The sequence below is a fragment of the Paraburkholderia nodosa DSM 21604 genome (assembly GCF_000519185.1).
In the GTDB taxonomy this organism is placed as follows: Bacteria; Pseudomonadota; Gammaproteobacteria; order Burkholderiales; family Burkholderiaceae; genus Paraburkholderia; species Paraburkholderia nodosa.
Map to the genome: position 1 here is coordinate 1 of NZ_JAFA01000035.1, position 56,639 is coordinate 56,639.

Here is a 56,639-nt window from a genome sequence, read left to right on the forward strand (position 1 = left end):
ATCAAAAAGACGATCGAGTACGCGAAGGAAATCAATCCGCATACGATTCAGGTGTCGCTCGCCGCGCCCTATCCGGGCACGACGCTCTACAAGCAGGCCGTGGAAAACGGCTGGATGGAAGAGAACAAGACCATCAACCTGGTGAGCAAGGAAGGGGTGCAGCTCGCGGCGATCGGCTACGCGCATCTGTCGCGCGACGAGATCTATCACCACCTCGAGCAGTTCTATCGGCAGTTCTATTTCCGGCCGTCGAAGATCTGGGAGATCGTGCGCGAGATGCTCACGAGCTGGGACATGATGAAGCGGCGTCTGCGCGAAGGCGTGGAGTTCTTCCGCTTCCTGCGCGCACACGAGGCATGATGGACCGCGCGCATGCGACGGGGCGAACGGGTGCCATCGTTGCGATGGCCGTGACGGTGCTTGCCGTCGCTTCTGCGGCAATCGAAGTCATGCGCGCTGAATTGCCCGGGTTCTCGCACCTGCTCTTCGATTCGCTCGCGGTGCTAAGCGGTCTTTGCGCCGTGCTCGGCATCATCTATACCTGCACGGCGAGCGCGCTGGTCGGCCGTTTCTTCGCGCGCGAAGTGGCGACGCCTCGGCACTTTCCGGCCATCACGCTCGCCAAGCCGCTGCACGGCGACGAATGGCACCTCGAGGAGCACCTCGCCAGCTTTTTCGAGCAGGACTATCCTGGACAAGTCCAGTATCTGTTCGGCGTGCACGATGCGCGTGACAAAGCGCTCAACGCCATCGAGCGGCTACGCGCGCGTTATCCCGATGCGCACATCACGGTCGTCGCCGATGCACGCCTATACGGTCCCAACCGCAAGATCGCGAATCTCGTGAACATGCTCGAAAAGGCCGAGCATGACGTGCTGTGCTTTGCCGATAGCGACGTGCTCGTCGACAAGAACTATCTGCGCCAGGTGGTCGGGGCGCTGCAGCAACCGGGCATCGGCCTCGTGACCGCGGTTTATCGCGGCCTGTGCGCGCCGGGATTCTGGCCTCGCGTGGCGTCGGCCCTGACCAACTATCATTTTCTGCCCGGCGTCGTCACGGGGCTCGCGATCGGGCGCGCGCGGCCATGCTTCGGCCAGTCCATCGCCATGACGCGCGAAATGCTCGAACGCATTGGCGGTCTGGCGCAATTCGCGCATCACCTCGCCGAAGACCATGCAATCGGCGAAGCCGTGCGCCGCGCCGGCGCGGAAGTTTCTATTCCGCCGATTCTCGTGCGGCACGCTTGCGTGGAGAATACGTTTGCCCAACTCTTTGCGCACGAACTGCGCTGGAGCCGCACGGTTCGCGCGGCGGACCGCTCGGGGCATCTGGGCGCCGTGCTGATGCATCCGTTCGCGCTCGCCATGCTTGCCGTGGCATTGTCCGGCGGCGCAGCCCCCGCGTGGATACTGGCCGCCGTGGCGCTGTGCGCGCGCGCGTGGCTGATGTGGCGGACCGACCGCGCGACCGGCGACAAGTCCAGCGGACTGTTATGCTTACCCCTTTGGGAAATGGTCCAGTTCGCGATCTATGTCGCGAGCTTTTGTTCGTCTGGCGTCGTTTGGCGCGGCACGCGCTTTCGCGTCGACAGGAATGGCATGCTTTCGCCAGTCCACGAGACCTGAGCGTCACAGTAGATGGGGGGCACAATGAGACGGGAGCATCCACTAGAGAGCACCCGCAGATGAAGCACATGGGACGTATCGCCGCCCTGGTCGGTCTTGCGATCGCCGTGTGGCTCGTTTGGCGCGAACATCCCGCGGCGGTGCTGCAACTGTTGCGCGGCGCGGGCATGGGCCTCGTGCTGGCGGCCATCGTGCATATCCTGCCGATGTGCGCGAATGCATGGGACTGGCGCAGCCTGATTCGCGCGGCGCAGCGTCCGTCGGTCGCGACGATGCTCAAACTCGTGTGGATTCGCGAGTCGATCAACGGCTTGCTGCCCGTTGCGCGCGTGGGTGGGGAACTCGTGTCGTTCCGCTTGCTTGGCCGTGCGGGCGTACGGCCGGCTACGGCGGTGGCGAGCCTCATTGCCGACATGCAGCTCACGCTGATCAGCCAGGTGCTGTTTGCGTTGCTCGCAGCCGGCTATCTGCTCGAACATTCCTCATCCGATACCGCGCGGGTCGTGGGGCGGATCGCATGGGGCCTCGCGGGCTTCATACCGCTGCTCGTGCTCTTCGCGCTCGTGCAGCATGCGCGGCCGTTCGAGCGCGCGGCACGCACGCTCAACCGCGTCACGAGCGGCAAGGTCGTCGATCTCGTGGGCAAGTCCGCGCGCGTCGATTTATCTCTCAAGCTGATCTGGCGGCAGACCGGCGTGGTCGTGCGCTATGTGCTCATCTGGCAAACGCTGCAATGTCTCGGCTACGCGCTTGAAATCTGGATCGCACTGCGCGTGCTCGGCACGGACGCGACCTTCGTGCAGGCGTTCGTGATCGAGGCCCTGATCCAGATGCTGAGCAGCATCGCGTTTCTGGTGCCAGCCGGCCTTGGCGTGCAGGAGGGCGGGTTCGTCGTGATCGGCGGACTGCTGGGATTCGACGCGCCCACTTGTCTCGCGCTCGCGGGCGCAAGACGCGTGCGCGATCTGATGTTCTATTTGCCCGGGCTGCTTGCCTGGCAGGCGGCCGAATACGGCTGGCCGTCACGACGCCGGACAGAGGGCACGACCACGCGCACCCGCACGGAATAATCCCGGAAGTGACCTGTGATTGAAGACAGGTCGCTTCACATTGCGCTATTGTCGGCAATCGCCCGAAAGGACTCGACATGGCAAGGGATTTCAGCGCGCTAAACAAGCACGCTCACCGCGAATACAAATTCGTCCAGGCCGACTCATATCGCCAGGTCACTCAGACCTATGGGACAGGAGAAACTCATGCGCAAGCAACCGGGGCAGCTACGCGGCAGAAAGAGCCGGGCGCGCAACGAAGTGGCCATGCTGGAGGCCCGAAAAACCCGGAGCCTAAACGGGCTTTAGCCGTGACTCGTGCGCAACTGAAAGCGCCAACGCTCGAGATTCGAGAGTTCATCCACGGTCTTTTTCTCGATCTCGCCGCGAATCAGGTGATGAATCGTGAGCCGCCCCTGCTGTGTCTCCAGGATCTGCACTAGCCGCGCGCGTTCCCGGTGGCCCTCGAAGCCCAGATCGAAATAGATGACGCGGCGACGCGTATCCCCGGTGACGAGGCTCAGGCCTCCGCCGCCTCCCGTTCCGCCAAGGATGCCCATTTGAGGAATATCCCGTATGCGGAGATTCCAGCTGAAACCATTGCGGGCAATCCACTTCTTTGCGTCTTCTTCACGCTTCATGGCCATCAGCGCGGCGGGCGGACGGTTGGTCACATCGGTTGCGATCGTATAACGCGATCTGTGCCAGTTCCTGAAGGTATTCGACTCCCGATTGTGCGCATACATGTTCCGCACGATTTTGCCTTCAAAGTCCCACTTCTGCGTCGCGGTGTCGAGCCTGAACCATTCGATGCACTCGTTCCACTCCAATAGAGGACATTCGATGTCATCGGCCAGCAGCTTGCCGAGCATGGGCGCCTTTACCTCGGCGCGGAACGTCAGGTCGAATTGATGACCCGCGGTGCCGGTGGAAGAGCGCCCGCCAATGGGCTTGATCCGTTCCAGGGGCACAGAGAGACTGGAAATCGTCATGCGGGCTTTCATGGCCTGGCTCCGTTCAATTGCGGTGCAGCCATAACAGTTGGACGTTTCCAGATATTCCCCCCATGCCCGGCAACAGGCTGCAAAAACAGATGGAATACTTTTCCGCGCCGGGCTGTTGTGGAAGAGCGGATCGAACTGGATCGACCCGTTGGGCTAAAGGAGCTTCTCCATGCATCGCCACTCACGCGGGAAGCACATTGCAATTGGGGCTGGGCTGATTTCGATGATGAGCGGACCGTCTGCACATGCGGAGTCGATCGATATACCGGACGCCCAGCCGTTACTGACCACGACCGCAGCAGGCGTGCAGATCTACGCCTGCGAGTACGGTGCTGACCACACGCTCAGCTGGGTCTTTCAGCAGCCGCGCGCCTCGCTCTACGACGCGCACGGGGCCGAGGTGATCGAGCATTCGGCCGGCCCGTCGTGGCAAGCGCGCGACGGTAGCCGCATCGAGGGAAAAGTCGTCGCGCAAAAGCCCAGTGATACGCCGGCCAGCGTGCCGCAACTGCTGCTCGAGGCGCACTCCGCCGGATCGCAGGGCATGCTCGCGCCCGTGCGCTATGTGCAACGGGTCAGGACGGTGGGCGGTGTAAAGCCGGCTGCGCCGTGCACAGTCGAGCACGAGTCGGGTAGTTCGCCTTATATCGCGACTTACATCTTCTATAAGTAAGAAGACCGATCACTGACCGGCCTCTCCGGAAAGACGGATCGCTAATTAATTCGGAGTGCAAAGTTAAACCATTCAACGTGCCATGACCATCGAATTCATCACGCATCGGGACTGGACCGCTTGGCTCGAACCAGTCACGCAGGCAGAACCCTGCGGCCCCGACCTCGAATATGACGCGCAATTCCGCGAACTCGAAGAAGCGGTCAGCGGGCGTCCGGAAGCCGAGTATGGCGACACGCTCGTGGCCGCGGTGCCGCCCGACTGGGAAGCCGCGGATGCGCTTGGCAGCGCATTGATGGCCCGCACGCGAGACCTTCGCGTGGTGATGCATCTGGCGCGAGCGCGCTGGATTCGCGAGGGCATTACCGGTCTTGCGGACGGCCTCGTCTTGACTGCCGCGCTGCTGGAGCGTCACTGGGAGCACGTGCACCCGCAACTCGACGCCAGCGACGGCGACGGCGACGACGTGACGGCCCGCATCAACGCGCTCGCCGCGTGGACGGAGGCAGGCAGTGTGCTCGCCGGTCTCATGGATAGCCCGCTGCTGCAAGGCCGCTCCCCGGTCACGCTGCGCGAGTGGTCGTATGCGAACGGCGAAGCCGTCGTACCCGAAACGCACACGGTGATGAGCCTCGCGGCGGTCGAAGCGTCGATTGCCGCGTCGCCTGATGCCGCGCGCAGCGCGAAGAAGGCGTTCGATGCCGCGTACGACAGCGTTCGCGCGATCGAAGCGACGCTTGCCGAACGCGTAGGGGCAACCCAATCGCTCGATTTCGCCTCGTTGAAGGCATTGCTGGAGCGTGCATCGGCGCTACTTGCAACGGGCGTGGGCGTGCACCCGGACGAAGCGCAAATGCATCACGCAAACGAGACCGGTGTCGAGTCGCCCGCTGCCGCCAACGGTAACGCACCCTCCAGCACGATCGGTAGCCGTGCCGACGTGGGCGCCGCGCTGCAGCGGATCTGCGCCTGGTACGCGCAACACGAACCTGCCAGCCCCGTGCCGTTACTGCTCGAACGGGCGCGCGGCCTCGTCGAGAAGTCCTTTGTCGATCTCTTGAAGGACCTCGCGCCGGAAGGGCTCGCGCAACTTACCCAGGTGGTCGGTACGGCCGCCGTCGAAACGCCGGTGGAATGATCGAAGCCGCACTGCAACGCAACTCAACCAGGAGAACGGTCAAATGGCCAAGGAGAGCAGTCAGAAGTTCATTGCGCGCAATCGGGCGCCGCGCGTGCAGATCGAGTACGACGTGGAAGTGTACGGCTCGGAAAGGAAGGTCAGCTTGCCCTTCGTGATGGGCGTGCTGTCCGATCTTTCGGGGCAGCCGCAGGAAGCGCTGCCGCCTGTTGCGGAACGCAAGTTTCTGGAGGTCGACATCGACAACTTCGACGAACGGCTGCGCTCGATGAAGCCGCGTGTGGCGATGCAGGTCGACAACACGCTGACCGGCGAGGGCAAGATCGGCGTGGACATGACCTTCTCGAGCATGGACGACTTCGAGCCCGCCGCGATCGCGCGCAACGTCGAGCCGCTCGCCAGGCTGCTCGAAACGCGCGGCCAGTTGCAGAACCTGCTGACCTATATGGACGGCAAGACCGATGCGGAAAAGCTCGTCGCCCGACTGCTCGAGGACCCCGCGCTGATGAATGCGCTCGCCGCCGCGCCGAAGCCGCAGGGCGCGCCCGACACCGAATAAAGGAACCAAGATGGCAGACACCCAACTCGATCCATCCGCGTTCGCGCAGCCGGAAAGGCAGGAAGCCGACGCGGCGAGCCCATCCGGCGAGTTTCAACAGCTCCTGCAGAAGGCATTCCGCCCGCGCACGGAGAAAGCGCGCGAAGCGGTGGAAAGCGCCGTGCGCACGCTCGCGGAGCAGGCGCTGCTCGACACGCACCGCGTGTCCGACGACGCGCTCGCGACCATCGAAGCGCTGATCGCGCGCATCGACGAAAAGCTGAGCGCGCAGATCAACGTCATCCTGCACGCACAGCCGTTCCAGCAGCTCGAAAGCGCGTGGCGGGGACTCCACTATCTCGTCACCAACACCGAGAGCGACGAGAGCCTCAAGCTGCGCGTGATGAACATTTCGAAGGCCGATCTGCACCGGTCGCTGCGCAAGTACAAGGGCGTGGCGTGGGACCAGAGCCCGCTCTTCAAGCGGCTCTACGAGGAAGAATACGGCCAGTTCGGCGGTGAGCCTTACGGCGCGCTGGTAGCCGACTACTACTTCGACAACAGCGGCCCCGACGTCGATTTCCTCACGCAGATGGGCAAGGTTTCCGCCGCCGCGCACGCACCGTTCATCGCGGGCGCGGACCCGGCCGTCATGCTGATGGACTCGTGGCAAGAACTCGCGAATCCACGCGATCTCACGAAGATCTTCCAGACGCCCGAGCACGCCGCATGGCGCTCGCTGCGAGATTCCGAAGACTCGCGCTATATCGGCCTCGCCATGCCGCGCTTTCTCGCGCGCACGCCCTACGGCGCGAAAACGAGCCCCGTGGAGGAATTCGATTTCGAGGAAGACACCGCGGGCGCGGACGCGTCGAAGTACGCGTGGGCCAATGCGGCCTACGCGATGGCCGTGAACATCAACCGCTCGTTCAAGACGTGGGGATGGTGCTCGCGCATTCGCGGCATCGAGTCGGGCGGAGTGGTGGAGGATCTGCCGGTCCACGCGTTTCCCACCGACGACGGCGGCGTCGACATGAAGTGCCCGACGGAGATCGCGATTAGCGACCGCCGCGAGGCCGAGCTGGCGAAGAACGGCTTCATGCCGCTCGTGCACAAGAAGAATTCGGATATCGCGGCTTTCATCGGCGCGCAGTCGCTCAACAAGCCGATCGGATACGAAGACCCGGACGCCACGGCGAACGCCAACCTCGCCGCGCGTCTGCCTTATCTGTTCGCCTGCAGCCGTTTCGCGCACTACCTCAAGTGCATTGCGCGCGACAAGCTCGGCAGCTTCAAGGAGAAGGATGACATGCAGCGCTGGCTGCAGGACTGGATTCTTCAGTACGTGGACGGCGACCCCGCCAACTCGTCGGAAGAGACCAAGTCGCGCCGGCCGCTCGCGGCGGCGGAAGTCGTGGTCGAGGAAGTGGAGGGCAATCCGGGCTACTACACCTCGAAGTTCTATCTGCGTCCGCATTATCAGCTCGAAGGCCTGACCGTCTCGTTGCGGCTCGTTTCGCGGCTGCCGTCGACCAAAGCGGCGTGAGTCGCCGCGGTTTTTCAGTTCTGCACGAACCCGATCAATAAGGAATCCAAATGGCAGTCGATATTTTTTTGAAGCTTGGCACGGTCACGGGCGAGTCGCTGGATACGACTCACAAGGACGAAATCGACGTGCTCTCGTGGAGCTGGAGCATGGATCAGTCCGGCACGATGCACCTCGGCACGGGCGGTGGCGGCGGCAAGGTCGACGTGCATGACCTTTCGATCACCAAGTACACGGATCACGCCACGCCGGCCATCATGACCGCCTGCGTGACCGGAAAGCACTTCCCGACGGGCAAACTTACCGTGCGCAAGGCGGGCGGCAACAAACCGCTGGAGTACTACACGATCGATCTGGAAAAGGTGCTCGTCACGAACTACGCGACAGGCGGATCGGACGGAGAGGACCGCTTCACCGAAACGGTGACGCTCAACTTCGAGAAATTCCACGTGACCTACCAGCAGCAGGATCCGACCACTGGCTCGGCGCTCGGCGGCGTGGTCGAGTGCAAGTGGAACATTCCGGCCAGCGCGCCGGCGTAAGCGGACCATGCGCACGAGAAACGCCGAGCGCGTGCAGCCCTCGCTGCTGGAGCGGCTGACCGACCACGCCCCCGAGGCGACCAGCGAAGTCCGCGAGCATCGGGCCAGTTCGGCGCGCGCGCAGCGCCTGAGCGTCATGCGCGACATCGGCTGGCTCCTCAATGCGCGGGGCATCGCGTCGGCGCAGGAGATCGCGCGCTATCCGTGCGTGGCCGACTCGGTGCTGAACTTCGGCTTCGCCGAGCTGGCGGGCAAGAGCGCGTCGGATGTGGAACTCACGCGGATCGAACGGCTGATTGCCGAGGCAATCGGCGCGTTCGAGCCGCGCATCGTGCGCGGCACCTTGCGCGTGCGCGCCATTCAGTCCGGTGGCGTGGCGATCGCGCACAACGCGCTGGCGTTCATCGTCGAGGGCGATCTCCATGCGCATCCGGTGCCCGAGCGGCTTTATTTGCGCACGGAACTCGATCTGGAGGCCGGCAAGGCGAACGTGTACGAAGAGGTGACGCCCAGATGAACCCCGACTTCCTGCAGTACTACAGCCGCGAACTGCAGCATGTTCGCGAGATGGGCGGCGAGTTCGCCAAGGCGTTTCCGAAGATCGCGGGGCGGCTCGGCCTCGAAGGTTTCGACTGCGCCGATCCCTATGTGGAGCGCTTGCTCGAAGGTTTCGGCTTTCTTGCCGCACGCGTGCAGATGAAAATCGATGCCGAGTTTCCGCGCTTCACGCAGCATCTCGCCGAACTGGTGTATCCGCACTATCTCGCGCCGACGCCCGCAATGACGGTCGTGCAACTGCAGCCCGACAAGACTCACCCCGCGCTTGCGGACGGCGTTGCCGTGCCGCGCGGCACGCCCCTGCAGGGCCGGTTCGACGGCGAGCGCGCGACGCGCTGCGAGTTTCGCACGGCGCACGCGCTCACCTTGTCGCCGCTCGAACTGGTGGAGGCGCGCCTTTTTACGCACACCGGCGCGCTGCCCGGCGTCGCGGCCGGCGTGCCGCGCGGCGTGAAGGCAGGCTTGCGCCTCAAGCTGCGCGCGCTCGGCGAACGCTCGATTAACGACCTCGCCATCGATCATCTGCCCATCTACCTGCGCGGCAGCGACGGCACGGCGGCAAAGCTCCATGAACTTCTGGTCGGTTCGACGCTCGGCATCGCGACGCCCAGTGGTGTGCTGCCGCCTTCGTTGCTGCGCCCGCTCGGCTTCTCGGATGAAGAAGCGCTGCTGCCCGTGAGCGATCAATCGTTTCCGGGCTATCGGCTGCTGCAGGAGTATTTCGCCTTTGCGCAGCGCTTCATGTTCGTCGGCATCGATGGATTGCGTCCGCATTTCGCTCGTTGTGAAAGCCATGAAATCGAGCTTGTCGTCCTGCTTTCGAAGGGCGATACCGCGCTCGAGCAACGGATCGACCACGAGAATTTTGCGCTCCATTGCACGCCTGCGATCAATCTCTTTGCGCGCCGCGCCGATCGTATCGCGGTGACGGGTGAGCAGTTCGAGCATCACGTCGTGGTAGACCGGACGCGGCCGCGCGACTTCGAAGTCTATCGCGTGCAAAGCGTGACGGGCCATCGCTCGGGTGGCAGCGCGCCGGTCGAGTTTCAGCCGTTCTACCGCATGCGCGATCTCGGCGCAGGCGACCGCGACACGGCGTTTTATCAGGTGCGGCGCGAAAAACGTCTGCCGTCCGCCCGCGAGCAGGAGCGCGGCGCGCGTTCGTCGTATGCGGGCAGCGAAACCTGGATCGCGCTGGTGGATACGCACGAAGCACCGTATCCCGGCGATCTGCATCAGCTCGGTATCAGCGTGCTGTGCACCAACCGCGATCTCACGCTGACCCTGCCGCTCGGGCGCGGCGAAACCGACTTCACGCTGGAGCTCGAAGCGCCGGTTTCCAGCGTGCGCTGTGTCGCCGGGCCGAGCCGCCCGTTGCCATCCTATGCGCAAGGAGCAGTGGCGTGGCGTCTCCTGAGCCACCTGTCGCTCAACTACGCATCGCTCGTGGACGATGCGAACGGGAGCGGCGCCCGCGCCATGCGCGACCTGCTCGCGCTCTACGCACCCGAAGGCGACGGCGCGGCCGCACGGCAGATCGAAGGCTTGCGCTCCGTCGGCTCGCGGGCGGTCACGCGGCGCCTGCCTTCGCGCGGGCAGATCGTGTTCGGGCGCGGCCTCGCGCTCGATGTGCTGCTCGACGAGAGCGGTTTTGAAGGTGCGAGCGCGTTTTTGTTCGGCGCGGTGCTTGCGCGCTTTTTCGCGCAATACGTGTCGATGAATTCGTTTACCGAAACCTGCGTGAGTTCGACCACACGCGGTGAAATCATGCGCTGGGCGCCGGGGAGCGGGCAATGCCGGACGCTGTAATGCTATTCGAGCGCCTCTCCGCCGATGCGAACCGCTTCGACTTCTTTCAGGCTGTGCGGTTGGTCGAATGCACGCATCGCGGGTTGCCGCGCGTGGGGTCGTCGCTGCGCCCGCGCGACGACGCAGTTCGATTCGGTCAGGAACCCGAATTGATATTCTTTCCAACGGCGCTGCGCCGTTTCGTCAGCACGCAGGACACGGCACCGAAGCTCGCCGTGAACTTCTTCGGGCTGCTCGGCCCGAATGGACCGATGCCCACGCATCTGACCGAATACGTGCGCCATCGCGCGCGTCACGCCGGCGATCCAACTTTCGCGCGCTTTCTCGACGTATTTCATCACCGCATGGCCTCGCTGTTCTATCGCGCGTGGGCCACGGCGCAGCCGGTGGTGAGCCTCGACCGCGACGACGACGACCGGTTCTCCGCATACGTGGGCACCGTGTTCGGGCTCAACGAAGCGGCGCTGCGCAATCGCGACACTGTGCCCGATTTCGCCAAGCTGCATTTCGCGGGGCTGCTCGCGGGGCCCACGCGCCACGCGGCGGGTTTGCGGAGCGTGCTGTCGCACTTTTTCGGCTTTCCGGTGGAGGTCGTGCAAAACGTGGGGCACTGGATGAAGCTGCCCGACGCTGCGCTAACGCGCGTCGGTTCGCGCGACGAAAACGCCCGCATGGGCGTCGGCACGATGCTCGGGGCGAGAGTCTTCGATCGGCAGCACAAGTTCCGCGTCGTGCTCGGCCCGCTTTCGCTGGGCGATTACGAGCGCTTCCTGCCGGGCGGCGCAAGCCTCGTGCGGCTCGCCGACTGGGTGCGTCTGTACGTGCGCGATCCACTCGAATGGGACGTGAACCTGCAATTGCGGCGCGCGCAGGTGCCGCGTCTCGCGCTGGGGCGCAGGCAGCGCCTCGGCTACACGACCTGGCTGCACGCGCGCCCGGCCACGGCCGACGCGGCGCAACTCAAGCTGCGTCCGTTGGCCCCATCTCATGCAAAGGACTAGTTCAATGGCAGACATCAGCCGCGCCGTCCTGTTCGGCAAGCTCGATACGCTCAGTTTCGGCGCGATGGAGAGCGCGACCACGTTCTGCCGCTTGCGCGGCAATGCGTATGTCGAGCTTGCACACTGGCTGCATCAGATGCTGCAGTTGCCCGATTCGGACCTGCATCGCGTGATCCGCTACGCCCATATCGAGCCCGCCGCGCTCGCGCGCGATCTGACCGAGGCGCTCGATCGGCTGCCGCGCGGGGCGGCCTCCGTCAGCGATATTTCATCGCAACTGGAAGAGGCCGTGGAGCGCGGGTGGGTCTATGCGTCGCTGCTCTTCGACGCGCCGAAGGTGCGCAGCGCGCATGTGCTCGTCGGCATGTTGCAGACGCCCGTACTGCGCAACGCATTGCGCGGCATGTCGCGCGAGTTCGATCGCGTGAAGCTGGATGACCTCGTCGCCAACTTCGCCGATGTGCTCGACGGTTCGCCGGAAGCGTCGACGCCAGCGGCCGTCGTGACGCAGGAACCCGACATGGCGTATCGCACGGACGACGCCTTGCTACGCTTCACCGTCGATCTCACGGCCCAGGCGCGTGAGGGCCGGCTCGATCCCGTGGTGGGCCGCGATGCGGAGATTCGCCAGGTCGTCGACATCCTCATGCGGCGCAGGCAGAACAATCCGATCCTCACGGGCGAGGCGGGCGTCGGCAAGACGGCCGTGGTCGAGGGCTTCGCGCTGCGCATCGCGGCGGGCGACGTGCCGCCCGCGCTGCGCGACGTGAGCCTGCGCGCGCTAGACGTTGCCCTCCTGCAGGCCGGTGCGGGCGTAAAAGGCGAATTCGAGGCGCGTTTGCGCCAGGTGCTGGAAGCCGTGCAGGCGGCGCCGCATCCCGTCATCCTCTTCATCGACGAGGCGCACACGCTGATCGGCGCGGGCGGCGCGGCGGGCACCGGCGACGCGGCGAATCTGCTCAAGCCTGCGTTGGCGCGCGGCAGCGTGCGCACCATCGCGGCAACGACGTGGTCGGAGTACCGCAGGCACATCGAAAAAGATCCGGCGCTCACGCGGCGCTTTCAGGTCGTGCAGGTCCACGAGCCCGAGGAGGCGCGCGCCGTGACGATGATGCGGGGACTTGCCGCCGCGCTGGAAACGCATCACGGCGTGCAGGTGCTCGACGAGGCGATCGAGGCGGCCGTGAAGCTCTCGCATCGCTATCTGCCCGCGCGCCAGTTGCCGGACAAGTCGGTGAGCCTGCTCGATACCGCATGCGCACGCGTTGCGGTGAGCCAGCACGCGACGCCCCCCGCCGTCGACGATGCGCAACGGCGTATCGATGCGCTCAACACGGAGCTGGAGGTGATCGGGCGCGAGGCGGCTATCGGCATCGATACGGCGGCACGTCGCGAAGCCGCGGCGGGGGCATTGCAAACCGAAACCGCGCGCCTTGCCGATCTGCACGCGCGCTGGCAGGTGGAGCGCGAGATGGTCGAGGACATCCTCGCGCGCCGCGAGGCACTGCGCGAAGGCGCACCGCACGCCGATCTCGCCGCGTTGCGCGAACGGCAGGCGCAGCTCGCCGCGCACCAGGGCGACGCGCCGCTCGTGCTGCCGGGCGTGGACCGTCATGCGGTGGCGGCGGTCGTGCAGGACTGGACCGGCGTGCCCGTGCTCAACATGCTGAAGAACGAGATCGGCAATGTGTTGCGCCTGAACGAGGTGCTCGACCGCCGCATCATCGGCCAGCAGCATGCCACGCAAATGATTGCGCGGCGCGTGCAGACTTCGCGCGCCGGCCTCGACGATCCGGACAAGCCTGTCGGCGTGTTTCTGCTCGCGGGCACATCGGGCGTGGGCAAGACCGAGACGGCGCTCGCGCTTGCCGAGGCACTCTATGGCGGCGAACAGAACCTCATCACCATCAACATGAGCGAGTATCAGGAAGCGCACACCGTGTCGCTGCTCAAGGGCGCGCCGCCGGGCTACGTGGGTTTCGGCGAAGGCGGCGTGCTGACCGAAGCGGTGCGCCGGCGGCCGCACAGCGTCGTGCTGCTGGACGAAGTGGAAAAGGCGCACCCCGACGTGCACGAGCTGTTCTTTCAGGTCTTCGACAAAGGCCGCATGGACGACAGTGAAGGCCGTTCCATCGACTTTCGCAATACGCTCATTCTGCTCACGACCAACGCGGGCACCGAATGCATTGCGCAGTTGTGCCGCGATCCGCGCACGAGCCCACCGATGGAGGTGATCGAACGCGAACTGCACGCGCAGTTGCTGGAGACATTCCCGCCCGCGTTGCTCGGGCGCATGGTGACCATTCCGTATTACCCGCTTTCCAGCGACATGTTGTGCGCCATCATCCGGCTGCAACTCGGCCGCGTGGCCGAGCGTGTGGCGCTTACGCACGGTGTGCCGTTCACGTATGACGAGAGCGTGGTGACGCAAATCGCCCAGCGTTGCACGCGCATGGATAGTGGCGGCCGCATGATCGACGCCATTCTCACCAACAGCGTGCTGCCGCGCATCAGCACGGAGTTTCTTGCGCGCGTGATGGACGGTAAAACGCTTGCGCGTGTGCACGTGAGCGTCGACGGCGAGGAGATCACTTATGCCTTCGACTGAACGCCATGTGCGCATGACCTGTGCGGCGCTCGGCGACGACGCGGTGTTCCTGCGCATGTCGGCGAGCGAGGCGCTGGGACGCCTGAGCCGCTTCGAGATCGCCTTCCTGAGCCTGCACAACGATATCGATCCGGGCGCGGTGCTCGGGCAGAACCTGTCTGTGACGCTCGATTATCCGGCCGGCGGGTCGCGCGAGTTCAACGGCATCGTTACGACGCTGCGTCTGCTCGCGCCCGGCGACACCACGAAAAACCGCATGACGCGCTACGAGGCGGTCGTGCATCCGCGCCTGTGGCTGCTCACGCGCGCCTCGCACCGGCGCTTCTTCCATCAGCGCACGGCGCCGCAAATCGCCGCGCAGGTGCTGGAGGCGTACGACATCGACTTTCGCAATGCATGCACGGCGAGCTATCCGGCGCTCGACCATTGCGTGCAGTACCGCGAGACGGATTTCGACTTCGTGAGCCGCCTCATGGAGCGCGAAGGCATGCATTACTTCTTCGAGCACGCAGGCGGCAAGCATACGCTCGTGCTGGCCGATTCCGGCGCGGAGCATCGGCCCATCGCGCACTATGAGTCGGTGCCGTTTCAGGGTTGGGACACGCCTGAGCCCGACGAAGAATGCGTCTACCGCTGGCACGCGGGCGCGACGCTCGAAACGGGGCGCTACGAAGTCAACGACTACGACTTCGAAAAGGCCTCGGTGAGCAACAGCGAAGGGCTCGTTTCGCGCGCGACCCGCAGTGCACCCTACGACCCGCCACGCTATCTGATGCAGGAGCATCTGAGCGGACATCTGAAAGCGGGCGACGGCGAGCGGCTCGCGCGCGTCAACGTGGAGATCCATCAAACGCAGAACGACGCGATGGAAGGGCGCACCACCGCGCGTGGCATCGCGGCGGGCGGCCTGTTCGGACTGCGCGATCATCCGGGCGGCGCGCAGAACCGCCAGTATCTGGTGATCGAGAACCAGGCCGAAATCGTATCGGATGCCTATGTATCCACGAACGACCCCACGCAGCCTCTATTCGACTGCCACTTCAGGGCGATTCGCAGCGACAACACGTTTCGTTCACCGCGCATCACGCCCGTTCCCCGCGCGGCGGGCCCGCAGACGGCGGTCGTGATCGGGCCGCCGGGCGAGGAAATTCTCACGGACCAGTACGGGCGCGTGAAAGTGCAGTTCCACTGGGAGCAGCTTTCGCAAACAGGCGGCGGAGATCGGCTCGACCGCTGCTGGGTGCGCGTGGCGCAGGGCTGGGCGAACCGGCGCTGGGGGGCGATGTGCCTGCCGCGCGTCGGCCAGGAGGTGCTGGTGGATTTCATCGAAGGCGATCCCGACCGGCCTGTGATCGTCGGCGCGGTCTACAACTCGACCAACATGCCGCCGTACGACCTGCCCGCGCAAAGCGCGGTGTCCACGCTCAAGAGCCAGTCGACGAAGGGCGGCAACGGCTACAACGAAGTCCGCTTCGACGACCGCAAGGGCGGCGAGCAGATGTTCTTTCACGCCGAGCGCGATCACGAAACATGGATCAAGCACGACGCGCTGATGAACGTCACCGGCGAGCGGCATCTGCGCATCGGCGGCGGCGAGTTTCGCGAGACGCGCGGCGCGCGCAACGATTCGGTGCTGGGCAGCAGTACGTCGCGCGTGCTTGGCAGCGTCTCGGCAGCGAGCATGACGACGCACGAGCAGTTCGTAGGCGAGGCGTATTCGCTCGACGCCGGCGCGGCCGTGCACATCAAGGCGGGCGCGGCCGTGGAGATCGAGGCTGGCGCAACCATCGCGCTGCGTGCAGGGGCGGCGTACATCCTCATCGGTCCGGAGACGATCGAGATGTCGAGCTTCCCGATTCCGCTCGGCCCGGGCGTGCCACCGGTGCCGCTTTCGTTGCCGCCCGCGCCGCCCAGGCCGCCGCGCGACGCCGACGACGGCACGAGCAAGATTCGCAATCAGGAGGCCCCGTGAGATTGACGCTGACTGTTGAGGGCGGCGAAGCCGGCGAGCACGCCGCGCCACGCACGATGGAGATCGATGATCGCGCAACCATTGGCCGCGCGCCGGACAGTACGGTGGTGCTGGGCGACGCGCAACGCGGTATTTCGCGCATGCAGGCGAGCATCGAACGCCGTGGGGCCACTTACGTACTGGTCGATACCGGCAGCAATCCGACACTGCTGAACGGCGAGGCGCTGAACGGCGCGCACGAGGCGGTGCTGTCCGATGGCGACCAGATCCGCATTGGCGCTTATACGCTTGCAGTTTCGCTCGAAAAAGGCGAGGCAAGCTGGGCGCCAGTCGATCAAACGCTCATGACGCAACCCACGCCGCCCATGCAGCCACCCGCGGCGAGCCTGCCGGGGACGCCGGAATTCGAGGCGCCGCCGGGCGCGCCGCTCATCCCCGACGACTGGGACGCGCCGCGCGCTTCCGGCACGCCGCAGCCTCTGCGCGACGACGCGCCGTTCACGCCCGACCCGCTCGCTGCGACCCCGCTGCTGCGCGAATCGGGTCATTTCGGCGGCGAATCGAACGAGGCGCTACTGGACGTGCTGGGCTCCGCCGACCCGTTGCGCGATGCCCCCGCGCGGGTGGAGCGCGAACCTGCCGCGCCGTCACGCAGTTTCGAGCACGTATCGCCGGAAAAAGCACTGGCTGCGCTACCGCCGCACCGGTCCGAGGACTCGCTCGCCGCGACGCCGGAGGCCCGCCCAGCCGCCCCGCGCGTGGACGATTCGGCAGTGCTGGACGCACTGCTGGAGGGTCTCGGCATCGCGCCCGCCGAGGTCGCCCACCTGAGCGCGCCGGAAGTCGCGCGCCTGGCCGGTGCGCTGCTGCGCGAAGCCACGCAGGGCACGATGAGCGTGTTGCGCTCGCGCGCGATGGCGCGGCGCGAGGCCCGCATGGCGATGACGATGATCGAGGCGCGCGACAACAACCCGCTCAAATTCTTCCCCGACGCAGACCGCGCCCTGACGCAAATGCTGGGCGCGCGCGGGCGGGGCTATCTCGCGCCGGACGAAGCCTTGCGCGCCGCCTATCGCGATATCCAGGCACACGAACTCGCACTCGTCGCGGGTATGCGCGCCGCGTTCGACGACGCCATGGCGCGCATCGATCCCGCCGCGATCGAGCGCTCGCTCGACGCGCCCGCCCGGCTCGAAGCGCTCGTCGGCAATCGCCGGGCGCGCCTGTGGCAGCGCTTCGTGAAGACGTGGGAGCAAGTGTCGCGCGACGCGGGCGACGATTTCCAGCAGCGCTTTGGCGAACCGTTCGGCCGCGCCTATCAGGCGCAGCTCGACGCGCTGCAATTTCCGAAGGATTGAGTCATAGCATGTACTGGAACAACAAAGTCATCTGGTCGGAGGGCATGTTCCTTCAGCCGCACCATCTCCAGCAGCACGACCGGCACGTCGAGGCGCTGCTCGCGGGCCGCGTGAACGGCCTGCGCGCCTATGGCTGGGGCTTTACGACGCTGGAGATCGACGAGGCGCTGCTCAAGCTCGGCAAACTGGCGTTGCGCGCAGCGGCGGGTGTGCTGCCCGACGGCACGCCGTTCAACCTGCCCGCGGACGACGATCTGCCCGAACCGCTCGACGTCCCCGAAAACGCCGCGAACGTGACGGTGATGCTTGCGCTGCCGGTGCGCCGCGCCGGCGCGCCCGAGTCGGGCGGCGACGGGCACGCCGACGATCTCGCGCGGTACGGCGCGGGAGACTTCGAAGTGCACGACAGCAACGACGCCGACGCGCCCAGCACGTTGCTGCAGATCGGCAAGCTGCGCCTGCGCCTCGCACTCGCGCCCGACGTTGCCAATGCGCATGCGTGCGCGGGCGTGGCGCACGTGGTCGAGCGCCGTAGCGACGGCCGCGTCGTGCTCGACGACGACTACTGCGCGCCGTGCCTCGACTATCGCGTGGCGGGGCGCCTCGCGCGCTTCTCGACCGAACTGGGCGGGCTGCTTCAGCAGCGCGGCGAAGCGCTCGCCGGGCGTCTCGCCCAACCCGACGGCGCGGGCATGGCCGAAATCGCCGATTTCCTGCTGCTGCAGATCGTCAATCGCGCACAGCCGCTCGTTACCCACTTCAATGCCATGGATGGTTTGCACCCCGAAGCGTTCTATCAGTCGTGCATCGCGCTGGCGGGCGAGCTTGCCACGTTCAGCCAGGCGGGGCGGCGGCCGCCCACGTTCGCGGCTTACCGGCACGACCGGCTCAAGGAGACGTTCGAACCCGTGATCGATGCGCTGCGGCTCGCGCTGTCGCGCGTCGCCGATTCGCAGGTCGTGGCGATTGCGCTCGAAGAACGCAAGTATGGATTGCGGGTGGCGCGGGTCGCGGACCGCACGCTCTTTGCCGGCGCGACCTTCGTGCTCGCGGTGCGGGCGCAGGTGCCGGCCGGCACGCTGCTCTCCGCGTTCGCAAGCCAGGTGAAGATCGGCAGCATCGAGAAGATCCGCGATCTCGTGAACCTGCAACTGCCAGGCATCGCGTTGCGCGCGCTGGCGGTCGCGCCGCGCCAGTTGCCGTTCCATGCGGGCTACAGCTATTTCGAACTCGACGACCAGAACGAAGCGTGGGCAACGCTCGCGGCTTCCGCGGGCATGGCGCTGCACGTGGCGGGCGAGTTCCCCGGGCTCGCGATGGAACTCTGGGCCATCCGTCATTGAAGTCTCGCATCGAGGACCTTTGCCATGACCGACAGCACGAACGCGCCGCTCGACGATGCGGACTATCTCGACGCGGCGCGCACGATCCGCATGCCGATGCCAGGGCGCAAGCGCGAACGCTCGGCCAGCGCCGAAGCGGAACCCACGCCGCAGCGCAAGCCGCAAGGCCCCGAGCCCGCGCTCACGCCGCTCGATACCTTGATCGCCGGGCGCAACCCGCTGCTGCGGGCGGCCAATCCGTTGCTGGAACTCGCGCTGCCGTTGCGCCGTCTGCCGAGCCACCCGGATCTCGACACGCTGCGCGCCCAACTGATCCAGATGGTGCGCCGCTTCGAGGCCGACGGCCGCGCCTTCGGCGTGCCCGACACGCAGCTCGGTCCGGCGCGCTATTGCCTGTGCACCTTCATCGACGAGGCCATTGCGGCGACGCCGTGGGGCGCGGGGGTCTGGGGCCGCAGGAGCCTCCTGGTGACGTTTCACAACGAGGCCTCCGGCGGCGAGCGGCTTTTCGTCATGTTGCAGCGGCTCGCACAAACACCCGCTGCGGATATCGACCTGCTCGAACTGATCTACGTGATCCTCGCGCTTGGCTTCGACGGGCGCTACCGGCTCATCGAAGGCGGTAAGCGGCAGCTCGACGAGATTCGCGAACGCCTCGAACAGATGATCCGCGCGCAACGCGGCCCGGTCGAGCGCGCGCTGTCGCCGCACTGGCAGCCCGCGGAGCCCGCGCGCGAACGGACGCTGGGTTTCGTGCCGCTGTGGGTCGCGCTGGCGCTCGCGGGCCTCGTGTTGATGGCGACGAGCCTCGTGCTCGGGCTGCGCATCAACGCGTTCTCCGACCCGGTGTTCGAGGCGATGCGCGGCATTCGCGTGGCGCCCGCGCCCGTGCTCGCGGCCAAGACGCAGGCGGCGCCGAAGTTCGCGTCGGCGCTCGATGGCTTTCTCGCGCCCGAGATAGCGCAAGGGCTGGTCACGGTCGGCGAATCGGGTGACCGCACGACCGTGACCATCAACAACAGCGCCGAAGGCACGCAGATCTTCGCGTCCGGCAGCGCCGAACTCGATCCGCGTTTCGTGCCGCTCGTGCAGCGCATCGGCGAGGCGTTGACGGACAAGCCTGGCAATGTCGTCGTGATCGGGCATACGGACGACCAGCGCATCGTGTCGGCGCGCTTTCCCTCCAACGTCGCGCTTTCGCAGGCGCGCGCGGATACGGTGCGTGCGATCCTCGCGGCGCATCTTGCGGACCCTGCGCGCGTGAGCGCGGAGGGCCGCGGCGATACCGAGCCGGTCGCATCGAACGAAACCGCGGCGGGCCGCGCGCGCAACCGCCGCGTGACCATCGCCATTCTTGCGCCGGGAGCCGCGCCATGATGTGGATCCAGGGGTTCAAAAAGCCCGCTGTCGTGACGTTTGCGGGCGTACTGGCGCTTTGCGCGCTGGTCTGGTTCGAAGGGCCGCTCGTGGCGTTCAACGGTACGGCGCCGCTCGAGAGCAGCGCCCGGCGCTGGACCGTGATCGCGCTCATCCTCGCGTGCTGGGCGCTCTATTGGGGCGTCCGGTTTGCCAAGGCGCGCATCGCCAGTTCGACGTTCGTGCAGAGCCTCGTGGCCGATGCGCTCGATCCCGCGAAGCACGCACCTGACCCCGCGCGCAAGGCCGCCGACGCCGACGTCGCGGCACTGCGCACGCGCTTCGAAGCGGCGCTGAAGACACTGCGCGAGTCGCGCGCGTCTGCCGGCGGCGCGCGCGGCATGCGGCGCATGTTCGCGTGGCTCGCCCCGCGCCGGAAAACGCTCTACTACTTGCCGTGGTATCTCTTCGTCGGCGCGCCGGGCGCGGGCAAGACGACCGCGCTTGCGCACTCGGGGCTGCACTTCCCGCTCGCGGACCGGCTTGGCGCGCAGGCGGTGGGTGGCGTGGGCGGCACGCGCAACTGCGACTGGTGGTTCACGGACCACGCGGTGCTGCTCGACACGGCGGGCCGTTTCACCACGCAGGACAGCCACGAGCAGGCCGATCGCGGCGCATGGCTCGGGTTTCTCGGGCTGCTGCGCAAGTACCGGCCGCGCCGGCCGCTCGACGGCGTGATGGCCGTGGTTTCGGCCGCCGATCTGCTGCAACAGTCCGACGCCGGGCGCGCCACCTATGCCGCCGCGATCCGCGAGCGCCTTGCCGAACTGAACCAGCAACTCGGTGTGCACCTGCCGGTGTACGTCGTCGTGACGAAAACCGACATGCTCGCAGGCTTCTCCGAGTATTTCGACGACTTCGGGCGCGACGAGCGCGAGCAGGTGTGGGGCATGACGTTCCCGCTCGCGTCTGAGAACGAGGAGAGCGAAGGCAGTGCGCCGCTCGCGCGCTTCTCCGAAGAGTTCGGCTTGTTGCACGCACAACTACAAGGCCGCGTCCTGCAACGCATGCAGCAGGAAACCGACGCGCGGCGGCGTGCGCTGATCTATGCGTTCCCGCAGCAGTTCGCGGGCATCGAGCGTGCGTTGCGGCGGTTTCTCGAAGAGGCATTCGGCGAATCGCGTTTCGCGCGCGCGCCGTCGCTGCGCGGCGTGTACTTCACGAGCGGCACGCAGAGCGGACGTCCGCTCGACCGCATGATGAGCGCGATGGCGGCATCGCTGGGTTTGAGCCGCGAGGTCGTGATGGCGGACGCCTCGAGCGGGCGCGCGTATTTCGTCAAGCGGCTGCTGCGCGACGTGATTTTCGCCGAGCAGGGCATCGCGGGCAGCGATCCGCGCGCGCTGCGGCGGCGCGCGCGCTTTCAGCAGGCAGCGATCGCGGGCATCGCCGTGTTGCTGGCGGCGGGACTGATCGCCCTGTTCGCGAGCGACCGCGCGAATCGCCGCTTCGTCGATGCAAGCCGTCAGCAGATTGCCGCGCTCGCCGAGCTTGCGAAGAAGACCAGCGCGGGTGACAGTCCGCTTGCGGTCCTGCCGCTGCTCGACGCGGCGCGCGATTTGCCCGGCGGCGAAGCGGAGCGCGCTTCGCGTGACGCGCCGTGGTGGGCGGGTCTCGGCCTCGATCAGCGTCAGAAACTCGGCCAGGAGGCGCAGCGTGTGTACCAGCGCCTGTTGCGGCAGACCTTGCTGCCGATCGTCGTGCAACGCATGGAAGACCAGCTTCGCCGCGGCAGCGCGGAAGATCCCGCCACGCTCTATGAGGCCCTACGCGCGTACCTGATGCTGGGCGACCCGACGCATTTCGACCCGGACGCGCTGCAGGTCTGGGCGCTGCGTACCTGGCGAACGGGTTCGATGAAAGACGCGAGCGACGCACAGCGCGCGGACATCGAGCAGCATTTGCAGGCGTTGTTCCGGCGTGGCGAGTTCGATTCGAACTTGCCGCTCGATCAGAACCTGATCGCACAGGCGCGCGCCGTGCTCAACCGGGTGCCGCTCGCGCAGCGGCTGGACGGCCGTATCGATCAGCAACTCGCACAACTGCGCCTGCCGGAATTCACCGTGGCGAAGGCGGCGGGGCCGAGCGGGCAGATCGTGTTCGTGAGAAGGAGTGGCGCGCCGCTCACGCAGGGCATAGAGGGCGCCTACACGCGTGCGGGCTTCGACGCGTTCGTGCGTTTGCGCGAAGACGCGCTCGCCAATCTGTCGAAGGACGACTGGGTGCTCGGCGCGGGCCAGACGCATACGGATGCGCAGAGCACCGAGGCATTGCGCGCGGCGCTCACGCGGCTCTACAGCGAGGAGGCGATCCGCCAGTGGGACGCATTGCTTGCCGATATCGCCGTCGTGCCGTTCAGTGCGCCGGATCAGGGCGCGCGCATCGCGAACCTGCTCGGCTCGGCGAATTCGCCGTTGCGCGCGCTGATTCAGGCCGTTGCGCGCGAAACGACCTTCACGCCGCCGGTCGCCGCGCCCGGCAAGCTCGATGCGCTCAAGAACCGCATCGGTGCGGATGCAGAGCAGCCCGCCGCGCCGACGCCCGTCGATACGCATTTCCAGACGCTGCACGATCTGGCTGGCGCGGCACTGGACGAATACATCAACGCGCTCAAGGACGCCGCTGCGACCCTGCAGGCGGAAGACACGGCGCGCAAGCAGTCGCTGCCGCCGCCCGCCACGGGCCCGCTCGACCACCTGAAGCTGCTCTCGCAGAACGCGCCCGCGCCGCTCGCGGCGGTGCTGCAAGGCGTAGCGGGCAACGCCGATACCGTGCAGATCCAGGGCCAGCGTGCGCAGTTGCAGACACTGTGGGCCACGACCGTCGCGCCCGCGTGCAGGCAGGCGCTCGACGGCCGCTATCCACTCGTGAGGGCGTCGGCGCGCGACGCCGCGCCCGACGACTTCGCGCGCGTGCTGGCGCCTGGCGGCCTGATCGACGCGTTCTTCCAGAAGAATCTGCAGAATCGGGTGGATACGTCCGGCACGGTATGGAAGTGGCGGCCTGAAGCGAAAGCCCTCGGCATTCCTGACGATGTGCCGGTGGCGTTCCAGCGTGCGGCGACGCTGCGGGACGCCTTGTTCCGCGACGGCGGCCACGACGTGTCCGTGCGGTTCTCGGCGAAGGTGGTCACGCTCGATCCTTCGGTGAAGCGCTTCGTGCTCGATATCGACGGCACCCAACTGAGCGCGACGAGCGATGCGCCCAACGCCACCGCCGCGTTCCAGTGGCCGAGCGGGAAGGGCACGGGGCAGGCGCATGTCGAACTCGACCCCGCGGCTGTGCCGCCGCCTCGCGCGGAAGGACCCTGGGCGCTGTTCCATCTGCTCGACGCCGCGCGCATCGAGCAGGCCGGTCAGGCCGATCATTTCAACGCCACGTTCGACGGCGGCAAGGTGACGCTCGCGCTCGTGGCCGGCAGCGTGAACAATCCGTTGCGCGCGGGCGTGCTCAATGGCTTTCGTTGCCCGGCGTCGCTATGAACGCAGATGATCGAATCGATGCCGGTTTTTACGGCAAGGTCCGCACGCATGGCGATTTCGTCGGAGGCGGCCTTTCCGCGGCTTTCGTCGGCCGTTGGGACACGTGGCTGCAACGCGGCTTGCTCGCCGCGCGCGAGCGCCATGCCGGAGGCTGGCTCGAGCGTTATCTGGAGATGCCCGTGTGGCGCTTTTCGGCTCCGCCCTCCATTATCGACGACTGCGCCTGCACCGGCGTGCTCATGCCGGGCATCGACGCCGTGGGGCGCTATTTTCCATTCGTGATCGCGCGGCAGATCGAAAGCGCCGCGCGCGCCGTCGATTCGCGCTGGCACGACGAGGCATGCACGCTGGCCCTGTCCACGCTGGCGCCTTCGTTTTCGCTTGAGGCGTTCGAGTCGAACCTGGCTGCGCTGCGCGAGCAGCCAGTCGCGTTGGCATCGTGCGAAGGCGCCAGCGTATGGTGGACCCACGCGGATAGCGTGACGCATCGGCACGAGGGGCCGCTCGATGCGCGCGTGTTCCTGGATCTGCTCGAAGCGCACGACAGCGTGGACTAATCGCCGTCGATGCCCCATTCGCGGCGCAGCGCTTCGCGGTGCGACTCCGGCACGGCGTCGAGCAGTTGCGCGTGGAAGGTGCGCAGATCGGTGGCCTGGGTTGCGGCACGGCGCGCCACGATACGGGCGATGGGGCCCAGCAGCGTCGAGAGGCGCGAGGCGGCTTCGCTCACGCTTTCGGCGCTGATGGTCTGCGCGCCGATCGTGCGCGGCGCGCCCGCGCCCACCGGAATCAACAGCGAATCGAAGTCGCGCCGCGCATCGTCGGTGGGCAAGTGAGCGCTGAGGCGTTCGCGCAGCATATCGATGTTCGTCGCGCCTGCGCACGCACGCCGTACCAGCAGCGACGCCACGGGCCCGACATGGCTCGCGAGGCGCTTCTCCAGGTGCGCGATGAGTTCGGGGTCGAGTGGGGTCTGCGTTGGCGGCGCGGGGATCGGCGATTCGAAGGCCGCATGCGCGAGCACGGTTCGTTCGGCATCCTCATGGACCTCGACTGCGAGCGCCGCAAGCAGTGCATCGCGCCATTCGCGCGCGCCGGCGTAGCGCATTGGGGGGCGCTTCTCCATGCCTTTCATCACCAGTGCGTCGACATATGCAGGCAAGCCGGGCACGACTGCGGAAGGGGGCGGCGGCATCTCGTCGAGAATCTTGCGCATCACAGCGCCCGGCGTTCCCGTGAACGGGCACACGCCGGTGAGCATTTCGTAGAGCACGACGGCGGCGCTAAAGAGATCGGAGCGTGCATCGACGGCGTCGCCGGTGAACTGCTCCGGCGACATATAGCTCGGCGTGCCGAGCAGCGTGCCGGTTTGCGTGAGCGTGGACGTGTCGAGCTGCGCGATGCCGAAGTCCGCGACCTTGCATTCGCCGCGCGGCGAGATCAGCAGATTGGCGGGCTTGATGTCGCGGTGAACGATGCCTGAGCCGTGCGCGTAGTCGAGTGCATCGAGCAGTTGCGCGAACCAGCGCAGGGCGGCCCGCGGATTCATCTGCGTGCCCGCGCGCGCGTGCTGCGCGAGATGCGCAGCGAGGGTGTCGCCGCGCACGTATTCCATCGTGATGAAGGCGGTGTCGCCCGTTTCGCCATAGTCGTACACCGCCACGATGTGCGGATGGGCGAGACGTCCTGCGGCCCGCGCCTCGTTCAGAAAGCGCGCGGTGAGTTCATGGTCCGTTTCGCCGCCTGCGGGCCGCTCGATGGTTTTGAGCGCCACCTTGCGCTCGATGCGCGGGTCGAACGCCAGATACACCACGCCCATTGCGCCGCGCCCGAGCACGCGCTCGATCACGTAGCGGTCGAATGTCGTGGGGATGTCGGCGGAGTGGGACATCGCTTACGTCTGCTCTTCGTCGAGAATGCGGAACGCTTCGATGAGGCTGGTCTGCATGCGTCCGAAGGACACCGCGAGCGAGGCGATTTCGTCCGAGCCGCCCGTTGGCAGCGTGGTTGCGTCGAGCTTGCCGAGGCTCATTTCGTCGGCGGCGCGCGACAGCGCACGAATGGGGCGCGTGATCAGCACGTGCATCATCACGTTCATGACGATCAGCACGACCGCGAACACGGCGCTGAGCGAAAGCATGAACGTGCGCCACACGGCCCGTCCGCGCGCAAGGGGCTGCGCCATCGGCACGGACACGAACTCCGCGCCGATCACCTCGTTCATGGTCCAGCCGAAGCCGTTCGAGGTGCCGTACTTCTCGATCACCGTCGCGGGCGCGGCGTTCGGCGTGCTGTGGCACTGCATGCAGGCGGTGTCGGTAATGCTGCTGGGCCGCGCGAGGAAGAACGAGCGGCCGCCCGGCGCATCGCGCTGGCCGGTCAGTTCCTTGAGTTCCGGATGATCGTGCAGATGGCGGATGACGTCGGTCTCCCAGTCGGTCGGGCGGTCGCGCGGATTGGTCGGGTTGAGCATCGTGGCGTTGTACGAGAAGTTCGGGAAGTCCTTCCCCAGCAGTTTGAGCATCTCGATGGCCGAAAACGCGGGGATCGATTCGGGCACGAAGCTGTACTTGATCTGCGTGGCGAGCAGCGGCGTGACGTGCGCCGCGGTGTAGCTCTGCATCGACGATGCAGCGCTCGCGAGGATGTTGGCGTCGTGCGCGGTTTCTTCGAGCGCCTGCTTTTGCAGCAGACGGTCGGAGACCACGCCGATCACCACCAGCGCGATCGCGAAGATGATCAGGAATACCAGGTTGAATTTGACGCTGAGCGAGAGTCCGGGCTTCATGGCGGTGAAGGATCGAGCCTTATGGATAGCGCACTTTGCGAACGCCCGGGCGCTCTGGCGGATAGAGCAGGGCGCGCCAGTCGGGCAGGGTGTTCAGATGTGCCTGAACATCGTGGCGAAATGCACGATCGGTCAGACGCGAGCGAAAGCGTGCGGGAAAGGTCTTGCGCGCGGGCAGCTTGCTGTCCAGCCACGGCGCGATGTCGTCGTAAGTCGCGGCGTGCGAGGGCGGCGCACTGCGTGCGGGCTTTGCGACGGCGAGCGGCTGCAAGGCGTCGCGAAACGCGACCGGCATGGTCGTGACGAAGGCGTCGGTGGGGCGCGCCGACAATTGCACATGCCCGAGGTTGCCGATGCTCGCGAACCGGCCGTTGGGTATCGACGTGGGCGGCTTGGCCGCGAAGGTCTGCGTACCGCTTTCGCTGAATACGTCGACCGTTTGCGTGTCTTCGGGCGCTGCGATGATCGCCGCCGCGCCCGATCCAACGTCGAGCGCTCCGGGTTCCGTGTCCACGCGCACCGGGGCACAGGGCGCGGTGGCGCACGCGGCAGCGGCGATCTTCAGCCAGCCGCTGAGCAAGGCGACATGGGCGTCGGCCATGAGCATCGCGCGAGTTCGCGGACCGAGCGCGACGAGCGTGCCGTGCTCGTCCTGCAGATGCGCCACGCCATTGCGCGATTCGAGCAGGTCGCCGTCGCGCAAGATGTCGCCCGCCGCTGCCGAAGTCACGTTCGTGCCGCGCACGACGCTGACGGGTGCATCGCTGCTCGCGATCCGCCAGGCGGCGTGCGCGGGCGACGCAAGCGCCGCCGCGATGACGATGCCCGCTGCCCAGAGGTGCAATCGATGAATCATGCCGAGCCATTGGTCGAGGGTTCCTCAACACAACAGCCCGGCGGCGAAATTATTCCGCGCCGACCTTGGCGCTTACCCGTTATGCGGCGGTACGGCTTCCTGCGCCTCGCTGAATAGCGCGGCCGTATCGAGGTTGGAGATGCGCTTGCCGAGCGCGGCGAGATCGACATCGCCCGCCTGGCCGATGAGCGCGTAGGTCAGCTCGTTCTGCCGCCACGTGGTGACGCCCATCGAGTCGACGGTGCGCGAGGCGACCGCTTTGTCCGGGCGCGGGTCCTTCATCACGCACAACGCGATGGGTGGCCCGTTGCGCGGCAGATAAACGATCTGCACGAGCGGCTTGTCGTGAAAGCGCAGGCGCTGCACCGACTTGAAAGTGAGCCCGGCGCTGCTCAGATCGGGCACGCGCAGCGCGAGACGGTCGTCGCGGCGGATGTCCTCGACGACCCTGGCGGCGAGCGCCGGATCGTCCTGACGGTAGGCGACGGTCTCCCGCGTATAGAGCTTCTGGTAGCCAACCGCCGCCTTCACCCACGGCGACAGCTCCGATGCGCTCGCGAGTTGCGAGGCGCCGGAGCCTTGACCGGCAGGCCCGAACAGCGCGTCGAAGCGCACGAACTGGCCGGCCAGGAACGCGCCCGCCACGCATGCCGCTGCGAGCCAGACCGGCACGCGGCGCAGGCGCGATCTCACGGGCGCGGAAGTCTGTTGTTCCGCGGCTGGTATCGCCGCGTCGTTCGCGCTCGAAGACGGTTGCGCAGGCTGCCCGGTTTGTGCGCGCACCATTTCCTCGATGCCAAGGCGCAGCGATTCGGGCACGGGCGGCAGCGTTTGCTGGGCGAAGGCACCGGCGAAATCGACCTGCGAGGTGCGCAGCAGCGTGACCTTCTTGCGCGCCTCGGCGGACTCGCGCAACTGCGCTTCGATCGCGGCGCGCTCGTCCGGCGACAGGCGGCCGTCCACATAGGCGAGTAACTGTGCGTCGTCGGCAATCATGCGAGTGAGTCCTTGTGCTGCGGGGCGGGCGGCGCCTTGGGCTCTGCACCGCTGAACATGGCGCCGACCGATTGCCGCGCTCGCGAGAGCCGGCTCATCACGGTGCCAATGGGTACCTTGAGCACGTCGGCGGCCTGCTGGTACGTCATGCCTTCGACCGCGACGAGCAGCATCACCACACGCTGGGCTTCGGGCAGGCGCTCGACCGCCTCGATGATCTGGCTGTGCATGAGTTGCGTTTCGGGGCCTTTATCAACGGGATCGGGGAGGTTTTCGAGGAAATCGTCGTCCCATTCGAAGCTCGCGCGCTTGCGCACGCTGCGGGCTCGCAACTCGTTGATCCATGTGGAATGCACGATGGAGTACATCCAGCTCAGCGGAGCCGTGTCGGGCTGAAGCTGATGCGCGCGTTCAAGCCCGCGCAGGCAGGCGCGCTGTACGAGGTCTTCGGCATCGTGGTGGTCCCCGGACAGGCGCAGCGCAAACGCCCACAGCCGCGGAATCATGGCGGGAAGCATGCCCGGTAAGTCTGTACCGCTCATCGAAGGGTTTTCTCCACGATCCCCGTTCAATCCGGACCGGCGCGCGCTTCGCGGTCGTGTGCGACCGTCTGTTGGGAGCGGGCGGCTCGGGCCATTTGGGTGAACTTGAAACGAAACACCCGGCCGGTGGGCTTTATTCCATGCTTTCGTTTGGGTTGCGCCCGCGCTGCCTTCAGCGGGCTTTCACACCGGCGTGCGCTTCTTCGCTCGTGCGCCGGTCGAACGACACCGCGTAAGCGGCCGCGCGCGCGGCGAGCAGCGGGTCGTCAGAGGGCGCAATGCCCACCGGCAGGACCGTCGGGTCGAAATTGATGTCGCGGCAGGGACCGTCGATCTGCGACTGCGCATGCTCGATGACGATGGTACCCGCATCGACGCGATGCTGCTCGCGTTCGACGGGCCACGCGCGGGTGGCGTCGTCCACCGGATCGTCGGCACCCGCGGGCGTCAGCATGAGGTGCCAGCGCACCGGAGCCGATTGCAATTGCACTTTCAGGTCGCGCGCGAGGAAGTCGGGGTCTCTCGCGTTCGAATTCCGGGTGTCCAGCGGCGCGTAAGGCGTATCGGGCACGACACTCCAGCGCACGAATCGCATGTTGCCGCTTGCATTGGTGAAGCGAAACGCGTCGATGCTGTAGTAGCTCGCGTTATAGAACGCGGAAGCCGGCGGATGCGCGGCGAGCCAGGCGCGCAGCGCGTCGGTTTCGGGGTGGCTCGCAAAGAACGCGTCGAGTCTCGCGGGGTCGGGGCGGCCCGTGCGCTTGTCGTGCTGCATTGCCTCTTGCAGTTCGTAAACCGCTTGTGGCGTGCGCACCGCGAAGACGGGCGCGGAATTCATGCCGGTGCGCCATTGCTCGCCGTCGCGCAGTGTGAAAAGCAGCGCAAAGCTGCGCACGGTCGTATCCGCGTCGTCTTCGGCGGGATTGCCGCCGGGCGCGGAGAAGCGGCCAATCAACGGCGTGCGGCCGCGCTCGAATACGCTCGCGCGAGAAAGCGCCGTGCCGTTGCCGTTGCTGTCGAAATAGCCGCTCACGCAGATGCCTTTTGCATGGTTGCGGCGAAATCCGGGATGCTTGCCGGCGCTGCGTTCGAAGGCGTCGATGAGCCGGTCGGGCGTGAGCGCGGCCTGGGCGCCGGGCCAGTGTATCCAGCCCGCGGCCCATGCGAACGCCGCGGCAAAGGCCGCGAGCGTGATCGCGATGAATGCGTATCGGACAAGAAGTTGCGAAAGCGAAATGCGGGACATAAATCAGCGCGGGGGCCTCATACAGCCGCTGATGCATGGAAAGGCCCTCTATGAATCTCGTGCGGTGCCGTCGTGCGGCGACGCCGCTATGGTAATCCGCTTGCCGCTATTCAGTGTGCACTGAACGACGAAGCTATACCTGCGTATGGGGTCGTCATTCAGAAGCGTCTATCCGTTTATGCGAGGGAAGAATAGCGACTCGCCGCGCTTCTCCTTAAGCTTCAGTCATTCGAAATGAGTGGGCGCAATACGCAGGACGTTCCGGTTTCGGGCGACGGGACACGCGTGACAGACACGCTCACCCAGAAAATGGGAGTTAGCCGTGGTGAGATTGGATTCGTGGAGGTCGACATATGCGGGAGGCGCACTCGATGGCGGCGGCCCTGGCGAAAACATGCGCCTCGTGCAGCCCGCTGGTGCCGATGACGCCAACGATCCAACACACGCGCCGGACGACGACGCAGCCGCCACTGCGCGGGACTGCGCGCGCAATCCGTGGGCGCACGTGGTCTCTGGCCTGCTAGCCCCGCCGGCTTCGAGGACCAGCGTTGCGCGCTGCGCGCCCGCGGTGCGCACGCGCAGCGATCTGCGGGCCGCGGATCACAACACCTACGCAAGTTGCACGGTCAAGATAGAAGAGCGACTGGCCAATTCGTCGTTCACGCTCTCGTGGAGCGACCCGACGCGCTGCAGCTACCGCGAGCAGGTCTGGAAACGCGCAATCGCCAGAAAGTCGGGCATCTGTGTCCTGTCCGGGGAGCACATCAAGCGAGGCGACGCGGTTTTCCGGCCGCTCGCGCGCCGCTACAAGGTCCCGTTGAATTCGGGGGCGATGATCCTCGCCGCGTCGCTGGAGGCGTGGGGCGCTCGCCTGGCCGACTCCGAATAGCCAGAATAGCCAGGCATGGCGCCGCAAAGGCACTAAATTCCGGCACACAAAACTCATTATCTGGGATTTCCTGGTCCTATTCAGTTTCTCCCGCCAAACGATCGGGCTGCATCAATGCGGCCGGACTCCCCAATACCAAAGTACTAGAGCCTCGCAAGCACGCGCGATGTAAGCTTCAGGAGCGTGGCGTTGCAAGGCTTGCGCCATCTATCGGTCGCCGGCCTGCGGCTGGCGCTTCAACGGGTGAGTCAGGCATTGGCGTCCCAGTGGTACTGGGAGGTGTCCGTGATGGTTCGATTCGCACACCGTAACACTGCAGAACACGCAACAAGCTGATCTGGCGCCTCGCTTCGCCGCAGTGGCATTTCGACGATCCCACCTACGATCGCACGGCGGCTTCCTTCGAGAACTTCGATCATGTCGCGGTGGCGATTCACAACTATCGCTGGCGGCTGGGTCTCGCGCAAGGCGAGTCGAAGTACGACGACATCGAAAGGAAGCTGGCGCTGTCGCCCACGATTGCGGTGCCCACCATCACGATGGAGGGCGACGCGAACGGCGCGCCGCATCCGCAGCCGGCGGCTTACGCCGGGAAGTTCACGGGCAAATATCAGCATCGGGACATCAGCGGCGGCATTGGCCACATTCCGCCGCAAGAAGCGCCCAAGGCGTTTGCCGATGCCATGCTGCAAGTCCAGCATCTGTAGCGACGCTTCCGGCGCTTAAGGCATTGGTGAGCGCTCGACGTATCGTTGGGAGGTAAGGCTTGTCGATTCGCAATCCGACACAAAGGATATCAACCTGAGCCCCGAATATCTCGAAGCGATCCGGGGCAAATTCAACGGATGACTCATGGTCATGGCCAAGACTCATAGATCCGCTCTCGCTGCGGTGCTGGCGGTTTCCTTGTTTGCATGCGTTTGCGCGCAGGCACAGGCACAGACACAGACACAGACGGTAAAGCCTGTGAAGCTTTCGAAAGCCGATCTGGACGGCGCCGTCTTCAACCGCAAGGACGCACAAAAGTCGGTTGAAAACGGCACGCAGATGACCGACGTGGTCGGCTTTACGTCGCCGGACAAGGCTTATCAAACCGGCGTGTTCAAGTCAGGCCCGTCGCACGAGGTCATCAAGGGACCGCAGGGGCTCGCCTACACCGAGTTTCTGTATTTTCTTTCTGGCGGCGTGAAGCTCACCTCGTCGGACGGCTCGGTGCTGAACGTCGGGACAGGCGAAGCCGTGACGCTTCCCAAAGGATGGACGGGCCAATTCGACACGCAGGGCTATACGAAGCTGTACGTGACGTATAGCCCCGACGATGCGAAGCAATAAGGCCGCGCGCGCCGCAATGGCGATCGACGGAATTTTCATGGAGCGGGCAGGACGAAGCTGACCCGGCTCCACCCGACGTCAACGCGTGTACACGCGCAAGGTCGTCACGCCGCGCAGATTGTTGCGCCGATGCCAGACCAGCCCGTCCAGATTCACAGGGCGGATTGCCGGGAAACGGGCAAGCAGGGACCGCATCGCGACATCCAGTTCGAGCGCGGCGAGCCGTGCGCCCAGGCAATAGTGAATGCCTGCGCCGAACGCGACCGAAGGCGTGCTCGCGCCGCGCGCGAAGTCTAGCGTGTCGGGCGCGGGGAATGCGGCAGGATCGCGGTTGGCCGAGCCGATCAGCATGAACACCACGGAGCCGCGCGCGAGGGAGGCTTCCGCAAGCGAGATGTCTTCGAGCGCTGTGCGGACCAGCATCTGCACCGCGCCGTCGTAACGCATGCACTCCGCGATCGCCCGCGGCAACAGCTTCGGGTCCTGCTTCAACGCCTCCATCTGCTGAGGATGGCGAAAGAGCGCGATCATCATGTTGCCGATCATGTTCGACGTCGTTTCGTGGCCGGCAATGAACAGCAGCACGGCATTCGATACGACTTCTTCGTCGGTGAGCCGCGCACCCTCGTTTTCCACGCTGAGCATGGCGGAAATCAGATCGTCGCCGGGCTGTGCGCGGCGCTGTTCGATTACACCGTGAAAGTAACGCTCGAGCGTGAGCGCGGCCTCGTCGGCCGCGCGCAAGCCGTTTTCGTCGAGCGGCGCGAGATCGAATGCCGCCACGAGCCGGCTTGCCGCGTCGCCTAGCGCGGTCGCGTCCGCCGCGGGGACATCGAGCAGCCGGCAGATGATCTGCACCGGCAAGGGGAGCGCGTAGTCGCTGACCAGATCGAACTCGGCGCGCGAGCCCACGCGTTCGAGCAGTTCATGCGTGGCAGCCTCGACGATCGCAGTGAGCTTTTCGATGCCGCGCGCGTTGAACGTCTTCATCAACAGCGCGCGCAACCGCGTGTGCGCAGGCGGATTCATCATCAGCAAGGTACGGCTCAGCGACTGGAACACCGGCTGCGTGGTCGCCGCCTCGCCGTAGCGCGCCGCCACGCTTTGCAGATAGGTCTTGCCCATGCGCGGGTCGCGCAGCAAGGCGTCGATGATCTCGAAGCGCCCGGTTACGAATGCTCTGGGCCCAACCGGCAAAATCGGCCCTGCTGCGCGAATCTTTTCGTACAGGGGATAGGGATTGGCGTAGAAGGCGGGCGAGGAGAAGTCGGAGAATTGCATGGGTGTGGGAGACGATTAGACGTGAGCGGCGGGTTTCTCTTCCAGCACTTTGACGAGGGTGTGGAGCGTGCGGTTGGCAGGTGTCGCGATACCGGCGATCATACCGCGCCGCACGATCGCGCCGTTGAGAAAGTCGATTTCGCTGTGCTTGCCGCGCGCGAGATCCTGGGCGGTGGACGAATACTGACGACCGGGAGTCGTGGCTTCGATCTGCTCGACCATGCGCACGGCATCGTGCTCGAAATGCACGCCTTCGGCGGCAGCGACGGCAAGGCATTCGGCGACCACTTCGCGCATGGTTTCGCGCAGCGCTTCGCGATGCGCCATGGCGCCGGGCGGCAACTGGACGATGGCGGAGACCGCGTTATAGGCGCAGTTGAGAATGAGCTTTTGCCAAAGCGTCTCCTGCACACGGTACTCGATTCGGGGCCGGGGATCGTTCCCGCCCGTCTGGAAGCGGTTTTCGCCGCTTGGTCTCGCGCGCCCGAGACGGCGGCATCGGCGTCGGGCTCGGGGCTTGGTCTCACCATTGCTCGACGCGTCACGCTCGCGATGCGCGGCGAGCTCGAACTCGAAAGCCGGCGCACAGGCGGTCTGGAGGCGCGCCTCACGCTGCCGTTGGCCGCAACGTGAAGCTGGCATGTTGAATCGTCGGACCATCGGCGCTGTGTTACGCATGACTACGTAGACGCCAGCGTCACGGTGACGATGGTCGTTCCGCACAGACGCTCGGCGAGATCGACATGAGCGGGGCGCCCGCTCCACCAGCGCCTTGCTCGCGCGCGGTGACCGAGCACGATGAGGTCGGGGTTGACCGTTTGCGCGTGGCGCGCCACGACATCGGCGATTCGCCCGTATTTGACGCAGCCGTTCGCGGCAATGCCAATCTTGGCCAGCTGCGCGACGGCATCGCTCAGCGTATTGCGGGCGATTTCCTCGAGGTGGCTATAGGCAACGTCGGTCAGCAGACCGCCGCAACTCGCATTCACCGCTTCGGTATCGACGACGGCGACCACATCGACAGGCGCGGACAAGGCAAGCGAAAGCTGCGAGCAGCGGTGCAGTGCGGCCTGGGCCTCGCTCGTGCCGTCATACACGAGCAGCATGCGGGAAAAGGAAGACATGATGTGCCGATAACGTAACGGAGCCGCTGGCGGCGCCTGACTGAACATGAAGGTTGGCCAGTGCATTCGCCCCGGAGGGCGAGCTGCCTGGCCGCCCAATCAGAACAGTCCGTTATCGGTGTTTATTCCAGGTGGCGGGCTGGTTTGGTTTACGCCGCGGTGTTCTCGTCGGAGAGGATATATTCCGACATAATTCGGGGTCCGGAGTAACGGACACTGCGTGCAGTCATTCAACCCGCGGCGTTGCCGCGCGGCGCCACCTGACCCACGGTTTCGTCCGTCTGGCCTTTGGCAATCTGTTTGCCGATTGCCAGCAGCTGATCGTCGTCGAGCGACGCAATCAACGCGTAGCTGAGCCTGGCGCGCCGCCACGTCAAAACGTTCATGCTTTCGACATGCTCATGCGTCATGCTCGCGTCCGGTTTTTCGTCCTTCATGACGCACAGGGCCACGGGCAAACCCGTTTTGGGCAGATACACGATCTGCACGAGCGGCCTGTTGTGAAAGCGCAGCCGTTGAATGCGCGTGAAGGTGAGCCCCGCCGGGCGCAGGTCGGGCACGCGTATCGGCACGCCGTCGTCGCTGTGAATCTGCGCGATCACCTGCGAGGCCACTTCCGGTGTGAGCGCGTCGAATGCTACGGTGTCGCGCGTGTAAAGCTGTTGATAGTTCACCGCCGCCGCGACCCACGGCGAGACGCTCGCGGCGGCGGCGTGCAACGCGCTGGCGCTTGCGCCGCGGTCGTTACGCGCCCAGTCCGTCGCGAAGCGCAGCACCAGCGCGCAGCTTAGCGCGCCCGCGGCGAAAGTCATGGCGAGACCCGGCAGCGATAGACTGAGCGGAAAGCGAAAGCGAAAGCGCAAGCGCGAGAAAAGCCGCGAAAACCTCGCAGGCTCAGCGGTGCTGCGTCGAGCGCTGCCCGAAGCTTCCGGCACGTCGGCATACGCGCGGCAGAGCTGCGCGATCGTGAGCGTGAGCCGCTCGGGAACGGGTGGTAGCTTCTGGTGCGCAAATGCGTGCTGATACCGCAGCGCCGAGGCCGCGATTAGCGCAACGCGCTCCGCGATCTCGGGCGACGCGCTGATCGTCTTCTCCACGTCCTCGCGCTCATGCGGCGCGAGTTCGCCGTCGACATAAGCCATGAGCAGGATGTCATCCATAGTCATGCCCCACTTTGCTCGCTGTTCGCCGCGTCTTTCGCACGTTTTTCTTTATTCCGTTCGTTGAACAGGGCGCCGATTGCCTGGCGTGCCCGCGAAAGCCGGCTCATGATCGTGCCGATCGGCACGTCCAGCACCTCGGCGGCTTCGCTATAGCTTAACCCTTCCACCGCGACGAGCAGCATGACAATGCGCTGTGCCTCGGGTAATTGCTGAACGGCGCGGATGACTTGCCCGTTCATGAACTGTTCTTCCGGTGTCCTTGCAGTGGGATCGGGAACGATTTCCAGGAAACCGTCGTCCCATTCCAGGCCCGAACGGCTGCGCACGTTGCGGGCCCGCAGTTCGTTGAGCGGCGTGGACTGAACAATGGAGAACATCCAGCTCAGTGGCGCCGTTGCGGGTTCGAGTTGATGCGCACGTTCGAGCGAGCGCACACACGGCCAATTCGGCGACAGTCATCGTCTCGGTAGATTTCATTTTTCGACGATAGGGTAAAGCGGCGAAACCGTCGCCTTGAGCAGAACACCCGGCGGGCGAACAAAATTCCGTACGCACCAAATATTGCCAGTGATTGCCAGTGTCTTTATCTTCAAGACGAGCCGGGCGCAAGGCAGGCAGGAAGCAAAGCGAATTGAAACCAGAGAAGGTATCTGTCATATGTCTGGCCAATGACTATTGAAAATCTTTGTATCAATGCCGGACGCCAGACAAATTGCGACACTAATCGTCGGGCTGAATTTCGAATGCACTGTGGAATGCGCGGCGCTCTACAGGTGTTCTGGGTGAGAAAGCGATTGCGTTCAACGTTTCCCTCTCTTCTGAAGAACACGGAATTCAGATGCGAAATCAGCAAACGGATAGCGAAAACAACCTGAAGCAGGCGACCGCTCTGGTGCGGGCACTCGGCGGTATGGAGCGTCTGTTCTGGCTGCTCGACCGCAATCGCGCGATTCATTTCGCACTGGTCGCGTAAATCGACTGCGTGTTCGAGCCCAGCGCCTGGCAAGCGGCTTGCTTGCGCTCCAGCAGCGGCATCCCTTGCTCGCCACGCGTATCGTCGCCGATGGTGAGGCGGCTCCTGTCTTTTATCGTGATCCCGACGCACGGATTGCGCTGCGCGTGGTCGAAAATGCGCGGGCAGCGTGGTAAGCCGAGGCCGCGGGGGAACTGAACACGCCGTTCGACTGGTCGACTGCACCGCTTGTGCGCGCAACCTTGTTGCAGGGCGAAAGTGGCTCGGCCATCATTCTCGCCGCCCATCATTCGGTGCTGGACGGCATGGACGGTGATGCGCACGCGGCGCTGTGGGCGTCGGTCACCGACACGGGCCCAGGTATTGCCGCGAAGGTCGTGCACCATCTGTTCGACTCGCTCGCAACCACTTAAGAAGCGGGCATGGGGATGGGGCTGTCGATCTGCAAGTCGATTGTCGAGGCGCACGGCGGACAGATCGAAGCGGCTTCGCTGGAGGGGAAGGGGCGTGCTTGCGGTTTTCGCTGCCGCAAGGCAGGGGTAGGCGCGATTAGACGCTGTGCTGATCGCAGGCGGATGGTCTGCCTGGATGCTGGAGCGGGAGACGAGTCTCGAACTCGCGACCTCAACCTTGGCAAGGTTGCGCTCTACCAACTGAGCTACTCCCGCATGTCTGGCTCCCCGACCTGGGCTCGAACCAGGGACCTACGGATTAACAGTCCGGCGCTCTACCGACTGAGCTATCGGGGAATCAAGGAGGCCGGATTGTACAGGAGATTTTTTGGTCTTGCAGCTTTTTCCTGATGAATCTCGATGAGGCGTATTGGGGATGATTTAGTTGAGAATTTAACGGTTTACGGTGTATTACATACGGTTAATTGGCTTCCTGTCATTACGTGGCTCCAGCGCGCAAGGCAAGTCTGGATCTACCCATGGGGCCACGCCTTGTCTATCGTAGGCGGCATCTCAACCCGAACGTAAAGGAAGCAAAACGATGTCCCTCGCCGATGCCGTCAACGAACCCGCCGCCGACACCAGCGCGGCACCTTCGCAACGCACGCGCGTGCGCCGGGTCGCGCAGCGCGCGCACTACGACGCACAGACGCTGCACGCGATTCTTGACGAAGCCTATGTCTGCCACGTCGCCTTCGCCGACGAGCACGGCGTGCATTGCATTCCCACCGCATGCTGGCGCGAGGGCGATCATCTCTACATTCACGGTTCGAACGGCAGCCGCATGCTGCGCCTCGCGGCCGATGGCGCCCAGGTTTGCGTGACCGTTACACATCTTGATGGCCTCGTGCTCGCGCGCTCGGCGTTCAATCATTCGATGAACTATCGTTCCGCCGTGATCTACGGCGTGTTCGAGGTGGTGACAGAGGAGCACAAGGCGGCCGTGCTCGATGCCTTCATGGAGCACATCGCGCCGGGCCGCAGGCATGAAGTGCGTGCGGGCAATCGCAAGGAGCTGGCGGCGACCACGGTCATGCGCATTGCGCTCGCGGAATCGGTGACGAAGATCCGCACGGGCGGCCCGAAGGACGACGAGGAGGACATGGATCGGCCCGTCTGGGCAGGCGTGTTGCCTTTGACGCTCGCACCGTTGCCGCCCGTGGTCGACACTGTCGCGCCGGAGCGCGAGGCCCCGGCTTACGTGAAGGCCTGGTCAAACCGGCACGACGGCTGACCACGGATTGCCGCGTTCACCGCGCCGACGTGAGGGCACGCAGCTTCGCGCGCAGCGGGTCGATGGCGAACTCGCGCGCTCTGCGCAATACGCGCCGAAGCTGCTCCGCGGCAAGGGGAAACTCAACGAGCCTGCCGCGCCAGGTGAGTATGACGAAATGCGACTCGTACCAGCTTTTATGATTTGACCAACGCTCCTTGTAGCTCGAGAAGTATGGGCGGAAGTCGAAATCACGGCCGTTCGCGAGCGCCCATCGCGCCATGCTGTCGACCAGCAGGTTGCCGACGGAGCGAGCGGCATAGGCCTCGTCATACGTCGTGATGAAATACTCCAGTCTGCGCGGCCCGGTCAGGTTCACGGATGCCGCAATGGGAGCGCCGTCCAGTTTGACGAACGAGACCAGTGGAGTCGTAACGAGATCGGTCCGCCCGGCGAGTTCGATGAAGAAGTCGCGTACTTCGTCATTCATCAGATAAGGCGCGTCGAGGCCACGAGAGAGCACCCAGTGGCGCTTCGTCGCAAAGAGCCACGTGAGCACCGCTCGGGCGTCGTCGACGTCCTTGCACCAGCCGTATTCAACCGCGCCGTCCTCCGAAAGCCGCCTTGCGAGGCGTCGCAATGGGCGCCGCAGCGAGTCGGGCCTCGTGGCGATGAAGGCGTCGAAGGTGGGGAACCGGGACAGCTCCATGGCGTACCCGGACAGCAGGCGCCAGCGCTCCGGAAGCGCGCGCAAGACCCACGACAGGGGCGCACGCGAGAGCGCCTCGTGAAGCGGGCCACTGCATTCGACAAACCGGATCTCCAGCACGTCGGCGTCGACGCTGCGCAATGCATCGACGGCGGCATCATAGAAGCGCCTGTCGCCTCGATCGGATACGAGCGGGCCGCCATATTCCTCGTTGCTTCCGCAGCCGAGCGCGCGCGCGACCCGGCATGCGCCTTCGCGCGCAATGCACAGCGGCCAGAGCGCGACGAGCGCGGCGCCGTCGTAGACAAGCGCGACACTGACTACCGCGCCACGGGCGAATGCCTTGGCCGCCGCAAGTTCGCAGTAGGTGAATTCGAGCGTGGCTGGGCACGCAGTGCAGACGGCTTCCCAGGAAGGGCGCAGTTTCAGGAAGTCCGCGTGGGTGCTGCATACGCGGATCTCATGGCGAATACTACCCGTGTTCGCGCGGGTGGCGACGTCGGGAAGGAAAGCAGTCTCGGTCGGTGAGTTTCGCATCATGTTGTCCCGGTAGTCCGATTCGGCGGAGCGTCAATCTCACATTTTCCTTATCGATATGGACTCCGAATAAGATACGTATGAACATCGGAGGCGTATCCCTATGATCCATCGAAATAACTCGCGCAGCGCGCGAAAGTATTCCGATTGCTTGAAATTGGCGGCGGACGACTAATGCGTGGTGCAAGCGTGGTAGGAGGAATGCGGACTTGCGGTAAAACGCACCGCACCATCGTATGGATGCGTTTTGCCTTCGGCATGAGTTGCCGCTCGATTAGTCGGTTGAATGATCAACTATGTGGAGATTCGACCGACGACGAATACGGCTATTGCCGAGCCCGCAAACCTGGTTTGCGAGTGGACGCGTGCGGTGCTGATCAGGCGACGGCGGACCAGAGCATGCTGGCGATTGCGACGAAGTAGAACACTGCCGTGATGATCGCCGCCACGCGTAGTGGCCGGCCGACTGCCGAACTGCTGGTGATAATGACCAGGCTTATCGCGATGCCGATCAGGGCGAGCACGAAGAGTCGCGGCAGCAGACTCCAGCCATCCAGCCCAACCTTGAAGATCGACCAGCCGAGGGCGGCGGCGAACATGCCGAAATACCACCACAGTCCCGCTGAGCGGTTCCATAGCATGAGGATGCCGGCGCCGATCAGTGCAACGCCGGCAACGAAGTAATAAGGCGCGTGGCCCATCCAGGGTATCCACCCGCCCAGCACTGCGAAAGCTGCGCCGACGAGGATGATCCATTCTGCGGTCTCGGCAGGAGACGTCCAGCGGCGGTAAGACATAAAAGTCCCCCTAATGCAGACAAACCGGGCTTCGCAGCGAGCCATGCTGACGTCTGAAACTGACTCATCGACTCATCGATGAATAAGCTCAAAGCAAAGTCCCACGTTGATCCTAAGCAGCCCATGTGCCCAGGTCAAGGGTGATAACCCCTTGAAGTTGTAAGAACTTACGAACCTGTTCGCATTCAATTTCTCGCGCGAAAGAAATGCACGTCGATGGCATCGACGATAGTCGACATTACCGGCTCGATGCGATTTTCCCGGCAAGAGTTGCAGCGCGAGGCTGCATGCAAAGAAGCATGCGTCAACATTACTTGCGGCTCGTGGGGAGCGGGAGTGGGTCACTGTAACGCTGTATCCCGGCGCTTATAACGCGGCGTAATCCACGGTTACAGCATGCCGTTGGTCCATATCGCCAGCAGCGCTTTCGATCTGAAAAATTGTTGGTTCGTTCGCACCCGTCATGCAGATAGGCTGCGTACTTCGCCAGCGCGTAGTTCGGTGTCAGCGCAACGGCAACGAGAAGAGAAGGAAAACCGATAATGAAAAGCAGCATCTGGGGCGCAGTGCCAGGCGCACTGTTGACGGCACTTCTGGTCGTGGCATCGACGTCCGCGCATGCGGATCGTCTGGACGACATTAAACGGGCGGGCGTGTTGCGCGTTGCTGCGTTCGACAGCAATCCGCCGTTCGGTTTCGTCGATCCGAACGACAATCAGATCGTTGGGCTCGACGTGGACTATGCGCGCGCCGTCGCCAAAAGCCTGGGTGTGAAACTCGAAGTTCAGCCCACCAATCCCGCCAATCGCATCGCCTTTCTGAAGTCGGGCAAGGTCGATCTGGTATTCGCCAACTTTACGATGACCGACGATCGCAGGAAGGAAGTGGATTTCAGCACACCGTACTTCGCGTCCGGCACCCAGTTCATTGCGAAGAAGGGTGTGTTGAAGTCTTCGGAACAGCTCAATGGTCTGCGTATCGGCGCGGATAAAGGGACGACCAACGAACAGCAGGTGCGTGCGAAATTCCCGGGCGCAACCATCGTCGCTTACGATGACACGCCTTTCGCTTTCGCTGCGCTGCGTACGGGCAACGTGCAGGCCATCACGCAGGACGGCCCGAAGCTCGTCGCGCTGCTTGCACGCGCGCCGGACAAGGCGGGCTACGAGATTTCCCCGTTCACGATCTCGAACGACTACGAAGGCGTTGGCGTGCCCAAAGGCGAGACGCGGCTGCTCGATGCGGTGAACAGCACGCTGACGCACCTGGAAAGCGACGGCGAAGCCGCGCAGATTTACGACAAGTGGTTCGGCCCGAAGAGTGCGGCGCCGCTGCCCCGTCTGTTCAAGATCGGCGACCCGCAAAAGAACAGTTGAGCGCGGCGCCCGATTCATGCATAACTGGCTTGAACCGAAGTATCTCGCGTGGCTCGAACAAGGTTTCTTCGTCACGCTGATGCTCTCTGCCTGGGCGGCGTCGTGTGCGACGCCGCTGGGCTTTCTGCTGGCAGTTGCGCGCACGGCACGCACTGGCGCGATTGCGCGCGCTGCGGCGCTCTACGTGTTCGTCTTCCGCAATTCTCCGCTGCTCGTTCAATTGCTGTTCTGGTACTTCGGCGTCGCGGCCGTGTTGCCGTCCGGCTGGATGACCTGGCTTAACACGCCGCACCTGGCGACGTTTGGACCGCTCACGCTGCGCTGGCCGAGTTTCGAACTGTTCGCCGGCTGGGTCGGATTGACGTGCTACACCACGGCGTTCATCGGCGAAGAGTTTCTGGCCGGCATGCGCGGCGTGAACCACGCACAGTGGCAGGCGGCCGCCGCGCTTGGCATGCGCCGCTACGCGACCCTGCGCTATGTGATCCTGCCGCAGGCGTTGCGCATCGCGACGCCGCCACTCGCTGGCCAATACATGAACGTGATCAAAAACTCGTCGCTGACGATGGCGATAGGCGTCGGCGAACTATCGTACATGTCGCGGCAGGTCGATACCGAAAGCTTCAGGACCTTCCAGGCATTCGGCACCGCGACCGTATTCTATGTGCTGGCCATCGCGGTCATCGAGGTCGCGCTCGTGCTCTGGCAACGCGCCGGCCAGCACGGTTTGCAGCGAGGCCGAGCGTGAACGGGTTCGCGTGGTTACCGGCTTTGCGTTATTTGCTGATCGGCGCGTTTCCGGCGGGACCGCTGGGAGGCGTTGCGCTGACGATCGCGCTTTCGGTGGTGTCGGCGCTGCTCGCGGCGCTGATCGGATTCGCGCTTGGCGTTGCGCTCGCAATGACGCGCGGAGTCGTCCGTCTCGCGCTGACCGCGGCGGTCGCGTTCTTTCGCGCGATACCCGTGCTGATGCTGATTTTCTGGACCTTCTTCCTGATGCCGATCCTGCTGCACGTCGACGTTCCTGGTCTTGCAACGGTCGTGTGTGCACTGGCGCTGATCGGCGGCGCGTATCTGTCGCATTCGGTCTATGCGGGCATCACGTCGATCGCCGCAGGGCAGCGGCAGGCAGCGCTTTCGCTTGGCTTGACGCGCTGGCAGGCATTACGTGAAGTCATCCTGCCGCAAGCCGTGCGGGTGATGATGCCGTCGTTCGTCAATCAATGGGTGGCGTTGATCAAGGATACGTCGCTCGCCTATATCGTCGGCGTGCCGGAATTCACGTTCCTCGCCAATCAGCTCAATAACCGTCTGCTGGTGTACCCGGCGCAAATCTTTCTGTTCGTCGGGCTCGTTTATCTGCTGCTGTGCGGTGCGTTGCAATGGGGCGCCAATGCGCTGCTCGCGCGCCGTGAGCCACGCTTTTAACCGATGCGCACAAATGTTGTTCCCGTGCGGTTCTTTATCTCGAGTGCTCACCTGTCTACGATGCGTTCAGCTGCTGCAAACGACCGTCTGCAGCCCTTCATAGACATCGAGGTGAATCATGAAAGTGAAAGTTGTGGCTTCGGCCCTGTCAATCGCAGTGGCGCTCGCCGTGCCTGCAATCGCATTGGCTCAATCTAACGGCGCACTCACCCGTGCGCAGGTTCGCAATCAGCTCGTCCAGCTCGAAAAGGCGGGATATCGGCCCGGAGACGGCGATCAGACGACTTATCCGCAGCAGATCCAGCAGGCCGAAGCGCGGGTGGCGGGTTCGGCCGCGGCGTCGAGCGGCTATGGCGGGGTGGCCAGTGGGAGTTCCTCATCCGGGCAAGCTGCGCCGGCCGCACCCCAGGCGGATATTCCGGGTCTGCGACCGATCTACAGCGGCCAATGACTCACCGGATTGCTGAGGACGGCCGCGTTGGCTCGATGACCCTGATCCACCCTGGGCAGACTTTCGGCTGACAGCCAACGGGCCAGATCGCATCGGCGTGGCTAGCGCTCTGATCACAACGATGACGCGATGGATTCAATGAGAGTCCTCAGCCACTGCTGCGCAGGATTGGCATCGCTTCGGCGATGCCAGATCAAATGGAAGACGATCTCTGGCAGTGCGACAGGCGGTGGAAACAATGCCAGTTGTCTGCCTGCCGGCGAATTGAGCGCAACCCGCCTCATGACCGTGGCGGCCATGGCCGTGCGCGCGACGACGGCCGGCACCGCGAACATCTGCGGCAGGGTCAGCGCGAGGGTGCGCTGCTTCCCCTGTTGCGCCAGCGCCTGATCCACCAGGCCATGCCGATCACCTTCGGGCGACACAAGCACATGGGGCAGCGCGAGATACGTCTTCATGTTCATCCCGCGGCGTGCCGCGGGATGATCGCTGGCGATGATCGTGACGAACTCGTCGCGCAGAATCGGGCGCGTCAATATCCGACCTTCCGGATGCGTGGGCATGACGCCGATGGCCGCGTCGACCACGCCGGCATCGAGCAAGTCGACGGCATGGTCGCGGTCGGTGAAGGCGCGCACATTGATCGAGATACCGGGTGCCTGTTGCCCGACCGCCTGCAGCAACGCTGGCAAAAACACGTGCGCCGGGTAATCGGACAGGCCCAGGTTGAACGTCAGCGCCGCGTTGCCGGGCACGAATTCGGGCTTCTTTACCAACGTGGCTTCAATCTCGCGTAGCGCCCGCGAGATGGGCCCGGCCAGCTCCCGCGCGCGTGGCGTGGGCAACAGGCCGTCAGAGCTGCGCAGGAACAGCGGATCGCCGAACAGCCTGCGCAGCCGCGACAGCGCCGCGCTCATGGCCGGCTGGCTCACGCCGACCTGTGTGGCGGCACGCGTCACGTTGCACTCGCTCATCAGGGCGTCGAAGGCCGCCAGCAGGTTCAAATCAATGCCATGAAAATCCATATGGCGAATAATAGTTTATATCGTGTATTTGTTGGACGGATTTAGCAGGGGCTCGCACACTCTCGCCATCGCTAACCACTACCCGCGAGCAAACCTATGAATGCACTCAATTCCGACCGTCTCCGCACTGAGCGCCTGGCCGTGGAAACGCTGTACCGCGCGTTCAGCGAAAAGGACCCTGGTCTCGTCGACACTGTGTTGGCCCCCGACTGGAGCGACATTCCTCTGGCACCGGGGCAAGGTCCCGGACCCGAAGGCATCAAGCCGATTATCCGTAGCCTGAGTCAGGCCTTCCCGGATGTCCGCATCGTCATCCATGACCTGATCCAGGTGCCCGGCCAGATCGCGGTGCGTGCCGAAATCAGCGGCACGCATCACGGCGAGCTGTTCGGCATTGCGCCCACCGGCAAACAGGTCAGCTTCCGTCTGCATGAGTTTCACGCGCTGGACGGTCAGCGCGTGACCACCACGTGGCACATGGAGGACTGGTTTGGCCTTTTCCTTCAGCTCGGCCAATTTCCGGCGCAACCCTGAACCAATGCAGGTGCGCAGAGCTGACAGGTGCAAGGCAAAAAACAGTCGCACAGCTATGCGGGAATGAACATGCCGATGGCTGCTACGGCCATAACGGCAGTTGCAGTCCAGCCGCCGAATTTCAGGATCCCTGATATGGCGAACTTTCCCATCACGCGGCGACTGGTTCCCATCAACATGACGACGATCATGACGGGCACGGCGGCAAGCCCATTGACGACAGCGCTCCAGTAAAGCGCTTTCACCGGGTCGAGGTGGCAGAACGTAATCGCGACGCCGCCCAGGATGGCCACGACGATAACGGAATAGAACTCGCGCGCCAGCGTGAGGTGTAAAGACAGGCTATTGCGCCACCGAAACGCGCCCGCCGCACCATAGGCCGCCGAACCGGCCAGCACGGGCAGCGCGAGCAGCCCGGTACCCAGGATGCCCGCGGCAAACACTAACGCTGTGAAATGCCCGGCAATGGGAGCAAGCGCCTTCGCCGCATCCGCCGAAGTCTGGATGCTGATATTGTGCGCGTGCAGCGTTGCGGCTGCGGTCAACATGATGAAAAATCCCACGCCATTCGAGACGCCCATGCCGATCCAGGTATCGGCGGTGATCCTGTCGAGCTGCCGGTATGCACGGAATGACGAGACCCAGCGTAACGGATGTTCGCCTGGCTTCGATCGCAGTTCCTCGACTTCCTGTGAAGCTTGCCAAAAGAACAGGTAAGGGCTGATCGTGGTTCCGAGGACGGCGACGACGGTGGTGAGATAGTCGCCAGACAGTGGCGCACGCGGGCGGACCACGGAAAGAGCGACCTGCGCCCAGTCGACCGGAACAACGAACGCCACTGCAACGTACGCAAAGAGCACGATGGTCAGCCACTTCAGGAAGCGTGCGTAACTTTCGTAGGGAACGCAGATCTGGAGGATTGCGGAAAACGCGCCCAGCGCGACCACGTAAAGTTGCTCAGGGCCACGCACCAGCAAACCGATGGCTGCGCCCATGGCCGCCAGGTCCGCGGCAATGTTGATCGTGTTGGCGACCGCGAGAAGCAGCACCAGAACGATCACAAGCCAGCGGGGACCAAAAGCTCGCATGTTGGAGGCAAGTCCTTTGCCAGTCACACGTCCAATTCGTGCACTGATCATCTGGATCGCGACCATCAGCGGATAGGTCAGCAGAAGCGTCCATAGCAGTGCGAAGCCGAATTTCGCGCCGGCCTGGGAGTAGGTGCCAATTCCGCTCGGATCGTCATCCGCGCCGCCCGTCACGAGCCCGGGCCCTAGCCGCGACAGCCACGAGCGTTCCGTCCGATCAGTGACGGCGCTTTCGGGTTCAAGTTTTTCGTTGTCGGCCACGGAGATCTTCCTGGAGCGCTCGGATGCAGCGTCGCGATGAACTCGCAAGTCTCGTGCCGCATGACGGCCTGATCAGGGGGCGATCCAGCTGTGGATCCAGATGTCACCGTGACGGACAAAAGGTGGATGCGGATTGCCCGTGCTGCATAATCTGGTAGACGGCGGACTCGCGGCCGGGGAACATCGCGTCACGGCGCCGGTTCGATTCGCATGGTAACGACGGAATGCGCAATGGCCGCCTGCCTATGCACTGCAAGGGCGCAGCCTTGAATTTTATCGGACGTCAACATCGACGAGGGGGGCTGATGGAAGGCGACCAGTACCACGATATCGATTCTTTATGGCTGCGGTCCCTGGTCATGAGCGTTTCGGAATACGCAATCTTCAGGCTCACCGAGCGAGGGGAGGTTGCCAGCTGGAATCCTGGCGCCAGGCGTATCACCGGCTACGACCCAGCCGAAATCATCGGCCGGCAATTCTCCACCTTCTACACGGAGGAGGACCGGCGCAACGGCGTCCCGGAAGCCGGTCTTCAGGCCGCGCGGGAGCACGGGCAATACGAAACCGAAGGCTGGCGGGTGCGTAAGGACGGCACGCGTTTCTGGGCCAGTGTCCTGATCACGGCGCTCCGCACGGTTGGCGGTACATTCATCGGCTACGGCAAGATCGTGCGTGACATGACCGACAAACGCCGCGCTCATGAAGCTGTGACGGAAAGCGAGCGGCGATTCAGGCTGCTGGTGCAAGGCGTGGCCGACTACTCGATATTCATGTTGTCACCGGAAGGATATGTGACGAACTGGAATCTTGGAGCGGAACGCATCAAGGGATATGAGGCGAGCGAAATAATCGGCTCGCATTTCAGGCGGTTCTATACGGCCGAAGACGCGGCAGAGGGGCTGCCAGAGCGCAGCCTCGGCACCGCCGCGACAGAGGGGCGCTTCGAGACTGAGGGATGGCGGGTCAGGAAAGACGGCAGCCGGTTCTGGGCCAACGTCGTCATTGACGCGATACGCGATGAGGAAGGAAAGCTGATCGGCTTTGCCAAGATTACGCGGGATGTCACGGAACGCAAGACCGCTCAGGAAGAACTTGAAAAGGCGCGCGCGGCGCTGCTCCAGTCGCAGAAGATGGAGGCCCTCGGAAAGTTGACCGGCGGCGTCGCGCACGACTTCAACAATGTGCTACAGGTGTTACGCGGTAACCTGGAACTGCTCGAAGGCCGGCATGGCCGCGATGTGTGGACGAGAGAGCGTCTTAACAAGGCAATTGACGCGGTCGAGCATGGGGCGAATCTGGCGTCGCAGCTGCTCGCGTTCGGGCGCCGGCAGGCGTTGCAGCCAATCGTCGTGAACCTGGCCGTCATGTTGCGCAGCATGGACGACCTGCTCAGGCGGGCCTTGGGCGAAGTCGTCGATGTGGAAACCGTCATCGCCGGCGGTCTGTGGAATACGCTGGTCGATCCGAACCACCTTGAGAACGTTGTATTGAACCTTGCGATCAACTCGCGCGACGCCATGCCGGAAGGCGGAAAACTGACGCTCGAGCTGTCGAACGCAATGCTCGACGATCACTACCGTGCACTCGCAGCGGACGTTCGCGAGGGGCAATACGTGCTGCTCGCGATCACCGACACCGGAACGGGCATGTCCTCGGACGTACTTGAGCGAGCGTTCGAGCCTTTCTTTACAACCAAGCCGGAGGGGCAAGGCACCGGCCTGGGGCTGAGCATGGCGTATGGCTTCATCAAGCAGAGCGGAGGCCATATCAGGATCTACAGTGAGCCCGGGCACGGGACCGCCGTCAAGATCTATCTGCCCCGCTCTCTGGAGTGCGCTGCCGATTTTGAACCCGTGGAAAGCGTTGCGCCTACCGGGGGTTCCGAAACCATTCTTGTCGTCGAGGACGACCGGCGCGTCCAGACAACGGTGGTCGAGACGCTCAGGCAATTGGGCTATACGGTACTGAAGGCTGACAATGCACAAAGCGCGCTTGTGATCGTACAAAGCGGCGCGCATGTCGACCTTATGTTCACGGATGTTGTGATGCCCGGCAGAATGCGAAGCGTCGAACTCGCGAAACGCGCGACGCGCGCGCTGCCGCATTTGAAGGTTCTTTTTACCTCGGGATACACGCAGAACGCGATCGTGCATGGCGGCCGCCTTGACCCGGGCGTGCACCTGCTAAGCAAGCCCTACAGCCGCGAGCAGCTTGCCTCCAGGATCCGCCGGCTGCTTGGCCCGGCCCGCAATCAGGACACAGGCAACCCGTCGGTCGCGCAGTCGATGGACCGGACGGTGCACGCGCCTGCCCATGCGCCAGCAGACGTCTCGATTCTTATCGTGGACGACGACGACGCCTCGCGGGAGGCAGTGAGCGAATTGCTGTCCAGCCTGGGCTATGACGTGCAACAGGCCGGCAGCGCGGAACAGGCAATGCAAGTATTGATGGCGGGAAAAGCGGATGTGCTTCTCACGGATATCGTGCTTCCCGGACAGTCGGGCGTTGAACTCGCCCGGGCTGCGGTTGAGCGTCATCCGGGTATCAGGATCGTGTTCGCGTCCGGCGGTGAAGCCCCGTCTCCCGACGCGCTCGGATTCGACTTCGCCTCTCTTCGCAAGCCGTTCACTGCAGAACAGTTTCATTCGCTTATCGCAGCGATGCACGGACAGGCTAAGCGGAGTGAAGACGAATAAGCCGATAGTTGTCCCGCTGAAAACCGCGTAGCGATGGTTGTTCAACAACTGGTGGAAGCCACGTCGCGCGAATTGACGATCGTGCCGGACCTCACACCCAGGAAATTTCTTGAGTTATACGAAGCGAATCTCGCGGCACGCTCGCGTGACAATGCTTCTGGGGATGCAATGCCCGTCCTGCGACCCGTTCGGGCGCCGAACACCAGTCGCGTGGCGAGAAAATCGATCCGTGTCCGTATTGCAGGGATGCCGATCTCCAATGCTTCACGGAGCGCACTATTAGTAGCATTCGAGACGATCAGGATTGCCAGGAAACGCATTGTCCCGTTCAGGCAGACCACCGGCAAAACAGCCGAAAGCACTCCAGGAGGCGGCCTCAGCAAAGACCGAAGGAGGGCAGGAGAGGAGGTTGCCGGAGCGCGCGGTCGACGACGAACCGCTATCAAACAACGAGCAACCCAGGCTACGCTTTGCCAGCCAGGCCGTCAAGCCGCGTCGGCTGCGCGAAGTCATTGGCAAGACAAGAGCGCGTCATACTACTGTCGCCAGCCGACATGAGATTCGTCGGGCGACCACGTCCACACCGGCGGGCCGGTGGCCAATTAGACGAAACGCGTGCATAATAGCTACCACGCATTCTGAGCCAGAGACTTGCCGCGCATGCTCTGAGCTGCCGCACAGAGGCTGTCTTACCTCTGTCCCTATTCCGCTGTCGCGTCCATCGTGACTGCATTACGCGCCATCCGCCTTGGTAGGGGTGGCGCAGCCCTCCCGGACGGCACGCGCCGTTCGTTGAAGCGTCTGTATTCCAGTTCGCGTGCAGCGAGCACGCCTTTGCACAGTCGCGTTTATCCAGATCATCGCCTCAGCATCGCATTGGCAATGGCCGTTGCAATGCCCATGCGTACTTTGCCTTGAAGTCGCGCTGGCGACGCTTTGCCCCTATTTGCTCAGGAGAATTGATTGGCAAAAGAAGAGCTTCTCGAACTCGATGGAATTGTCGACGAAGTGTTGCCCGACAGTCGCTACCGTGTCACGCTGGACAATGGCGTGATCGTAGGGGCCTACGCTTCTGGCCGCATGCGCAAGAACCGCATTCGCATCCTGGCCGGTGATCGGGTCACGCTTGAGCTCTCGCTCTACGATCTCACCAAAGGACGCATCAATTTCCGGCACAAGGACGAGCGAAGCGGCGCCCCGACGCGCAGCAGCACTTTCCGTCGTCACTGAACGGGAGCAACGCAAGGGCGCCAACTACCCGCCGTTCCAGGACCTGACTGCTCGCTGTCGACAGGCCGCACAAGCCCGGCAGCATGCAGGCTGCAAGTCTGAAACTTTCGCTGTACAAACAGCTGGAGGGGCGTAGCATGAAAACATCAGTTGACCTGCGACCGATCCCAGCCCGCCTCCTGTACCGTTCCTCAGGGATCGAGCCGCTCCCCTTCATCGCAGACCACGAAACGCGATCGACCGCCGTCCGGATGTCGAGGCGGTCGCGTGCGCCCTTATTCTCTTTTGCCGCAAACCGTGCGGCCAGAAGGTGACTCCATGACTGTCGCTACCCGTCTCTACCGTGGACTCGAAATTTGTCCCCTGGTTTATCCGCACCGTCCAACCGCGTCCGGATCCGGTCATAACTACGACGAGGGGTTTGACGCTGCCGTACGAATCCAGGAGCCGCAGGAGCCCGACGGCACTCAACGGAGCCGGGTGTTTGGCGTCGTAGCCAGTCGGCCGTTTATCAATTCGGGTGATGCGCGTCGTGCATCGATCGAATACGCAGAGCGCCTCATCGATACCTGTACGCCGGGAGCGACTTTCCTCGATGTGACGTCCTGAACGTTTTTCTCTTCGTGCAGCCGTTGTTCCCCACTGGAACAATGGCTTTCCGGAATCGCCGGAGGTTCGCCATGAACAGAGACGACCTGCTCAGACGCATTCAGGTCCGCGGCCGCGAGATTGTCGATGAATACCTACCCTCGGACGCGAACGTCGACCTGGATAACCTGATAGGCGACCACCGCCATGAGGTCGACGCGGACGCGTACCGGATGTTCGTCTCGGTGCGCGCACTGTTACACGACAGTGGTATGTCGAGTTGCGAGTCGGACTGCGAGGCGGGGCAGATCATGGCCCTTCTCAACGGTCGCGCAGCTTGACGATGACGACGTACATTGCGGCACAAGAATGCCGCATATTGATTGAGAAGGTGAAAACATGCGTTCCGATTCAACCCGATTCCGGATCGATCCAACACCCCGTCGGGCGGACGGCGAATACATCGCGCATGCGCGCATCAGCACCAGCCGTTCGGATGGCATCGAACATGACGTCCACCTCAGTGGAGACCTCGCTGGATTCGACACGCGTGAGGATGCGATCGCCTACGCGACGAACTGGGCACAGCAGTGGCTGGGCACCCGCTTCGGGTAGAAGCGCGAGGGCGCCGCGGTCGGCATGTGGTCAGATCTGCTTGTGTTGGATGACGGCATCGTACCCGCCGGGCTGATCGGCCTTCTCCTGTATCGGACGGAAAGGGAGCGCAGCCCGATCGCGGAACAATGTCCGCCATCACGAGACTGACTTCATGGGATTTGATGGGAGGCCTATGGAAACGCGGCTCGATACATTCAACGGTTGGCAAATGAAAGCAACAGTTGCAAGCAGACTTACCCCGGCTGGGGAAGCAAGGTACTTCGTCGTAGAGCCACCCACATACATGGAATCTTCGGCAGGCGTGCCGAAAATGCCCGAGAACACCAGATGCATCGAGGGTTCATTCGACGATCCTGACGATGCGTTCCGCGCTGCTTTTGATGCCTGTAAACGTGCGATCGAGCAAGCGGAAAGTGCGCGAAACGTGTGAAAGTCCGATTAACCGAATTCCCGTATCATTTTCGCGGGGCTTCCATGCATCGAGTATTCTCGCATCGTGGTTTTGAAATTCATGTGAGGCTGACGGAGGTTTCTCCGGGCCTGTACGACGCGGTTTTTCAGATCAAGGGCGGTGATAATGTCGAGGTGATTGACGAGCTTGGCGCCGAAACAAAGCTCCGTAGAGGGCCCTTTGGCCCGGAAAAGGCGTTTCTGAACGCACAGGAAGCGGGGCAGGCGGCTATCGATGCCGTTATCGGCGAAGACGAGTCGTAAAACCATCGGCATTTCGTCCGAAAACGGTGACTGCGCCTGATCAAGAATTGCCGCGCCGGAACGCTCACAGGGAGACCAGAAGCCTCAACTGGTGTGTGCTTTCCGCCCCGTCTATCAGGGAATAGGCACGAACTGACGTACGTTCGAGGACAGAGAGGGATTCCGCGGCCGAAAAATCATCCCATGCATCATCGGAGATCGAGGTCGCTGAGCCTCGGGCTTTTGCGAAAGCTTGAAGGAGTGAGCTCGCTTCGCGACGCAGGATGAGGCGGTCGATATCGAGCACGTAAGGTGGCCAGCCAGCGCGCAGGACCAGGTAGTGGGGAACGGCATGGCGATCAACTAGCATGTCGGCGTTTCCGTTGGGGATGTTCACGGGTTTCTACCGTTCCGTGCACTCGACTCTCAGCGATTCGGCTTGTATGGTACCGCCTGCCGCTCGCTTGAGCAATTGCGCCGGGCAGCAGGCTGTCTGCTCCGAACTGGTTCCCGCATCTTCACAACAATTTCTGACTGGTCGAAGTGAAAAGCGGAGCCATGCTATCACTGTCAATCGGCCGAAAGTGCCTTGGCTTTCATTTTCGGATGTTCGCCAGATGCGACTCTACTTGATATGAAGTCCTGACTATTTTTCTCTTCGCCGGAACGTCGATATGAAGTGGAGCAGTGGCTAGCCCCGGGTATCGATCCATTCGCATCCCCAATGATCTGAAAAGCCGAGGGCTTCCATTTCGGTGGCGAAATATCCTGGCGAATAAAACGCGTAACGCGAACGTTCTTCGCGACCGGCGGGGCGTGTGAGTGTGAGGTTTGAAGAAAAGCAACAGTCGGGAAGACGGTGAGCCGGGGGGGGCTGACCGCGTAACCGAGTACGCACTATTGTCTTTTGAAAGAATGCTGGAACCGGTCGCCCCTTTGGAGAGACCGGTCGAACGGGATCTATGAACAGCGCCCGTTTTGAGAGAGTCGGCGTGCCGCCGTCATGACGACGGCACGCACAGATGGCTTACAGCGGGGTGATGTTGGATGCCTGCATGCCCTTGGGGCCGCGCTTCGTCTCGTAGCTGACCTTCTGGCCTTCTGCGAGGGTCTTGAACCCGTCGCCGCGAATTTCCGAGAAATGCGCGAACAGGTCGTCGCCACCCGCGTCGGGCGTGATAAATCCAAAACCTTTGCTGTCGTTAAACCACTTTACGGTACCGGTGTCCATGGAATTCTCCTGAATATGAACAGATGTAGGCGCGCTCCAGACGGGCGCGGGGAAAAGGATCAAGGAGGGGAGAGGACAACGAATACCGCAGGATGCGGTCAATGATGAGCAGCAATCGCGCTTCTTGAAGACTTCAACATCTCAGGTTATCCTGGAAAACGCTCGAAGTCAACGTGTTTCGGTTGTTGCTGCCGTCGGCCGCTTTAGCCAGGCTTGCCCTGTATGTCATGTTCCCCCGTTTCGCCCGCTATCCCGCGACGTGGAAAATCGGTGTTTCATGTTGCATCGCACAACAGAGTCGGGTATCATTTAGGATTCCCCAAGCTTCGCGCGTCGGATCCCCCCCATGAGGCACCCCAGCCTCGATTGTCCGTGCGTCATTCCACGATTCCGTTTGCACCCCGACAGTTAAGTTCATCTGCCGTCCTGCGTGCGCCGATCGTCAGCCAACCTGTCGAGGAGAACGTATTGGCCAATCCCGTTCGTGACGATTTAGCCCCCCGAGTGATCGCGGTTCTGCCAAAGGCCACCCGCCGCGGGACAAGAGGCAAGCCCCGGGCCGTCGACGCACCGCTCGACATCGAGGCAATCGCCCGACAGGATGACGAGCGGCAACGCCAGATGCGCGCACTGATCGCGCTGGGCCGTGAACGCGGCTATCTCACGCACGTGGACATCAACGACCACCTGGCTGACGACTTTACGCAAACTGCGGCGATGGAGGCGATCGTCAGCACGTTCAGCGAAATGGGCGTGGCGGTGTACGAGCAGGTACCGGACGCGGCAACGCTCCTGTTAAGCGGCGCCACCCTCGCCGTATCGTCTGACGATGAGGCGAACGAGGAAGCGGAAGCCACACTGTCAACTATCGATTCCGAATTCGGCCGCACGACGGATCCTGTGCGGATGTACATGCGGGAGATGGGCGCCAGGGAACTGCTGACCCGAGTCCGCGAAATCGAGATCGCGAAACGCATAGAAGACGGCCTGCAGGACATGATTCAGGCGATCGCCGCATGTCCGTCGGTCGTGGCCACCATTCTTGCCGATGTGGACCGCATCATTGCAGGCGAACTGCGTATCGACGAACTGGTCGCTGGCGTTTGCGACGATGTGAACGCAAGTGCAGTGACGGTGGACTCCGAAGAAAATGAGCCGGAAGCATCCGCTCGCAGCGATGACCCCGACGGTGACGACGTCGGGCCGGAGGCTGAGGATCCGGAGATGGCGAACGCAGCCCGCCTCGAGGAACTCACGAACGACAGTCTTGCGGTTTTCGCTCGTGTGCGGGCACTGTTCGCGGAGATGCCGAATGTGCCTGCTAGCGGCAAGGCCCGTGTCGCAGCCGTTGCGCGGGTGCGCGCGCAGATCCAGCGCGAACTGGGAACAATCCGCTTTACGCCCAGAACCATTGATCGTTTGTGTGCCAGTGTGCACGAACGGGTTGCGGAGGTTCGTGCGATTGAGCGCAGCATCCTCGAGATCGCGGTAGTCCGTTGTGGCATGTCACGCGAGTTGTTCGTCGAATCGTTCCCGGGCCACGAAACGGACCTTCGATGGACCAGCCGTATGGCGGCGACGTCACAGCAGTTTGGCGCGGCGTTTGAGCGGCATCTCCCGGCCATTCAGGCCGGTCAGCAGAAACTCACCGACATCGAGGCGAGGGTTTCGCTGCCGCTGCAGCAGCTCAAGGAGGTCAGCCGCACGATGCGTGCCGCGGAGTCGAAAATGCGGGAGGCCAAACGGGAGATGATCGAAGCGAATCTTCGTCTCGTCATCTCGATTGCCAAGAAATACGTCAATCGCGGCATGCCGTTTCTGGATCTCATCCAGGAAGGCAATATCGGTCTGATGAAGGCAGTCGACAAGTTCGAATACCGGCGTGGCTGGAAATTCTCGACGTACGCCACATGGTGGGTCCGGCAGGCTGTCACGCGTGCGCTTGCCGACCAGGCGCGGACCATCCGCCTGCCGGTGCACGTGATCGAGACGATCAACAAGCTCAACCGCATTTCGCGCGAAATCCTGCAACAGACGGGACAGGAGGCGCATCCCGCCGTCCTGGCCGTGCGCATGGAGATGTCCGAGGATCGAGTGCGCGGCTTCCTCAAGGCCGCGAGGCAACCTTTGTCGCTTGAAATTCCGGTGGGCGACGATGCGGATGCGACGCTCGGCGACTTGATCGAGGACGTCTCTGGGGGTTCACCGGCTGAGGCAGCAATTCACGCGAACATGCGCACCGCGATCGATGAGGTGCTCAACGGACTGTCGCCACGGGAGGCCAAGGTCCTGCGGATGCGTTTCGGGCTCGATACAACCTCCGACCACACGCTTGGAGAGGTCGGCGAGCAGTTCAACGTGAGCCGCGAGCGAATCCGCCAGATCGAGAGCCAGGCGATGCGCACGCTGAGGAATCCCCGTAATGCTGACAAGTTGAGGCCCTTTCTCGAAGGCTGAGTCAGCCATCAAATGTGCGCGAGCGCGCGCCGTACGCAGACGGGAGCGCTTCTTGCGCGCCTCGTGACCCGCCATGCTGCTCGGAGCAGGTTCATCGGCGCCGAGCCTGCCCGACAAATGTTCATCGCATTTCCTGAGCGCCGGGTGCCGATGGTGTGGCGCGCGGGGGCGCGTCTCCCCGCGGCACGCCGCAGCGAAAACGGAGAATTCCATGACTCAGTCTTTGTCTGCGGAACAGGGGGCCGGTTGGGAGAAAACGCTGGTGGCCCGCGTATGCGAATACGGCATCTTTCGTCTGACAGAAGCGGGCGTCATCGCCAGTTGGAACCCGGGCGCGGCACGCATCAAGGGATACAGCGCTCAGGAGATCATTGGTCAGCACTTTTCCGTCTTCTATTTGCCG

The 56,639-nt window shown here is 64.0% G+C and carries 53 protein-coding genes, 2 tRNA genes and 4 pseudogenes (1 of these 59 running past the window's edge); 39 read left to right on the plus strand and 20 right to left on the minus strand.

Annotated elements, in window-relative coordinates:
* From A3CW_RS48510 to A3CW_RS48515, 3 genes and pseudogenes are all read left to right on the plus strand, one after another.
* Window positions 1–360, plus strand: a pseudogene (locus tag A3CW_RS48510) (hopanoid biosynthesis associated radical SAM protein HpnJ); the annotation flags it as partial.
* A complete protein-coding gene (gene hpnI / locus A3CW_RS0134395) occupies window positions 360–1,625 on the plus strand; it encodes a bacteriohopanetetrol glucosamine biosynthesis glycosyltransferase HpnI (RefSeq protein WP_081771939.1) in 1,266 nt (421 codons plus the stop codon). The pseudogene A3CW_RS48510 and the gene hpnI, both read left to right, overlap by 1 nt.
* A gap of 59 nt (window positions 1,626–1,684) precedes the next feature.
* Window positions 1,685–2,695, plus strand: coding sequence for a lysylphosphatidylglycerol synthase domain-containing protein (locus tag A3CW_RS48515; RefSeq protein WP_035514823.1), 1,011 nt, complete (start codon window positions 1,685–1,687; stop codon window positions 2,693–2,695).
* A gap of 284 nt (window positions 2,696–2,979) precedes the next feature.
* Here the strand turns inward: A3CW_RS48515 and A3CW_RS0134405 are convergent, their stop codons facing one another.
* Window positions 2,980–3,678 carry a hypothetical protein gene (locus tag A3CW_RS0134405; protein WP_035514825.1) on the minus strand — a complete coding sequence of 233 codons (699 nt, stop codon included), beginning with the start codon at window positions 3,676–3,678 and terminating at the stop codon, window positions 2,980–2,982.
* 169 nt (window positions 3,679–3,847) lie between these two features.
* Between A3CW_RS0134405 and A3CW_RS0134410 the strand changes: the two genes are divergently transcribed.
* The 15 genes from A3CW_RS0134410 (at window position 3,848) to tagF (ending at window position 24,219) form a co-directional block, all read left to right on the plus strand.
* Window positions 3,848–4,351 carry a DUF3455 domain-containing protein gene (locus A3CW_RS0134410; protein WP_028207601.1) on the plus strand — a complete coding sequence of 168 codons (504 nt, stop codon included), beginning with the start codon at window positions 3,848–3,850 and terminating at the stop codon, window positions 4,349–4,351.
* Between the two features lie 82 nt (window positions 4,352–4,433).
* The gene (tssA, locus tag A3CW_RS0134415) at window positions 4,434–5,489 is read left to right on the plus strand and encodes a type VI secretion system protein TssA (protein WP_028207602.1); all 1,056 of its coding nucleotides are present in this window, start codon (window positions 4,434–4,436) and stop codon (window positions 5,487–5,489) included.
* 43 nt (window positions 5,490–5,532) lie between these two features.
* Window positions 5,533–6,048 (plus strand): type VI secretion system contractile sheath small subunit, encoded by a 516-nt coding sequence (gene tssB / locus A3CW_RS0134420; RefSeq protein ID WP_028207603.1) that lies wholly within the window; start codon window positions 5,533–5,535, stop codon window positions 6,046–6,048.
* A gap of 10 nt (window positions 6,049–6,058) precedes the next feature.
* The gene (gene tssC / locus A3CW_RS0134425) at window positions 6,059–7,573 is read left to right on the plus strand and encodes a type VI secretion system contractile sheath large subunit (protein ID WP_028207604.1); all 1,515 of its coding nucleotides are present in this window, start codon (window positions 6,059–6,061) and stop codon (window positions 7,571–7,573) included.
* 50 nt (window positions 7,574–7,623) lie between these two features.
* On the plus strand, window positions 7,624–8,115 hold the full coding sequence (locus A3CW_RS0134430) for an Hcp family type VI secretion system effector (RefSeq protein ID WP_028207605.1): 492 nt from the start codon (window positions 7,624–7,626) through the stop codon (window positions 8,113–8,115).
* A 7-nt stretch (window positions 8,116–8,122) separates the two neighbouring features.
* Window positions 8,123–8,632: a type VI secretion system baseplate subunit TssE gene (gene tssE / locus A3CW_RS0134435; RefSeq protein WP_028207606.1), complete on the plus strand. Its 510-nt coding sequence runs from the start codon at window positions 8,123–8,125 to the stop codon at window positions 8,630–8,632.
* Entirely contained in the window at window positions 8,629–10,482 is a 1,854-nt protein-coding gene (gene tssF, locus A3CW_RS0134440) for a type VI secretion system baseplate subunit TssF (RefSeq protein ID WP_028207607.1), read from the plus strand. The genes tssE and tssF overlap by 4 nt, the downstream gene beginning before the upstream one ends.
* A complete protein-coding gene (gene tssG, locus A3CW_RS0134445) occupies window positions 10,467–11,483 on the plus strand; it encodes a type VI secretion system baseplate subunit TssG (protein WP_028207608.1) in 1,017 nt (338 codons plus the stop codon). Before tssF ends, tssG begins: the two co-directional genes overlap by 16 nt.
* Window positions 11,484–11,487: 4 nt before the next feature.
* On the plus strand, window positions 11,488–14,091 hold the full coding sequence (tssH, locus tag A3CW_RS0134450; RefSeq protein WP_028207609.1) for a type VI secretion system ATPase TssH: 2,604 nt from the start codon (window positions 11,488–11,490) through the stop codon (window positions 14,089–14,091).
* Complete coding sequence (locus tag A3CW_RS0134455) at window positions 14,078–16,063, plus strand: type VI secretion system Vgr family protein (protein ID WP_028207610.1); 1,986 nt, start codon at window positions 14,078–14,080, stop codon at window positions 16,061–16,063. The genes tssH and A3CW_RS0134455 overlap by 14 nt, the downstream gene beginning before the upstream one ends.
* Window positions 16,060–17,421, plus strand: coding sequence for a type VI secretion system-associated FHA domain protein TagH (gene tagH / locus A3CW_RS0134460; protein ID WP_081771940.1), 1,362 nt, complete (start codon window positions 16,060–16,062; stop codon window positions 17,419–17,421). The genes A3CW_RS0134455 and tagH overlap by 4 nt, the downstream gene beginning before the upstream one ends.
* 8 nt (window positions 17,422–17,429) lie before the next feature.
* The gene (tssK, locus tag A3CW_RS0134465; RefSeq protein ID WP_028207612.1) at window positions 17,430–18,764 is read left to right on the plus strand and encodes a type VI secretion system baseplate subunit TssK; all 1,335 of its coding nucleotides are present in this window, start codon (window positions 17,430–17,432) and stop codon (window positions 18,762–18,764) included.
* Between the two features lie 24 nt (window positions 18,765–18,788).
* Window positions 18,789–20,141 (plus strand): type VI secretion system protein TssL, long form, encoded by a 1,353-nt coding sequence (tssL, locus tag A3CW_RS0134470; RefSeq protein ID WP_028207613.1) that lies wholly within the window; start codon window positions 18,789–18,791, stop codon window positions 20,139–20,141.
* Window positions 20,138–23,662, plus strand: coding sequence for a type VI secretion system membrane subunit TssM (tssM, locus tag A3CW_RS0134475; RefSeq protein ID WP_028207614.1), 3,525 nt, complete (start codon window positions 20,138–20,140; stop codon window positions 23,660–23,662). The genes tssL and tssM overlap by 4 nt, the downstream gene beginning before the upstream one ends.
* The gene (tagF, locus tag A3CW_RS48520; protein ID WP_051481909.1) at window positions 23,659–24,219 is read left to right on the plus strand and encodes a type VI secretion system-associated protein TagF; all 561 of its coding nucleotides are present in this window, start codon (window positions 23,659–23,661) and stop codon (window positions 24,217–24,219) included. Before tssM ends, tagF begins: the two co-directional genes overlap by 4 nt.
* Here the strand turns inward: tagF and A3CW_RS0134485 are convergent.
* The 6 genes from A3CW_RS0134485 to A3CW_RS0134510 form a co-directional block, all read right to left on the minus strand.
* Window positions 24,216–25,553: a serine/threonine-protein kinase gene (locus A3CW_RS0134485; protein WP_028207615.1), complete on the minus strand. Its 1,338-nt coding sequence runs from the start codon at window positions 25,551–25,553 to the stop codon at window positions 24,216–24,218. The genes tagF and A3CW_RS0134485 overlap by 4 nt on opposite strands.
* Before the next feature lie 3 nt (window positions 25,554–25,556).
* Entirely contained in the window at window positions 25,557–26,450 is an 894-nt protein-coding gene (locus tag A3CW_RS0134490; protein ID WP_028207616.1) for a c-type heme family protein, read from the minus strand.
* Between the two features lie 19 nt (window positions 26,451–26,469).
* On the minus strand, window positions 26,470–27,306 hold the full coding sequence (locus A3CW_RS48525) for a hypothetical protein (RefSeq protein WP_051481910.1): 837 nt from the start codon (window positions 27,304–27,306) through the stop codon (window positions 26,470–26,472).
* Window positions 27,307–27,378: 72 nt separating this feature from the next.
* Window positions 27,379–28,302, minus strand: coding sequence for an anti-sigma factor family protein (locus tag A3CW_RS0134500; protein WP_028207617.1), 924 nt, complete (start codon window positions 28,300–28,302; stop codon window positions 27,379–27,381).
* Window positions 28,299–28,844, minus strand: a complete 546-nt coding sequence (locus A3CW_RS0134505) for an RNA polymerase sigma factor (protein WP_028207618.1) — start codon at window positions 28,842–28,844, stop codon at window positions 28,299–28,301. The genes A3CW_RS0134500 and A3CW_RS0134505 overlap by 4 nt, the downstream gene beginning before the upstream one ends.
* Window positions 28,845–29,016: 172 nt before the next feature.
* Window positions 29,017–30,090, minus strand: coding sequence for a catalase family peroxidase (locus A3CW_RS0134510; RefSeq protein ID WP_028207619.1), 1,074 nt, complete (start codon window positions 30,088–30,090; stop codon window positions 29,017–29,019).
* Between the two features lie 394 nt (window positions 30,091–30,484).
* Between A3CW_RS0134510 and A3CW_RS50415 the strand changes: the two genes are divergently transcribed.
* From A3CW_RS50415 to A3CW_RS0134525, 3 genes and pseudogenes are all read left to right on the plus strand, one after another.
* The gene (locus tag A3CW_RS50415; RefSeq protein WP_051481911.1) at window positions 30,485–30,979 is read left to right on the plus strand and encodes a DUF3331 domain-containing protein; all 495 of its coding nucleotides are present in this window, start codon (window positions 30,485–30,487) and stop codon (window positions 30,977–30,979) included.
* A 326-nt stretch (window positions 30,980–31,305) separates the two neighbouring features.
* Window positions 31,306–31,686 (plus strand): annotated as a pseudogene (locus A3CW_RS48535) (alpha/beta hydrolase); the annotation flags it as partial.
* A 259-nt stretch (window positions 31,687–31,945) separates the two neighbouring features.
* A complete protein-coding gene (locus A3CW_RS0134525) occupies window positions 31,946–32,311 on the plus strand; it encodes a cupin domain-containing protein (RefSeq protein ID WP_245623829.1) in 366 nt (121 codons plus the stop codon).
* A 78-nt stretch (window positions 32,312–32,389) separates the two neighbouring features.
* On the opposite strand, the gene A3CW_RS0134530 is transcribed toward A3CW_RS0134525, so the two are convergent.
* Both A3CW_RS0134530 and A3CW_RS48540 read right to left on the minus strand, forming a co-directional pair.
* Complete coding sequence (locus A3CW_RS0134530; RefSeq protein WP_028207622.1) at window positions 32,390–33,592, minus strand: cytochrome P450; 1,203 nt, start codon at window positions 33,590–33,592, stop codon at window positions 32,390–32,392.
* Window positions 33,593–33,607: 15 nt separating this feature from the next.
* Window positions 33,608–34,003, minus strand: a complete 396-nt coding sequence (locus A3CW_RS48540) for a ketopantoate reductase family protein (RefSeq protein WP_051481912.1) — start codon at window positions 34,001–34,003, stop codon at window positions 33,608–33,610.
* On the opposite strand from A3CW_RS48540, the pseudogene A3CW_RS54040 reads away from it, so the two are divergent.
* Window positions 34,001–34,225 (plus strand): annotated as a pseudogene (locus tag A3CW_RS54040) (ATP-binding protein); the annotation flags it as partial. The gene A3CW_RS48540 and the pseudogene A3CW_RS54040 overlap by 3 nt on opposite strands.
* Before the next feature lie 47 nt (window positions 34,226–34,272).
* On the opposite strand, the gene A3CW_RS0134540 reads toward A3CW_RS54040, so the two are convergent.
* The 3 genes and pseudogenes from A3CW_RS0134540 to A3CW_RS48545 form a co-directional block, all read right to left on the minus strand.
* Window positions 34,273–34,716: a universal stress protein gene (locus A3CW_RS0134540; RefSeq protein WP_245623830.1), complete on the minus strand. Its 444-nt coding sequence runs from the start codon at window positions 34,714–34,716 to the stop codon at window positions 34,273–34,275.
* A 230-nt stretch (window positions 34,717–34,946) separates the two neighbouring features.
* Window positions 34,947–35,882 carry an anti-sigma factor family protein gene (locus A3CW_RS0134545; RefSeq protein ID WP_028207624.1) on the minus strand — a complete coding sequence of 312 codons (936 nt, stop codon included), beginning with the start codon at window positions 35,880–35,882 and terminating at the stop codon, window positions 34,947–34,949.
* Window positions 35,879–36,316 (minus strand): annotated as a pseudogene (locus A3CW_RS48545) (RNA polymerase sigma factor); the annotation flags it as partial. The pseudogene A3CW_RS48545 and the gene A3CW_RS0134545, both read right to left, overlap by 4 nt.
* Window positions 36,317–36,717: 401 nt before the next feature.
* Between A3CW_RS48545 and A3CW_RS54345 the strand changes: the two are divergent.
* A complete protein-coding gene (locus A3CW_RS54345) occupies window positions 36,718–36,852 on the plus strand; it encodes a hypothetical protein (RefSeq protein WP_281175162.1) in 135 nt (44 codons plus the stop codon).
* A gap of 230 nt (window positions 36,853–37,082) precedes the next feature.
* Window positions 37,083–37,265, plus strand: coding sequence for an ATP-binding protein (locus A3CW_RS0134565; protein ID WP_028207625.1), 183 nt, complete (start codon window positions 37,083–37,085; stop codon window positions 37,263–37,265).
* A 179-nt stretch (window positions 37,266–37,444) separates the two neighbouring features.
* Here the strand turns inward: A3CW_RS0134565 and A3CW_RS0134570 are convergent.
* Window positions 37,445–37,520: transfer RNA gene (locus A3CW_RS0134570), tRNA-Gly, on the minus strand.
* 5 nt (window positions 37,521–37,525) lie between these two features.
* Window positions 37,526–37,601: transfer RNA gene (locus A3CW_RS0134575), tRNA-Asn, on the minus strand.
* Window positions 37,602–37,845: 244 nt separating this feature from the next.
* Between A3CW_RS0134575 and A3CW_RS48550 the strand changes: the two genes are divergently transcribed.
* Window positions 37,846–38,538: a pyridoxamine 5'-phosphate oxidase family protein gene (locus tag A3CW_RS48550; protein ID WP_051481914.1), complete on the plus strand. Its 693-nt coding sequence runs from the start codon at window positions 37,846–37,848 to the stop codon at window positions 38,536–38,538.
* 16 nt (window positions 38,539–38,554) lie between these two features.
* On the opposite strand, the gene A3CW_RS48555 is transcribed toward A3CW_RS48550, so the two are convergent.
* On the minus strand, window positions 38,555–39,766 hold the full coding sequence (locus A3CW_RS48555) for a GNAT family N-acetyltransferase (RefSeq protein ID WP_051481915.1): 1,212 nt from the start codon (window positions 39,764–39,766) through the stop codon (window positions 38,555–38,557).
* Between the two features lie 374 nt (window positions 39,767–40,140).
* Complete coding sequence (locus tag A3CW_RS0134590) at window positions 40,141–40,560, minus strand: hypothetical protein (protein ID WP_154678118.1); 420 nt, start codon at window positions 40,558–40,560, stop codon at window positions 40,141–40,143.
* 542 nt (window positions 40,561–41,102) lie between these two features.
* On the opposite strand from A3CW_RS0134590, the gene A3CW_RS0134595 reads away from it, so the two are divergent.
* The 4 genes from A3CW_RS0134595 (at window position 41,103) to A3CW_RS0134610 (ending at window position 43,815) form a co-directional block, all read left to right on the plus strand.
* Complete coding sequence (locus A3CW_RS0134595) at window positions 41,103–41,936, plus strand: ABC transporter substrate-binding protein (protein WP_035514829.1); 834 nt, start codon at window positions 41,103–41,105, stop codon at window positions 41,934–41,936.
* Between the two features lie 16 nt (window positions 41,937–41,952).
* Window positions 41,953–42,684, plus strand: coding sequence for an amino acid ABC transporter permease (locus A3CW_RS0134600; protein WP_028207628.1), 732 nt, complete (start codon window positions 41,953–41,955; stop codon window positions 42,682–42,684).
* Entirely contained in the window at window positions 42,681–43,364 is a 684-nt protein-coding gene (locus A3CW_RS48560; RefSeq protein ID WP_035514832.1) for an amino acid ABC transporter permease, read from the plus strand. The genes A3CW_RS0134600 and A3CW_RS48560 overlap by 4 nt, the downstream gene beginning before the upstream one ends.
* 124 nt (window positions 43,365–43,488) lie before the next feature.
* The gene (locus A3CW_RS0134610) at window positions 43,489–43,815 is read left to right on the plus strand and encodes a DUF4148 domain-containing protein (protein WP_035514860.1); all 327 of its coding nucleotides are present in this window, start codon (window positions 43,489–43,491) and stop codon (window positions 43,813–43,815) included.
* A gap of 113 nt (window positions 43,816–43,928) precedes the next feature.
* Here A3CW_RS0134610 and A3CW_RS0134615 read toward each other — a convergent pair whose 3' ends face one another.
* Window positions 43,929–44,840 (minus strand): LysR family transcriptional regulator, encoded by a 912-nt coding sequence (locus A3CW_RS0134615; protein WP_028207630.1) that lies wholly within the window; start codon window positions 44,838–44,840, stop codon window positions 43,929–43,931.
* Between the two features lie 96 nt (window positions 44,841–44,936).
* Here A3CW_RS0134615 and A3CW_RS0134620 point away from each other — a divergent pair, with 96 nt between their 5' ends.
* Window positions 44,937–45,374 carry an ester cyclase gene (locus A3CW_RS0134620; protein WP_028207631.1) on the plus strand — a complete coding sequence of 146 codons (438 nt, stop codon included), beginning with the start codon at window positions 44,937–44,939 and terminating at the stop codon, window positions 45,372–45,374.
* A 53-nt stretch (window positions 45,375–45,427) separates the two neighbouring features.
* On the opposite strand, the gene A3CW_RS0134625 is transcribed toward A3CW_RS0134620, so the two are convergent.
* Window positions 45,428–46,723 carry an Nramp family divalent metal transporter gene (locus A3CW_RS0134625; protein ID WP_028207632.1) on the minus strand — a complete coding sequence of 432 codons (1,296 nt, stop codon included), beginning with the start codon at window positions 46,721–46,723 and terminating at the stop codon, window positions 45,428–45,430.
* Between the two features lie 305 nt (window positions 46,724–47,028).
* Between A3CW_RS0134625 and A3CW_RS48565 the strand changes: the two genes are divergently transcribed.
* The 7 genes from A3CW_RS48565 to A3CW_RS0134650 all read left to right on the plus strand — a co-directional run bounded on the left by A3CW_RS48565 (window position 47,029) and on the right by A3CW_RS0134650 (window position 52,569).
* Window positions 47,029–49,419, plus strand: a complete 2,391-nt coding sequence (locus A3CW_RS48565) for a hybrid sensor histidine kinase/response regulator (RefSeq protein WP_051481916.1) — start codon at window positions 47,029–47,031, stop codon at window positions 49,417–49,419.
* A gap of 963 nt (window positions 49,420–50,382) precedes the next feature.
* Window positions 50,383–50,649, plus strand: a complete 267-nt coding sequence (gene infA / locus A3CW_RS0134635) for a translation initiation factor IF-1 (RefSeq protein ID WP_028207633.1) — start codon at window positions 50,383–50,385, stop codon at window positions 50,647–50,649.
* Between the two features lie 318 nt (window positions 50,650–50,967).
* Complete coding sequence (locus tag A3CW_RS51450) at window positions 50,968–51,258, plus strand: hypothetical protein (protein ID WP_081771941.1); 291 nt, start codon at window positions 50,968–50,970, stop codon at window positions 51,256–51,258.
* 71 nt (window positions 51,259–51,329) lie between these two features.
* A complete protein-coding gene (locus A3CW_RS0134640) occupies window positions 51,330–51,578 on the plus strand; it encodes a hypothetical protein (protein ID WP_028207634.1) in 249 nt (82 codons plus the stop codon).
* Window positions 51,579–51,636: 58 nt separating this feature from the next.
* On the plus strand, window positions 51,637–51,852 hold the full coding sequence (locus A3CW_RS0134645; RefSeq protein WP_028207635.1) for a hypothetical protein: 216 nt from the start codon (window positions 51,637–51,639) through the stop codon (window positions 51,850–51,852).
* Window positions 51,853–52,027: 175 nt separating this feature from the next.
* A complete protein-coding gene (locus A3CW_RS52690) occupies window positions 52,028–52,285 on the plus strand; it encodes a hypothetical protein (protein WP_154678119.1) in 258 nt (85 codons plus the stop codon).
* Window positions 52,286–52,329: 44 nt separating this feature from the next.
* The gene (locus A3CW_RS0134650) at window positions 52,330–52,569 is read left to right on the plus strand and encodes a hypothetical protein (protein ID WP_028207636.1); all 240 of its coding nucleotides are present in this window, start codon (window positions 52,330–52,332) and stop codon (window positions 52,567–52,569) included.
* 64 nt (window positions 52,570–52,633) lie between these two features.
* Here A3CW_RS0134650 and A3CW_RS0134655 read toward each other — a convergent pair whose 3' ends face one another.
* Window positions 52,634–52,945 carry a hypothetical protein gene (locus tag A3CW_RS0134655; protein WP_407669796.1) on the minus strand — a complete coding sequence of 104 codons (312 nt, stop codon included), beginning with the start codon at window positions 52,943–52,945 and terminating at the stop codon, window positions 52,634–52,636.
* A gap of 630 nt (window positions 52,946–53,575) precedes the next feature.
* On the minus strand, window positions 53,576–53,779 hold the full coding sequence (locus A3CW_RS0134660; RefSeq protein WP_028207638.1) for a cold-shock protein: 204 nt from the start codon (window positions 53,777–53,779) through the stop codon (window positions 53,576–53,578).
* A 468-nt stretch (window positions 53,780–54,247) separates the two neighbouring features.
* Here A3CW_RS0134660 and rpoD point away from each other — a divergent pair, with 468 nt between their 5' ends.
* The gene (rpoD, locus tag A3CW_RS0134665; RefSeq protein WP_051481917.1) at window positions 54,248–56,236 is read left to right on the plus strand and encodes an RNA polymerase sigma factor RpoD; all 1,989 of its coding nucleotides are present in this window, start codon (window positions 54,248–54,250) and stop codon (window positions 56,234–56,236) included.
* Window positions 56,237–56,447: 211 nt separating this feature from the next.
* Window positions 56,448–56,639, plus strand: partial view of a hybrid sensor histidine kinase/response regulator gene (locus tag A3CW_RS48570; RefSeq protein WP_051481918.1) — the beginning only. The gene runs 2,184 nt beyond the window's last position; 192 of the gene's 2,376 nt are visible here — the first part of the coding sequence; its start codon is at window positions 56,448–56,450; its stop codon lies off the right edge, out of view.

Coding starts and splice junctions, on each gene's coding strand:
- hpnI (WP_081771939.1), top strand. CDS start 360: ATGGACCGCGCGCATGCGACGGGGCGAACGGGTGCCATCGTTGCGATG.
- A3CW_RS48515 (WP_035514823.1), top strand. CDS start 1,685: ATGAAGCACATGGGACGTATCGCCGCCCTGGTCGGTCTTGCGATCGCC.
- A3CW_RS0134405 (WP_035514825.1), bottom strand. CDS start 3,678: ATGAAAGCCCGCATGACGATTTCCAGTCTCTCTGTGCCCCTGGAACGG.
- A3CW_RS0134410 (WP_028207601.1), top strand. CDS start 3,848: ATGCATCGCCACTCACGCGGGAAGCACATTGCAATTGGGGCTGGGCTG.
- tssA (WP_028207602.1), top strand. CDS start 4,434: ATGACCATCGAATTCATCACGCATCGGGACTGGACCGCTTGGCTCGAA.
- tssB (WP_028207603.1), top strand. CDS start 5,533: ATGGCCAAGGAGAGCAGTCAGAAGTTCATTGCGCGCAATCGGGCGCCG.
- tssC (WP_028207604.1), top strand. CDS start 6,059: ATGGCAGACACCCAACTCGATCCATCCGCGTTCGCGCAGCCGGAAAGG.
- A3CW_RS0134430 (WP_028207605.1), top strand. CDS start 7,624: ATGGCAGTCGATATTTTTTTGAAGCTTGGCACGGTCACGGGCGAGTCG.
- tssE (WP_028207606.1), top strand. CDS start 8,123: ATGCGCACGAGAAACGCCGAGCGCGTGCAGCCCTCGCTGCTGGAGCGG.
- tssF (WP_028207607.1), top strand. CDS start 8,629: ATGAACCCCGACTTCCTGCAGTACTACAGCCGCGAACTGCAGCATGTT.
- tssG (WP_028207608.1), top strand. CDS start 10,467: ATGCCGGACGCTGTAATGCTATTCGAGCGCCTCTCCGCCGATGCGAAC.
- tssH (WP_028207609.1), top strand. CDS start 11,488: ATGGCAGACATCAGCCGCGCCGTCCTGTTCGGCAAGCTCGATACGCTC.
- A3CW_RS0134455 (WP_028207610.1), top strand. CDS start 14,078: ATGCCTTCGACTGAACGCCATGTGCGCATGACCTGTGCGGCGCTCGGC.
- tssK (WP_028207612.1), top strand. CDS start 17,430: ATGTACTGGAACAACAAAGTCATCTGGTCGGAGGGCATGTTCCTTCAG.
- tssL (WP_028207613.1), top strand. CDS start 18,789: ATGACCGACAGCACGAACGCGCCGCTCGACGATGCGGACTATCTCGAC.
- tssM (WP_028207614.1), top strand. CDS start 20,138: ATGATGTGGATCCAGGGGTTCAAAAAGCCCGCTGTCGTGACGTTTGCG.
- tagF (WP_051481909.1), top strand. CDS start 23,659: ATGAACGCAGATGATCGAATCGATGCCGGTTTTTACGGCAAGGTCCGC.
- A3CW_RS0134485 (WP_028207615.1), bottom strand. CDS start 25,553: ATGTCCCACTCCGCCGACATCCCCACGACATTCGACCGCTACGTGATC.
- A3CW_RS0134490 (WP_028207616.1), bottom strand. CDS start 26,450: ATGAAGCCCGGACTCTCGCTCAGCGTCAAATTCAACCTGGTATTCCTG.
- A3CW_RS48525 (WP_051481910.1), bottom strand. CDS start 27,306: ATGATTCATCGATTGCACCTCTGGGCAGCGGGCATCGTCATCGCGGCG.
- A3CW_RS0134500 (WP_028207617.1), bottom strand. CDS start 28,302: ATGATTGCCGACGACGCACAGTTACTCGCCTATGTGGACGGCCGCCTG.
- A3CW_RS0134505 (WP_028207618.1), bottom strand. CDS start 28,844: ATGAGCGGTACAGACTTACCGGGCATGCTTCCCGCCATGATTCCGCGG.
- A3CW_RS0134510 (WP_028207619.1), bottom strand. CDS start 30,090: ATGTCCCGCATTTCGCTTTCGCAACTTCTTGTCCGATACGCATTCATC.
- A3CW_RS50415 (WP_051481911.1), top strand. CDS start 30,485: ATGCGCCTCGTGCAGCCCGCTGGTGCCGATGACGCCAACGATCCAACA.
- A3CW_RS0134530 (WP_028207622.1), bottom strand. CDS start 33,592: ATGCAATTCTCCGACTTCTCCTCGCCCGCCTTCTACGCCAATCCCTAT.
- A3CW_RS0134540 (WP_245623830.1), bottom strand. CDS start 34,716: ATGTCTTCCTTTTCCCGCATGCTGCTCGTGTATGACGGCACGAGCGAG.
- A3CW_RS0134545 (WP_028207624.1), bottom strand. CDS start 35,882: ATGACTATGGATGACATCCTGCTCATGGCTTATGTCGACGGCGAACTC.
- A3CW_RS54345 (WP_281175162.1), top strand. CDS start 36,718: ATGCGAAATCAGCAAACGGATAGCGAAAACAACCTGAAGCAGGCGACC.
- A3CW_RS48550 (WP_051481914.1), top strand. CDS start 37,846: ATGTCCCTCGCCGATGCCGTCAACGAACCCGCCGCCGACACCAGCGCG.
- A3CW_RS48555 (WP_051481915.1), bottom strand. CDS start 39,766: ATGATGCGAAACTCACCGACCGAGACTGCTTTCCTTCCCGACGTCGCC.
- A3CW_RS0134590 (WP_154678118.1), bottom strand. CDS start 40,560: ATGTCTTACCGCCGCTGGACGTCTCCTGCCGAGACCGCAGAATGGATC.
- A3CW_RS0134595 (WP_035514829.1), top strand. CDS start 41,103: ATGAAAAGCAGCATCTGGGGCGCAGTGCCAGGCGCACTGTTGACGGCA.
- A3CW_RS0134600 (WP_028207628.1), top strand. CDS start 41,953: ATGCATAACTGGCTTGAACCGAAGTATCTCGCGTGGCTCGAACAAGGT.
- A3CW_RS0134615 (WP_028207630.1), bottom strand. CDS start 44,840: ATGGATTTTCATGGCATTGATTTGAACCTGCTGGCGGCCTTCGACGCC.
- A3CW_RS0134620 (WP_028207631.1), top strand. CDS start 44,937: ATGAATGCACTCAATTCCGACCGTCTCCGCACTGAGCGCCTGGCCGTG.
- A3CW_RS48565 (WP_051481916.1), top strand. CDS start 47,029: ATGGAAGGCGACCAGTACCACGATATCGATTCTTTATGGCTGCGGTCC.
- A3CW_RS51450 (WP_081771941.1), top strand. CDS start 50,968: ATGACTGTCGCTACCCGTCTCTACCGTGGACTCGAAATTTGTCCCCTG.
- A3CW_RS0134640 (WP_028207634.1), top strand. CDS start 51,330: ATGAACAGAGACGACCTGCTCAGACGCATTCAGGTCCGCGGCCGCGAG.
- A3CW_RS0134645 (WP_028207635.1), top strand. CDS start 51,637: ATGCGTTCCGATTCAACCCGATTCCGGATCGATCCAACACCCCGTCGG.
- A3CW_RS52690 (WP_154678119.1), top strand. CDS start 52,028: ATGGAAACGCGGCTCGATACATTCAACGGTTGGCAAATGAAAGCAACA.
- A3CW_RS0134650 (WP_028207636.1), top strand. CDS start 52,330: ATGCATCGAGTATTCTCGCATCGTGGTTTTGAAATTCATGTGAGGCTG.
- A3CW_RS0134660 (WP_028207638.1), bottom strand. CDS start 53,779: ATGGACACCGGTACCGTAAAGTGGTTTAACGACAGCAAAGGTTTTGGA.